Genomic DNA, 56,318 nt, shown 5'->3' with positions numbered 1-56,318 from the left:
ACCCCCAATGAACCCGAAGTGGCCCTGCATGACCCGCCCGAGGCGTTGTACGGCGGGGGAGCGGACGGCATGGAACTCCCGACGGCGGCAGCGGCCTCGGCTGCCCGGCTCCTGCGTCCCGGGGGCTACTTCGTCATGGAACACGCTGAAGTCCAGGCAGGCTGGATTGCCGCCATGCTCGACCGGACCGGCGCCTGGACAAGCATCAATACGCACCTGGACCTCAACGGCAAGGAGCGCGCCACCAGCGCCGTGCTCGCGGACCAGGCCACACGGAATGAAAGAATGGGCCAGTGACCACAACCTACAACTGCACCATCGACGACGAGCGGGCACAGGGCCTGGAACACGCCCAGCGTGCCATCAGCGAAAAGAAGTGCGTGGTTCTGCCCACGGACACCGTCTACGGGATCGGCGCGGACGCATTCTCGCCGCATGCTGTCACCATGCTGCTGGTATCAAAGGGCCGGAGCAGGACCATGCCGCCGCCGGTCCTGATTCCGCGTATCAACGCACTGGACGGCCTGGCCACGGACGTGTCAGCTGACGCGCGCAAGCTCGCCGAAGCCTTTTGGCCCGGCGGCCTCACCCTGATCCTGCACGCCCAGCCCTCGCTCGACTGGGACCTCGGCGAGACCAAGGGAACCGTGGCGCTGCGCATGCCTGCTGACGAGGTAGCCCTGGAGCTGCTGACCCTGACGGGCCCGCTCGCCGTCTCCTCTGCCAACCGCACCGGCCAGGCACCGGCGCAAACGGCGGCAGCGGCGCGCGAACAGCTGGCCGACTCCGTCGAGGTGTACCTGGAAGGCGGCCCGCGTCCACTGGAAGGTGACGCCGGCGTCCCGTCAACCATCGTGGACGCCACCGGCCCCGTCCTCCGCGTGGTCCGCAACGGGGCGGTCAGCCTCGACCGGTTGCGCGAGCACGTCCCCGGTGTCCTGGGGCTCGGAGAAATCCCGATGGCAGAGGAAGAACCGCACGCCGACAACGCCGGTGCACCGGACGCCAGTGTTGCGGGCAACCCCGACGCCGCTCCGGAAGACTGACATGCAGCCCAAAGTCGCCGTAGCCGCCGTCACCTTCGACCGCCACGAGGAGCTGGCCCTGCTCCTGCAAGGCCTGGCCGCCCAAACCGCTCCCATCCATTCCATCGCCCTGGTGGACTCCGGTACCGTCCCGGCCACCGACGTCGTCAACGCCATGGGCGCTGACAACATCAACTACCTGCGCTCCGAAGCCAACCTCGGCGGCGCCGGCGGGTTCGCCTACGCCATCCTTGCCGCCATGGCCAGCGGCGCGGACTGGATCTGGATGATGGACGACGACGGCCACCCGGAGGACGCCAGCTGCCTTGCCGAACTGCTCCGCACCGCCGACGAGCACCAGCTGGACATCATCAGCCCGCTGGTTGCCGCGACCGCAGACCCCAACCGGCTCTCCTTCAATTTCCGCATCAATGGCCTGCTGACCAACGACAGGTCCCGGCTCGCTCCCATGGGCTACCTCCCGGACATGGTCCACTTCTTCAACGGCGCGCTGATCCGGACCGAGGTCTTCTACAAGATCGGCATACCCGACGTAAAGTTCTTCATCCGTGGGGATGAGGTGGACTTCCTGTCCCGGGTGAAGAAAGCAGGCCTGAAATACGGCACCTTGGCCACCGTCGCCGTGCAGCACCCCGCCACGTGGACCGAGATGAAGCCGGTGTTCGGCGGCTTCATCACCCCCGTCATCCCGGAGGGCGACTTCAAGCGCTACTGCTACTTCCGCAACCGCGGCTACCTGACCCGGAAATACCGCAACCTGCGCTGGTTCAGCGCCGACATCGTCGGTTTCCCGTACTACTTCCTGAAGACCGGTGACTTCAAGGGCCTCGCGCACTGGTTCGGCGCCTACTCCACCGGCTTCCGCGGCAAGGGCTTCGGCTCGCCCGCGGAACTGATGTCCGCCAGGAGCTAGGCCGCCGTGGACAACCTGTACGCCGTCGTCGTCACGTTCAACCGTGCCGAGTTCCTGCGCAACCTGCTCCGCTCCTTCACCGGTCCGGGCAGCGCTCCCGCACAGGTCCTGGTGGTGGATAACGCGAGCACCGACCACACCGCCGACGTCGTGGCGCAGGCGATGTCTGCCGGTGGGCCGCCCATCCGGTACGAGAAGCTGGACCGGAACGTGGGCGGCGCCGGCGGATTTTCCCACGGCGTCCAACTCGCGCTCGAGTCGGGTGCCGAGTGGCTGTGGCTGATGGACGACGACGTCGAGGTCCTTCCCGGCGCCGTGGACGCCCTGGCGAAATTCACGCCGGAGTATTCCTGCATGATCGGCCGCCGGTACGACGCCAACGGCAAGCCCTTCTTCTGGCAGCACCATTTCGTGGAATCGCTGGGCGTCTTCCTGCCGGTGTCCCGGGACGTGTTCAAGCATTCGGACGTGTTCCGCACCAACGTGGGGAATTTTGAGGGCATGCTGGTCAAGGCCTCCGTGGCCCGTGAGATTGGCCTGCCGGACCCGCGCTTCTTCATCACCTGGGACGACCTCATCTACGGCTGGCTCGCGGCACAGCGGACGCCGGTGGTGTACGTCAACGCCTTCGTCATCAAGAAGGTCCGTGCCCAGCGGCAGGTGGACCTGGGACTGCGCCACCTTAACGATTCCTCCGACCTCAGCCGGCGCTACGTGATGCGCAACCGGGGACACGTGGCGCACTACCTGAAGGCGTACGGCAAGTACAACAGGGCCGGTTTCGCTGCCGGGACGGCGCTGACTTTCCTCAAGGAGATAGCCCGCCTGGTCCTGGTGGAACGCACCCTCAAGGGCTCCGGCGCACTGTGGCGCGGATGGCGCGAATCACGCACGATCCTCTCGGACACCGGATGGAAACCCATGCCTCCACTGCCCGCGCATCCGGGAAGTGGAAGCCGAAGAGATTAGTATCGTTCTAGGTCCCGACGCCGTCCGACGGTTTTTGCGGCGGGGCATTGTGAAAAAGGCGCTGGCCGCCGTGGTAGTGGAAGTCGGTTGCATCTTCTGTTGAGTACAAAATCTGAAACGCGCGCATCCGCCGCCGTACGGGACGAGAAACCCGCCATCTGGATCTGGATCCAGATGTTCCTCGACTCCATGTCGTGGGTCGTGGCCATCGTCCTGGCGCTGCTGCTGCGCTATGAGATGGGTATCCGGGTGGAGCAGTTCGCCGGTGCCTTCGCCATCGCTGCCATCGCCGTCGTCGTCCAGATGCTGGCAGGATACTCCCTCGCCTTGTACCGGGGCCGCTATCCATTCGGCAGCTTCCAGGAAGCCCGGGCACTGGTGTTCGTCACGGTCATCGTGGCCGCCTCCATCACCGCCAGCCTGCTGGTCCTCTATGAGGCCATCAACATCGGCCGCAGCGTCGGCCTCATCGCTTTCCCTTTCGCTTGCCTGTTCATGGGCGCCGCCCGCTATGCCAAGCGCCTCTACGCCGAAAGCAAGACCAGGCCCGGGGACGGGGCCCAAAACACGCTGGTCTACGGCGCGGGGTTCCTCGGCAACTCCCTGGTAACCCGGATGCTGCAGGACCCGGACTCGCCCTACTTCCCGGTAGGCCTGGTGGATGACGATCCCGCCAAGAAGCACCTGCGCCTTTCCGGTGTCCAGGTCCAGGGCCGCGGGGACGACCTCCCCGCCATCATCCGGCGCACGCGGGCAACCGTCCTGGTGGTGGCCTTCGCCAACGTCGAAGCGGGACTGGTGCGCCGCATCTCCGACGCCGTGGCCGGGCTCAACGTCCGCGTCCTGGTCCTGCCGCCGCTGAGGGACATGCTTGGCAGCGGAGCGCCCGCGGGGTTCTCCGATTTCCGCGACGTGGCGGTCGAAGACCTGATAGGCCGGCGGCCCGTGGACATCAAGGTCGACGAGATTGCCGGCTACATCAAGGGCAAGCGGGTGCTGGTAACCGGCGCCGGCGGATCCATCGGCTCGGAACTCTGCCGCCAGATCGTGCAGTTCGACCCCGCGGAACTGATCATGCTGGACCACGACGAAACCGGGCTGCAGCAGACCCAGATTTCCATCACCGGCCGCGGCCTGCTGGCCGGCCGCGACACCGTCCTGGCCAACATCCGCGACGGCGAAGCCCTCCAGGAGATCTTCGCTGACCGGCAGCCCGAAGTGGTGTTCCACGCGGCAGCTCTCAAGCACGCTCCACTGCTCCAGCAGTACCCTGTGGAGGCCTGGAAGACGAACGTGTGCGGCACGTTGAACGTGCTGCGCGCCGCCCGCCGGGCAGGCGTTTCGAACTTCGTCAACATTTCCACCGACAAAGCCGCCAACCCCACCACCGCCCTCGGCCACTCCAAGCGGGTTGCCGAAAAGCTGACTGCGTGGATGGCAGGGCAGACGCAAAAGAAGTTCGTCTCCGTCCGCTTCGGCAACGTCATGGGCAGTCGCGGCTCCATGCTGCCGCTCTTCACCGAACAGATCCGCGTCGGCGGTCCGGTCACGGTCACCGACCCCGATGTCACGCGCTTCTTCATGACCATTCCCGAAGCCTGCCAGCTGGTGATCCAGGCCGGTGCGATCGGTGCCGGCGGCGACGTCCTCATCCTTGACATGGGCGAACCGGTCCGGATCCTCGACGTGGCGCAACGCATGATCGCCATGTCCGGCAAGGACGTGGAGATTATCTACACCGGACTGCGGCCGGGGGAGAAGCTGCACGAGGAACTGGTGGGCGCCGGGGAACTGGACAAACGCCCGCTGCACCCCAAGATTTCACACACCCGGGCCACCGAGCAGGATCCGGACAAGCTCGACCTCAACGTCTGGCTGGCCCGTTGTGAAGCGGAACAGGGCGTCAGCATCAGCGACATTCCCGACGATGAGGCCGATGACACGGGCGCCATCAGGGTTGCCTCATGATGCCGCTGCTGCTGGTGGCACTGGCAACCCTGCTGGCGAGCCTCCTCCTCCCGTTCGCAGTGAAGCCCTGGTTGGTCCGGATGGGGGTGGTGGACGTTCCCTCTGCCCGCTCGTCGCACGCCAAGGCAACCATCCGCGGCATGGGGGTCGCCGCCGCCCTCGCCACCGTCATCGGCTACGCGGCAGCCGTCCTCCTCGGCGTGGTCACCGTTGACCGGTCCGTGTCCGCCGTCGTCCTGGCGATCATTGTGGCCTGCGCCGTTGTCGGCTGGGTCGAGGACCTGCGCGGCCTGTCCATCCGCGGCCGTGCAGCTGCCCAGCTCGGCATCGGGGCCGCCGGATCGGTGGTCCTGATCGTGCTGACCGGCCAGTCGTTCTGGTGGCTGCCCCTCGCGGCGCTGGCGATCGCGGCGTATGTCAACATTGCCAACTTCATGGACGGCGTCAATGGTATTTCCGGCCTGCACGGGGTCACCGCCGGCGGGGCCTACGCGCTGGCCGGAACGCTGGCCGAACAACCCTGGCTCACGGCTGGCGGAGCCGTGCTCGCGATGTCCTTCCTCGGTTTCCTGCCGTGGAACCTGGGCCGGGGTTCAGTCTTCCTGGGCGACGTCGGAAGTTACCTGCTCGGCGCATCCGTAGCCGCCCTCGCCGTCGCCGGCTTCCTTGGCGGTGTCTACGTGGAATACGTCCTCTCACCCATCCTGGTGTATGCCGCGGACACCGGCTACACACTGCTTCGGCGGATCAAGGCGGGGGAGCGCTGGTACGCATCGCACCGTGAGCACGTCTACCAGCGGCTCACGGATGTCGGCTTCTCGCACCTGCAGTCGGCTGCCGCCGTTACTGCCTGCACGGTCGCCGTGATCATCCTCGGCTTCGTCGCCGCCACCGCGTCGTTGCCGGTGGTGGCCCTGTGCGTGGCCGGCACCGTCCTGGTCCTCGTCGTGTACCTGGCCAGCCCGGACCTGATTGGACGCCGCCGCCGCAGGTCCAAAGTCACACGGCTGCCGGTGACCTAGCCATGTTCTATCTCGTGTAGAATTTAGGGGCAGCCCAAGCTGCTCCTCCACCCTTTACCTCCTGGCGCTGAGCCACGAGGTGCCGACGATTGGGATCGAATGACCTCCAACGCCGAGTCCGGACCTGTGTCCGGCCATGGACACGTTGGCTCTTCGGGTCCCACACGCTCGCTCTGGCTGAACCTGCTCAAGCGCAGTTCGATTGCCGCCACGGCCGGACTGGCGCTGTGCGCCATCCCTGCCGCGCTCCTCAATGGAGCAAGCGGGGCAGTTTCCAGTTTCCTCGGGGGCCTGCTGGTGATGCTGTTCTTCGGAATCAGCCTGCTGGTTGGCCACTTCGTGGGACGCCGGAATCCGTCCGGCGCGATTGGGGTGTTCGTAGCCACCTACTTCATCAAGGTGGTTGGCTTCGCGGTCGTCCTGTTCGTTGTCGGGGCTCCGGCGTGGCTGCACGGACGCTGGTTCGTCATAGGTGCCGTGGTCGCCGTCGTCCTCTGGCAGGCTGCGGAGATCCATGGGTTCAGCAAAGCCCGCCTCCAGATCTACAACGATCCGGAAGAGAAGGGACCCACCAATGCGTAACCCGAAGAAATCCGACGTTGCAGCGAAAGCCAAGCGCCGATCCAACGGCTCCGCACCCGGTGTTTCCGACGCGTCGAACGACGGCGGCTACAACGCTGGAATGGCGGTATTCAGCTACATCATTGGCGGAATCATCGTCTGGAGTTTGATAGGGTGGGGACTGGATTACGTGTGGGGAACGCGCTGGATCGTGCTCGCAGGCGCTCTGCTTGGAGCCGTCGGAGGTTTTTACCTTTCCCATATGCATGGCCTTACCAGTTCTCGCACAAACGCTGGTGATCGCCATGCTGCCAGCGGGCCGTCCCAGGACGGCAACACTAATGCCAAATAATTTCACAGGGGGAACAGCAGGCTGTCACGCTGCCGGACCCCGCCCAACGCCCAATGATGGACACTGCAGAGAGGAAACGCGTTGATCGCGCTTGCGCTCCCGGCCCAAGATTCAGGAGAGTTCACTCCTCCTGGAATTAACGAAATGCATTTGCCGGCAATCCTGCCGTGGGGTGCCGCAGAAGGATTCTCCAAGCAGATGCTGCTGGTCCTCCTCTCTGTCGTCTTTATCGCCGTCTTCTTCGTGCTCGCCGCACGCAAGCAGCAGCTGGTACCCGGCAAGCTCCAGTTCGCCGGCGAGGCCGCCTACGGCTTCGTCCGCAACGGAATCGCCAAGGACATCATCGGCGGCAGGGACTTCATCAAGTACGTCCCGCTGCTGTTCAGCCTGTTCTTCTTCATCCTGGTCAACAACATCTACGGCGCCATTCCGGTGTTCCAACTCCCCACGTTCTCGCACGTGGGTGGAGCGTATGTGCTGGCCGGCCTGGTCTACGTGACCTGGATCGCCATCGGCATCAAGAAGAACGGCCTGCGCTACTTCAAGCTGGCCACCGTACCTTCCGGCGTTCCGTGGTACATCCTCCCGATCGTCATCCCGATCGAGATCATCTCCAACTTCGTTGTCCGGCCCGTCACGCACAGCCTTCGTCTGTTCGCTACCATGCTCGCCGGCCACCTCATCGTGATGATCGCGGGCTCCGGCATCGAGTACCTGATCATGCAGGAGAACTTCCTGCTCAAGGGCACGTCGGTCCTGGTCCTGGCCGGTGCGATCGCCATGTACATGCTTGAAGCCCTGATCATGGTCCTGCAGGCCTACGTCTTCACGCTGCTGACCGCGATCTACATCGAAGGCGCACTGCACGCCGACAGCCACTAGGCACGCCGGCGGGGCGCCATGTCCCTCACGGCACACACAGAATTCCCCTCGCGGGGATGAAGCAACCCAAACAACCTGCCACACAAGTGGCATCTTGAAAGGAAAAAAAATGGAAGGCTCCATCAACGGCTCCCTCAACCTCATCGGCTATGGCCTCTCGGCTATCGGCGGTGGTATCGGTGTGGGTCTCGTGTTCGCTGCCTACATCAACGGCGTTGCGCGCCAGCCGGAAGCCCAGCGCGTCCTGCAGCCCATCGCATTCCTTGGCCTGGCGCTGACCGAAGCACTCGCCATCCTGGGCTTGGTCTTCGCTTTCGTTCTCAAGTAAACCCAGAGAACTTCAGCGAACATTCAGAACCGAGTAGATAAAGGACGGGTGAAATATGCATCAGCTGAACATCTCAGCCGCCGCTGAGGGCGACGTCAACCCCCTTGTTCCCAATGGCTGGGAAATGCTGGTTGTCTTCGTTGGCTTCGCCATCCTCTTTTTCATCGTGGTCAAGTACGTTGTCCCGATGTTCGAGAAGACCTTCGCCGAGCGTGCCGAGGCCATTGAAGGCGGCATCGCCAAGGCTGAAAAGGCCCAGGCTGAGGCGTCTGCTGCACTCGAAGAGTACAAGCAGCAGCTGACCGACGCCCGCACCGAAGCAAACCGCATCCGTGAGGAAGCCCGCGCCGAAGGTGCCCAGATCCTCGCGGATCTCAAGGAGAAGGCGGCAGCAGAGTCTGCCCGCATCACTGCGCAGGCCCACGCACAGATCGAATCAGAGCGCCAGGCGGCCGTTGTGTCCCTGCGTGCCGAGGTCGGCACCCTGGCCACCACCCTGGCAGGCCGCATCGTGGGCGAGTCCCTCGATGACGACGCCCGTGCAGCACGGGTCGTGGACCGTTTCCTGGCAGATCTGGAGTCCCAGAACGCAGGTGCAGCTAAATAATGGCAGGCGTATCGAGCGAATCGCTGGCAACAGCCCTGGCCGCCTTGGAAGCGAAGCTTCCGACCGCGTCGCTGCAGCTGGCAAAGGAACTCTTCGGAATTCTGGGAATGGTGGACAGCTCGGCTGGTTTGCGCCGTGCCCTGACTGACCCCTCCCGCAGCGGCGACGAGAAATCGGCGCTGGTCAGGCAGCTGGTTGGCGGAAAAGTCTCCGCTGATGCGGCTGAAATCGCGGGCGGTCTGGCCAGCTCACGCTGGGCATCGGCGCGCGACATCGGCGATGCACTCGAGACTCTTGCCGCAACGGTGGTCATTTCCGTTGCTGAAAACAAGTCGGCCGTTTCTGCCTCCGGAATCACTGGCCTGGAAGAGCTGGAAAACGACCTGTTTTCCTTCAACCAGGCTGTTGCCTCCAGCCACGAGGTACAACGTGCTCTGTCCGAACCGCAGGCCAGCGCGGCAGCCAAAGCCACCCTCGCGGAGCGGCTGGCGCCCGGCGCCAGCGAAGAAGCCCGGGTGCTTATCACCCAGGCCGTCACCCAGCCCCGCGGCATCAAGCCCACCCGGCTGGTGGAACGGTTTGCCGAACTGGCGGCCAAGCGGCAGCAGCGCTGGATTGCAACAGTCAGCGTGACCCGGCCGTTGTCGGAGACGCAGCTGGCACGCCTCCAGGCGGGCATGAACGCACTGTACGGGCGGGAATTGAAGGTCAACGTCATTGTTGACCCGTCGCTCATTGGCGGAATCCGCGTCCAGGTGGGCGACGAGGTACTCGATGCCTCGGTCCTTACCCGGCTGGGAGAACTGCAACGCCAGCTGGCCGGCTAGCCGGACAAGCACAACCAAACTGATAGAAACCCCGGTCACCGTTTGCGGTGATCACAAACAGGAGAGCAGGGACTGCAGATGGCCGAATTGACCATCAACGCCGACGACGTCCGTAATGCGCTGAACGAGTTCGCGGCGTCCTACGAACCCGGGAACGCAGAGCGCGTAGAGGTCGGCCGCGTAACCACCGCAAGTGACGGCATCGCCCGTGTTGAGGGCCTTCCCTCGGTCATGGCGAACGAGCTGCTGCGCTTCGAGGACGGCACCCTGGGCCTGGCCCAGAACCTTGACGTCCGCGAGATCGGCGTCATCATCCTCGGTGACTTCACCGGCATCGAAGAAGGCCAGGAAGTCCACCGGACCGGACAGGTTCTGTCCGTTCCCGTTGGCGACGCCTTCCTCGGCCGCGTTGTCGACCCGCTGGGCGTGCCCATCGACGACCTCGGCGAGATCAAGGCCGAGACCACCCGCGCGCTGGAGCTCCAGGCTCCCGGCGTGACCCAGCGTAAGTCGGTCCACGAACCGATGCAGACCGGCCTGAAGGCCATCGACGCGATGATCCCGATCGGCCGCGGCCAGCGCCAGCTGATCATTGGCGACCGCCAGACCGGCAAGTCCGCGATCGCGATCGACACCATCATCAACCAGAAGGCCAACTGGGCTTCCGGCGATGTCACCAAGCAGGTCCGCTGCATCTACGTCGCCATCGGCCAGAAGGCGTCCACGATTGCCGCCATCCGCCAGACCCTTGAGGACAACGGCGCGCTGGAGTACACCACCATCGTGGCTTCTCCCGCGTCCGACCCCGCAGGCTTCAAGTACCTGGCACCGTACGCCGGTTCGGCCATCGGCCAGCATTGGATGTACGGCGGCAAGCACGTCCTCATCGTGTTCGATGACCTGTCCAAGCAGGCTGAGGCCTACCGTGCAGTGTCCCTGTTGCTCCGCCGCCCGCCGGGACGCGAAGCCTACCCGGGTGACGTCTTCTACCTGCACTCCCGTCTGCTGGAGCGTTGTGCCAAGCTCTCCGACGAGCTCGGTGCCGGCTCCATGACGGGCCTGCCGCTGATCGAGACCAAGGCGAACGACGTCTCCGCCTACATCCCGACCAACGTCATCTCCATCACCGACGGCCAGATCTTCCTCCAGTCGGACCTCTTCAACGCCAACCAGCGGCCCGCTGTGGACGTTGGCGTCTCGGTGTCCCGCGTTGGCGGTGCCGCCCAGGTGAAGTCCATGAAGAAGGTTTCCGGTACTTTGAAGCTGGACCTGGCCCAGTACCGCGACATGCAGGCGTTCGCCATGTTCGCATCCGACCTGGATGCTGCGTCACGCCAGCAGCTCACCCGTGGCGCCCGCCTGATGGAACTGCTGAAGCAGGGCCAGTACTCACCGTTCCCGGTCGAGGACCAGGTTGTTTCCATCTGGGCCGGCACCAACGGCTACCTGGACGACGTTCCGGTCGAGGACATCAGCCGGTTCGAGGCTGAGTTCCTTGAGCACCTTCGCCACAAGTCCTCGATCCTGACCACGCTGGCACAGACCAACGTCCTGGACGATGACACCGTTGCAGCTCTGAAGTCCTCGATTGTGGACTTCAAGAAGGGCTTCTTCGGCGAGGGTGACAACCACCTGGTAGGCGCCGGCCACGAGGAGCACGACGCTATCTCCGAGGGCGAAGTCGACCAGGAAAAGATCGTCAAGCAGAAGCGCTAGTTCCGCACCGCCGGGTGTGCCGGGCCGCAAAGGCCCGGCACACCCGGCGACGGAATGTTAGGAAAGGATAAGTATGGGAGCCCAGATCCGGGTCTACCGCCAGAAGATCAGCTCGACCACGTCGATGCGCAAGATCTTCAAGGCGATGGAACTGATCGCTACCTCGCGCATCGGGAAGGCCCGTGCGCGCGTAGCAGCTTCACTGCCTTACGCGAACGCGATCACGCGCGCCGTTTCTGCTGTCGCCAGCCAAAGCGAAATCGACCACCCGCTGATCACTGAGCCGGAGCAGATCCGCCGCGCCGCAGTCCTGGTAATCACCTCGGACCGCGGCCTGGCAGGTTCATACTCGGCGAGCGTCCTCAAGCAGGCGGAAGGTCTCAACGAGCTGCTCCGCGCCGAAGGCAAGGAAGTCAAGACCTATGTCGTGGGCCGCAAGGCCCAGGCCTACTTCGATTTCCGGAACCGCGAGTATGCGCGGGTCTGGACCGGAGGAACCGACGCACCCGAGTTCGCTACTGCCCGTGAAGTCGGCGCAGCGTTGCTGGCAGAATTCGCGACCGACTTCGAAGACGGCGGCGTGGACGAGATCCACGTTGTCTACACCCGCTTCAAGTCCATGGTCACCCAGGAGCCGACGGTCATCCGCCTGCTCCCGCTTGAAGTAGTGGAAGAGCAGGCCCAATCCGAATCGGATCTCCTGCCGCTGTACGAGTTCGAACCGGAAGCGGAGCGTGTCCTTGACGCCCTGCTGCCGCGCTACATCGAATCCCGTATCTTCGCAGCCATGTTGCAGGCAGCAGCTTCCGAGCTCGCCGCCCGCCAGCGGGCGATGAAGTCCGCAGGCGACAACGCAACGGACCTGATCAAGAAGTACACGCGCCTGCGCAACACGGCCCGCCAGGCCGAGATTACGCAGGAACTCTCCGAGATTGTTGCCGGCGCGGACGCCCTCGCGTCCTAGCCTGCACCTCCCCGGTTCCGCGTAACCAGCACCACCACAGATAAACTTAACCCCACGCCATCTACTGAATGAAGTGAGAGAGATGACTGCCACTGCTACCGAACACGTAGCCGCAACGTCCGGTGCAACCGGCCGTATTGCGCGCGTAATCGGCCCGGTTGTCGACGTCGAATTCCCGGCTGACGCAATCCCGTCGATCTACAACGCCCTCACCACCGAGATCACTCTCAACGGTGAGACCAAGACCATCACGTTCGAGACCTCCCAGCACCTGGGCGACAACCTCGTGCGCGCCATCTCCCTGCAGGCAACCGACGGCCTGGTCCGCGGCACCTCCGTGGTGGACAGCGGTGCCCCGATCTCCGTGCCTGTCGGCGACGGAGTCAAGGGCCACATCTTCAACGTGCTGGGCCAGCCCCTGGACGTTGCCGAGTCGGAACTGGACATCAGCGAACGCTGGCCGATCCACCGCAAGGCCCCGAGCTTTGCTTCTCTCGAAGGCTCCACCGAGATGCTGGAGACCGGCATCAAGGTCATCGACCTCCTCACCCCGTACATCAAGGGTGGAAAGATCGGCCTCTTCGGCGGCGCCGGCGTGGGCAAGACCGTCCTGATCCAGGAAATGATCACCCGTGTTGCCCGCAACTTCGGTGGTACTTCCGTGTTCGCCGGTGTTGGCGAGCGTACCCGTGAGGGTAACGACCTCTGGGTGGAAATGGAAGAGGCAGGCGTCCTCAAGGACACCGCCCTTGTGTTCGGCCAGATGGATGAGCCGCCGGGAACGCGCCTGCGCGTAGCCCTGTCCGCCCTGACCATGGCGGAGTACTTCCGCGATGTCCAGAACCAGGACGTGCTGCTGTTCATCGACAACATCTTCCGGTTCACCCAGGCCGGTTCCGAGGTATCGACCCTGCTGGGCCGCATGCCCTCCGCCGTGGGCTACCAGCCCAACCTTGCCGACGAGATGGGCCTCCTGCAGGAGCGCATCACCTCCACCAAGGGCCACTCCATCACCTCGATGCAGGCCATCTACGTTCCCGCTGATGACTACACCGACCCGGCTCCGGCGACGACCTTCGCGCACCTGGATGCGACCACGGAACTTTCCCGTGAAATCGCATCCCGTGGCCTGTACCCGGCCGTTGATCCGCTGACGTCCACGTCCCGAATCCTGGATCCCCAGTACATCGGCAAGGACCACTACAACACGGCTGTCCGCGTGAAGCAGATCCTGCAGAAGAACAAGGAACTCCAGGACATCATCGCCATCCTCGGTGTCGATGAGCTCTCCGAAGAAGACAAGATCGTGGTGTCGCGTGCGCGCCGCATCCAGCAGTTCCTCTCGCAGAACACCTACACCGCCAAGCAGTTCACCGGTGTTGAGGGCTCCACGGTTTCCATCAAGGACACCGTTGAAGGCTTCTCGGCGATCTGCGACGGCGAACTCGACCACATCGCGGAGCAGGCGTTCTTCAACGTCGGTGGCCTCGATGACGTTGAGCGCCAGTGGGCCAAGATCCAGGAACAGACCAAGTAATATGGCTGAGCTTGAGGTTGAGATTGTCGCAGCGGACCACTTTGTGTGGTCCGGAGCGGCCAAGATGGTCAAGGCCCGCACCAGTGATGGTGAAATCGGAATCCTGCCCGGCCACTCGCCCCTGCTGGCGATCCTGGCCGAAGGTGAACTGGCCATCCAGCCAGTGTCAGGGGACCGGATTGCGGTAGATGTTGACGGCGGGTTCTTCTCCGTGGACAACAACCGCGTGGTCATCGTTGCTGACAACGCCCAGCTGGGCGGCTCGGCTACCGCTGGGATCCGCTAGCACGACCTTGATGGACGCACCGGGTATTTCGTTCATCGCACTGGCAATCGTGTTCGGATTGCTGATTTTTGCACTGTGCCTTTCGGGGGTGCGCCGTTTCAATTTGCGGCGCGCCCTCGGCACGGTGGACGCCTCCATTTGCGTTGCTGGTAACAGCTGGCAAATGGGGGTTTGTCGTTATCAGGACAATGACCTTGAGTGGTTCCGGTTGATCTCACTGAGCGTCCGCCCGAAATACACCTTCAAGCGCAGTTCGCTGGAGCTCCTGGGCAGGCGAAAGCCGACCGAGGCCGAGGCCGTCAAGGTCCAACCGGATGTGGTTATCGTCGAACTCCGCTACGAGGGACAGGACCTGCACCTGGCCATGAAGTTCGACGCGTACACGGGCCTGTCCTCATGGCTCGAAGCCGGCCCCGTCATCGGCGTAGGGACCTGGCGCTAGCCACGTGGACTGGCTTTCAGACATTCGGCTTACGGACGGGCCCCTGTTTGGGACTGTCCTGGTATTGGGATTAGGCGGGGCGGCCTACCTCCTGGTACCACCCTCGCGCGCCTGGGAAACAGCGGACCTACGGATCCGCGCCTGGGCAATCCGTGTCTTTGTTGCCATCGCCTCAGCCTTCGTCCTGGTGGCAACCGTCCACTGGATCATGATCAACGTCCTTACCGTCTTTCCGGAGGACATCCCGGAGCCCGTTCTGCTGTGGTTCGTGCCGGGTGTTTCGGCCGTCATCCTTGGAATCATGAGGCTGCCGCGGACCTCCTGGACCCATTACGGGAGCGGATTCCTCGCGGCGCTCCTGGTGGTGGCCCTCTCTACCCTCCAAATCAATGCCTACTTCGGACTGAACCGTACTGTCAGCGACTTGCTGGGAACCGCTTTGGCCCGGATACCCGCGCTGGAACAGGAGCTCATGCGCCACCCCGGTGAATCCGATGGCGTGTCCCTCCAGGGCTGGAAGCCCGCCGGCGACCTGCCTGCCGGCGGTGTCCTGCGTAAGGCAGCCATCCCGGGAACGCTGTCCGGGATGAGCAACCGCGATGCCTATCTCTACCTTCCGCCGGCCTACTTCGCTGCCAACCGTCCCGCCCTGCCGGTGCTTGTCCTGGTGGCGGGCCAGCCCGGCGGCCCCGCGGACTGGCTGACGGGCGGCGCCATCCGTGGCCACATGGATTCGTTTGCCGCGGCGCACGGGGGAGTGGCCCCGGTGGTGGTCATCCCCGATCCCAACGGATCACAGTCCGCCAACACCATGTGCATGGACAGCAAGATCGCGAAAGCGGACACCTACCTCTCGCAGGACGTGCCGCGATGGATCAGTTCCACCCTTGCCGTTGACACCAACCACAGCCACTGGGCCGTGGGTGGATTCTCTTTCGGCGGCACGTGTGCCATCCAAATGGGAACCAGGCACCCGGATGTCTTCGCGGACGTGCTCGGATTTTCCAGCGAAGCCGAGCCCGCCATCGCCAAGGAGCGGCAAAAGACCATTGACGCAGCCTTTCCGGGGAACCCGGACGAATTCATCAAGCAGACTCCACTGGAGATCATGAAACACCAACGGTTTGAGACCAGCGGCATGTACCTGACCGCAGGCCAGAACGATCCGGAGTTCGTGGGGAACCTCCACACGCTCGCGGCGGCGGCCAAGGACGCCGGCTTTACCGTGCAGGCCTACGAGGTGGAACACACCGGACATTCCTGGGACACGTCCTCAAAGCGCTTCGGTGACGCCTTGGCATTCCTCGGCAGCCAATGGGGGCTGAAGTGGTAAGCACCACGAAACCGGACCGCACGGTGGCGTTGATGTGGGCCACTGTGGGCCGTCCGGCAATGCACCAAACCCTTGAAACCCTCAAATCCATGCCGTTCACCTTGGGCGTCGTGGCTGTGTTCCTGGCGGCAGCCGCCGTGACGGGAAGCTTCCTGGACGGCCCGCCGGAACAACTCCTGGGACTTGCCTCGGTCAGCGGTCCCGGCCTTCGTGGCGGGCAATGGTGGTCCCTCTTCACCAGCATGTCCTTTGCCACCAACCCGCTGGCTTACCTCACGGCGTCGTTGATGATGATCCTGCTGCTGGGCCTGGCCGAACGCAAGCTGGGACGCCGCGCCGCCGTCGGCCTCTATTTCGGCGGCCAGTTCGCGGCAGTGACCGTCTTCCTCCTGGTCACCCAGGTGGCCGTATATGTTGGTGACGGCTGGCTGGACCAGATGGCGGACGATATCCTGATCGGCCCCTACGCCCCGATCCTGACCGCCGGGCTGGCGGCCAGTGCCCGGATCACTCTGCTGTGGCAGCGCCGGCTCCGGACCGCGGTGTTGTCCGTGTCGATCCTGCTGGTGCTCTACGTTGGCCACGCTGAAACGGTGATCGGCCTCATCGGGGCCCTCCTTGGCCTCCTGGCGGGCTGGTGGATCCAGGGCGACCAGGGGCGGCTCCACCGGCACCGTTCCACCGGCCGCGAAACCAGGAACCTCCTGGCCCTGACCGTCGCGGTCTTTGCCGTGGGGCCGATCCTGACCGGGATCACACGGGCTCCCACCGGCCCGCTGGCATTGCTGCGCGACGTCGTCCTCAGCCCGATGCCCACGCTCAGCCAGTTGGTGTTCAACTGCGGGGCAACGGTGGACGCCTCCTGCCTGGAAACCGGCAGGGCAGGGTTTGCCGGGCCGTTCGGCCTGGCGCTGGCGGTGGTGCCGGTCATCCTGCTGCTGATCTGCGCGGACGGCATGCGCCGCGGCCGCCGGCTGGCCCTCAACATTGCCCTTGCCATCCAGCTGGCCGTGACGGCCTTGGCAGCTGTCTACCTGGCCCTTTTCGCCCTGGTTCCGTCACGCCTTCAGGGCACCCACTCGACGCCCCTGTCATCGGCCTTTGCCCACGTGCTTCCCCTCGTCATCGTGCCGCTGCTGCTCGCAATCATCCTGTGGCTTAACCGCCGCCAGTTCCGCGTGCAGACGCGGCCCGGCGCCCGGCGCACGCTCGCTGCGGTGGTCTGCGGCACCTGGCTCGCCCTGGCAAGCTCCTACACCGTGGCGTGGTTCCTCTCGGGTGGCCTTGCCCGTGACGGGGGTTTGCTGGGACTCTTCGCCGAATTGGCGCGGCAGTACGTGCCGGTTCCCATTCCGCAGCATTTCCGCCGCGTTTTCGCGGAGCGCGACAGCGCCGAGACGCTGCTCTTCGCTTACTCCGGACCGGTGTTCTGGATTGTCGCCCTGGTGGCTGTGTGGTGGGTCCTCATTGGGCGGCACCACGGCCTCGGCTTTGGCCGGCAGGACCGGGACCGTGCCCGCGAGCTGCTTCACCAGGGCGGCGGACCCCTGTCCTGGATGGCCCTGTGGGAGCCCAACACGTATTGGTTCAGTCCGGACGGCGCCGGCGCCATGGCCTTCCAGCAGCACGGGACCGTGGCATTGACCCTGGGCGGAGCCATCGGCGACCGCAGGGCCGAGCAAAGGGTGACCGAAGGGTTCCTGGATTACTGCCGCACCCAGGCGCTGATCCCTGCGCTCTATTCATGTGACGACACCCTGTGGCCGGCGCTGCGGGAGCGGGGCTTCTCGCGGGTGGCAGTGGCGCAGGAAACGCGGCTGCGGCTCAATGAGCTCGAGTTCAAGGGCAAGGAGTGGCAGAACGTTCGGACCGCGCTCAACCGGGCCTCGAAGCTCGGCGTCCACGCCGTGTGGGGCTCCTACCATTCACTGCCTGCCGCACTGCGTTCGCGGCTCAATGAGGTGTCGGAAGAGTGGGCGGCCGGGAAATCCGTGCCGGAAATGGGCTTCACGCTGGGGGGAGTGGACGAGCTCGACGACGAGGAGGTCCTGTGCTGCCTGGCGGTGGACGGCAATGGTACCGTCCACGGCGTTACCAGTTGGCTTCCCGTGTACGACGACGGCCGGCTGGTCAGCAGGACGCTTGATGTCATGCGCCGCGGCAGCGAGGGTTTCCCGGGCGTGATGGAGTTCCTGATTGCATCCGCGGTCCTGGAGCTGAAGGATTCGGTGGACGTCATTTCCCTGTCCGGCTCGCCACTGGCCAGCCGGCCGGAGGAGCACGGAGGGCAGGCCGATGCGGGGGAGGACGCCGAAGCAGACGCCGGCGCCACCGATGAGGGGGCACAGAACCTGGTGCGCATCCTGGACCTGGTGGGCCACGCGCTGGAGCCGGTCTACGGGTTCCGGTCGCTGGCAGCGTTCAAGTCCCGGTTCAAGCCGGAGTACCGCGCGCTCTACTTGTATTACCAGGACCCCCTCCACCTGCCGGCCATTGGCAGGGCGCTGACCCGGGCCTACCTTCCCGGCCTCTCGCTGGCGCAGGGTGCACGCCTGGTCCGCAAACTGGTCACCTGAGCGCGAATACGGCGGGCGGCCGCCGGGCACCTCGACGCTCCCCACGTACGCAAATGCAGATGATCCCCGGCATTCCTGCCGGGGATCATCTGCATTGCTGGACGGCCGCCATGCGGCCGCGCCGGGTGACTAGACGAGCGTTACGCCGGTAGCCTGGGGACCCTTGGCGCCCTGGCCGATCTCGAACTGAACGCGCTGGTTCTCGTCGAGGGTCTTGAAGCCGCCGGTCTGGATCTCGGAGTAGTGAACGAAGACATCGCCGTCGGAGTCATCCGGGGTGATGAAGCCGAAGCCCTTTTCAGCGTTGAACCACTTCACAGTTCCCTGTGCCATTTATTTCTCCTCATTGTGGAACTTTTTAAGAACGGCACACCTCGTGCCGACCTTGGTCACTCCGCGAGAAGAATCCTGGATTGCCTTGCCACAAAAGGTCCGGCGCTGCAGGAGCTTCGCGCTCGCAACATGTCTTGCGAGCATGAAAAACACCTACACAAAGACTGAGACCAGAATTTCATGCCCGTTCCCGCAGGTCAACGGCCCGACCACGAAAATGCATAAAATTTAGGTAAAAACCAGGTGACAATGATGCTCCGGGATTTCAGGCCGAGTATTAGGTGCCCAAAGCAACGGGCCGTCGGGTCAGAAAAGCCGGGATTCGCTGTCGTCCACCCCGCGCATGGCGTCATAGTCCAGCGTCACGCAGGCGATGCCGCGGTCATTGGCGAGCACCTTCGCCTGTGGCTTGATCTGCTGGGCCGCAAAGATGCCGCGGACCGGGGCCAGCAGGGGATCGCGGTTGAGCAGCTCCAGGTACCTCGTCAGCTGCTCCACACCGTCGATGTCGCCGCGCCGCTTCAGTTCCACGGCCACGGTGGCGCCATCGGCGTCCCGGGCCAGGATGTCCACCGGTCCGATCGCGGTGAAGTACTCGCGCCGGATCAGGGAATACCCCTCACCGAGTGTTTCTATCTGCTCGGCCAGGAGCCGCTGCAGGTCTGCTTCGACGCCGTCCTTGATCAGTCCCGGATCAACCCCGAGGTCGTGGGAGGACTCTGTGATCTTCTCGTGGATATTGATGATGAGCCGGTCGTCCGTCTTGGCCGACTGCACGGTCCATTGCTCCACCACGCCAAGTTCCAGGTCCACCTCATCGGGGGAGGAAACCCGCAGCGTGGCCGGCGGGCTCATCCAGTTCAGCGGCTTGTAGGAGCCGCCGTCCGAATGCACCAGCACCGAGCCGTCGGCCTTGACCAGCAGGAGCCTGGTGGCCAGGGGAAGGTGGGCTTTGAGCCGGCCAACGTAATCAACGGAGCAATGGGCTATGACGAGTCGCACGCCGTACAGACTACCGCGTGGAACCGTACGGGCCATGCCGACGACGGACGGCCGGGAGTGCGTGGAGGCGCGGGCCGGCGGGCGGCTGGGGCAGAATGGATGCATGCCGCGTTCGAACCGTCCCCGCCGTCCTGTATCCGGTAAGGGCGCTTCGGCCAGGGGAGCCGGGCGCAAGGGCCAGGAGGTCCCGGAACTTGACCTGGAACGGGCCCGGGCCGGCATCGCACGCCGGGAGAGCGCCCCGGACGGCGAATGGATGGTCCGCACCATGACCGCTAAAAACGCGGAGAAAACCTACATTTGCCCGGAGTGCTCCACGGCCGTCCTGCCCGGCGTTGCGCACCTTGTGGTCTGGAAGGACGACCACCTCTTCGGGGCGGCGGCCGGCCTTGCCGAACGGCGGCACTGGCACGCCAACTGCTGGATGTCCCGCAGCTACCGGTACCGCTGACCGCGCGGGCGGCGCCGCCTGCGCACCCGGCCGTCCGGGCTTCGGCCACCCGTTGGTCGCTAAGCTGGAAACCATGACTTTTGATCCGGCGTCGTTCCACTTCACCCAAGCCCAGGGTCCCGCACCCATCCGTGCTTCCACGGTCCTGCCCGCCCGGCGGGAGAACATCGAGCTGCAGACCGCGGACGGCCACACCCTGGTGGGCGAACTGGCACTGCCCGAGAGCGGCCCGGTCATCGCCACGCTGATTACCCTCCACCCGCTGCCCACGCACGGCGGATTCATGGATTCCCACGTCTACCGCAAGGCCTCCTACCGCCTCCCGGCACTGGCCGGCATCGCCGTCCTTCGGTTCAACACCCGCGGCACGGCCTCACCCCGCGGCACCAGCAGCGGCGGATTCGAGGAAGGCATCGGGGAACGGTACGACGTCGAGGCGGCCGTACGTTTCGCCGTCGACCGCGGGCTGCCCAACCGGTGGCTGGTGGGCTGGTCCTTTGGAACGGAACTGGCGCTGATGTACGGCGCCGTGGAGCCGGTGGCCAGCCAGATTGAAGGTGCGATCCTGCTCTCGCCTCCGCTGCACCGGGCCACGGACAAGCACCTGCAGCAATGGGCCGAATCCGGCAAGCCCCTCACCGTCCTGGTGCCGGAGCACGATGACTTCCTCCAGCCGGCGGAGGCCGCCGGGCGCTTCAGCCTGGTGCCCCAGGCGGACGTCGTGGGCGTGGCCGGCGCCAAGCACCTGTGGGTGGGCGAGAAGTACGCCGCACGTGTCTTGAACGACATCGTCGCCCGGGTCAGTCCCGAGGGATCAGCAACGCCGCTTCCGCAGGAATGGGATGGCCCGACGGCGACCGCCGCGTCCTGAGGTCGCATCCAGGCGGTCCCGCCCCCGGATTGCGTCGGGGTCCGCTAGTGCTGGTCTTGGCGCGCGATATAGATTTCGCGGAGCAGGAGCAGCACGGCGGCCGCCGTGGGGATCGCAATCAGGGCGCCCAGGACTCCCAGCAGACTGCCGCCGGCGATGACCGAGATCACCGCCACGGCCCCCGGGACCGCCACTGCCTTCTGCATGATGCGCGGCGAGATGAAGTAGGCCTCGAACTGCAGGTAGGCGAAGTAGCAGATCGCATAGACCGCGGCTGTCTGCCAGCCCTGCGTGAGTGACACCAGGGTGACCACGATGCCCGCGATCATGCCGCCCACCAGTGGAATGAAGGCGAGCAGCACCACCACGAACGCCAGCAGCAAGGCGAACGGTACACCGACAATCGACATCACGATGAAGGCGAACGTGGCGTTGAGCAAGGCGACGCAGGCCTGGCCGATGACGTAGTTGCCCACCGAACGGGTGATTTCCTCCGAGAGGGCGGCCACCCGCTTCCGGCGGGATCGCGGTGCCAGGCGGTAGCCCCACTTTTTCATGGCCGGCAGCGCCGCCAGGAAATACAGGCTCAGCACCAGCACGATGAGGGTGCCGAAAAGGCTGTTGGCAAGGGTCGAACCAAATCCGACGACGCCGCCGAAGATGCCACCCATGGCTGCCGGATCGTTCACGAATTTGTTCAGTTCCTCGGTGATGCGGTCCCTGACCCCGAACTGGTCATCGACGCTGCGGAAGAAATCCGAATCCATGAAGCTGCGCACCCAGTCCGGTGCTTGGCGAACGATTTCGGAGACCTGCTCAACGATCGTGGGGATCAGGGTGGCGAAAAACCCGACGACGGCGCCCATCAGCACGGCCACTGAAACGAGGATTCCGGCGGGCCGGGGAATCTTCCGGTTCTCAAGCCAACCCACCACCGGTTCCAGGCCCAGGGCGATGAACAGCGCGGCAACAATCCAGAGCAGCAGCTGCGTGGTGTGGGATCCGATCCAATACACCAGCAGGGCCAGGCCCACACCGACTGTTCCCATGAATCCCATGTACAGCGGATGCTGGGGAGACATCCGCGGCCCGGGATGCCCGAACTGCGGCTCGTCCTCGTCGTCGTACTCCCGCTCGGGAGCCTGGCCGCTGAACTCCGGCGGCATCTCGAACCGAAGCCGGGGCTGGGCACCGGGCAGCGGCTGGCGGAGCCGGCGGACCACCTGGCCGAGGGCCGCTGCGGCGCCGCCCCGCCGTCGGGCCGCTGCCATGGCATGCGGAGGGACAGCCCTGCCCGGATCCCCGGAATTTTCGGCTGCCGGGGAGGACGGGTCCGTCTTGTCAGTCACTGGTTTTTGGGGCCTGTTCCGTGTGTGGCACCGCCTTCGCGGGCCGCTGTGATGATCATCGCAAACACTATCAGCAGGCTTGTCAGCACCAGCCGACGGCGCCGCCGGAGCACCTCCGGACTGCCCGCTTGAACCCCGGATTCGGGGTCCCTGGTAACAAAAAGGTTACTATTGAAGGTAAACCCCCGCTGATGATAGGTGTTTCCCTTGCGTTTAAAGACTGCAGCCGCACTTGTGCTGCTCGGCCTCCTGACACTTTTGGCCGGCATTGGCCAGAGAACCATCTGGGCTCCATCCGAGACTTTCACCGCGTCCTTGCCGGCCAACGCCGCCGCGGCCCCGCTGACTGTCATTGACCAGAAGCTGCGCACCTTGCACGGCGGAACCGTCAAGATCTCGGTCCAGGGCGACGGCAACTTCATGCTGGCAACGGGCCGGCCCGACGACGTCAGCGCGTGGGTCGGCAAGACCGCCCACAACACCATCAACGGGGTCTCCGAGGACGGAAAGTCCCTGCAGGTTGAGCATGCCGACGGCGACGCCACGGCGCCCAACCCGGCGGGCTCGGACCTCTGGGCATCCACCGAGAATGCCAGCGGTCAACTGGACTACACCTGGACTCCGCCGGCTGACGGCGACTGGAGCCTCCTGCTTGCCTCCGACGGCACCAAGGCGGCCCCGGCATCGGTGTCCATGACCTTCCCGAACGACACATCCACCCCGTGGGCCGTTCCGCTGATGGTCATCGGCGGATTGCTGATGGTGGGCGGCATTGTGCTGGCTTTGGTGTCCGCGCGGACCAAGGACGGCGAAGGCCGCGACGGCGGCAGCGGCTACGCCCGGCGGGCCCGCGCCCGTTCGCAGGCGCAGTCCACCACCAAGGCCACCATGGTCGCCGCAGGTGTGGCAGCGGTGGTCCTGGCGGGATCCGGCACCGCCGCACAGGCGGCAAGCCCCAGCCCGCAGCCGTCGGGCAGTGCGTCGTCACCGGCGGCCAAGGACGGCACCGGCTCTCCGGTCCTCCTCGAAGCCCAGTTCCGGCGCATCCTGGAGCAGGTCTCGAGCGCGACCGACGCAGGGGACGCCGCCAAGGATGCGGCGAAGCTTGCCGACCGCGTGGCCGGACCCGAGCTGGAGATCCGGACCCAGAACTACAAGATCCGTTCCCAGGTGGGATCCTACGAGCCCCGCATGCCTGTCCGCTCCACCAAGCTGCTGACCACCGTGATCACCAGCGACCGGGACTGGCCGCGGCAAGTGCTGGCCGTGACCCAGGGCGACGGCAACGTCGTGCCGCAAATCCTGACGCTGGTCCAGCAGTCCCCGCGGGAGAACTACAAGCTGATGGAGACCACCCCCCTCCAGCCGGGCACCACGTTCCCTAACATCAGCCGCGGAGGGACCGAGACGCTGGCCGCCTCGGACAAGACCGGACTGCTCTACAGCGGTGAGGAAGCAATGTCCGGCCTGGCGGACAGGCTCACGTCGGCGGACTCCCCGTTCAAGGACAAGCTGGTCGAGGGCCAGTCCTCGCCGTACATCGCCGACACCCTGTCCTACCAGGCAGAGGTGGTGAAGGCCGGCGAGAACGGCAACTTCTCCTTCACCCACAAGGTGGTGCCGGAAAGCACGGTGGTGTTCCGTACCTCCGACGGCGGGGCCCTCGTCCTGGGACGCATCAACTTCGGCTTCGAGGGCACCCCCAAGGCTGCCGGTGACAAGCTCAGCATCGGCGACGATGCGGCAGCCCTGGCCGGCGGCAAGGAAACCAGTACCGGCATGGTCTTGAGCTTCGCCGAATCCATGGCCGTCTACGTGCCGCCGGCAGGATCCTCGGACCCGATGAAGCTCGTCGCCGCAACCCGCGGCCTGGTAGGCGCCAGCTTCAAGTAGGCCCTCGACCGTATTACCACCGGCAGCGGCCGGAGTGGCTAGAGTGGGAAACATGAGTTCGCCAGCTTCCCGTCCAGTCCCTCCTGCCGCTGCCAGCCTGCTTAACCTGCGCGGCGCCGTCGACCTTTCCTCGCTGAAGCGGCCCGCAGCTCCCGCTGCGCCGTCCGGCCCGGCAGCTGGCTCGGGCCCGGCAGCCGGCTCGGGCCCGGCGCCCGGCCAGGAGGCGCCCGAAGGCGGAACGGAGCTCACGGTCAACGTCACCGAAGCGAACTTCCAGCAACTCGTTGAACTCTCCGCCCAGGTTCCGGTCGTATTTGCCCTGTGGGCTTCCTACTCACCGGAATCCGGCAGGATGCTGGAGACCCTCGAACGCGTGGTTGCCTCCTTCGGCGGCCGCCTGGTCCTGGGCGCCGCGGACATCGAAGCCTTCCCGCAGCTTGCCCAGGCCTTCCAGGTGCAGGCCGTCCCCACCGCTGTCGCCGTCCTCAAGGGGCAGCCGGTGCCGCTCTTCCAGGGCGCCGCTGACGAACAGCAGGTGCGCAGCCTGTTCGACGAGCTCCTCAAGGTGGCGGCCGCCAACGGTGTGACCGGAAGCCTCGACGGCGGTCCGGCGGGAGAGCAGGAACCCGCGCCGCTTCCGCCGCTGCACCAGGCAGCTTTCGATGCCATCGAAGCCGGCGACTACGCCGCCGCCGCGGAGGCTTACCGCCAGGCCTTGCGGGAAATGCCCTCGGACCACGAGGCCAAAGCCGGGCTGGCACAGGTGGAACTGATGGACCGGCTGCAGCCGCTGTCCGCCCAGGACAGCGAGGCCCTCCGCGCCCGGGCGGCGAACGAGCCGGATAACCTTGATGCGCAGCTGGCGGTGGCGGACCTGGACGTGGCGGGCGGCCATGTGGACGATGCCCTGAACCGCCTCGTTGCGTTCATCGGCAGGAACTTCGGCCCGGAACGGGAAACAGTCCGCGTCCGGCTGCTGGAACTGTTCGACGTCGTGGGCGCCGGAGACGAGCGCGTCGCCAAGGCGCGCCAGGCGCTCGCACGAGTGCTGTTCTAGTGCCTGCCCTGTTCCAGCCCCTGGCCTTGAGGTCGCTCCAGCTGCAGCACCGGGGCTGGGTATCGCCCATGTGCCAGTACAGCTGCGATCCCGACGACGGCCCGGGGGTTCCGAACGACTGGCACCTGGTGCACCTGGGGGCTTTTGCGACGGGCGGCGCGGCGCTGATCCTCACCGAAGCGGCAGCCGTGAACGCCGAGGGCCGGATCAGCCCCCGCGACGCCGGGCTGTACAACGACGAGCAGGCCGGAGCCTGGCAGCGGATCACCTCGTTCGTCCACCGGAACGGCGCCGCCGATGCCAAGATCGGCGTCCAGTTGGCCCACGCCGGACGGAAGGCGTCCACGTATTGGCCGTTCTCCGGCAAGCAGGGCAGTGTCCCGGCCTCGGATGGCGGCTGGCAGACCTTGGGCCCCTCCGAAACCGCCTTCGAAGGGTACGCCGCCCCTGCGGCCATGACCGTGGAGCACATCCGCGGTGTCATTTCCGACTTCGCCGCCGCGGCGGTCCGCGCCGTGGACGCTGGCTTTGACACCGTAGAGATCCACGCCGCGCACGGCTACCTTCTGCACCAGTTCCAGAGCCCGCTGATCAACAAACGCGACGACGAGTGGGGCGGTGACGAAGCCGGCCGGAACCGGCTGACCCTGGCGGTGATCGACTCCGTCCGTGCCGTCATTCCGGATTCCATGCCCTTGCTGCTCCGGATCTCGGCCACCGACTGGGCGCCCGGCGGGGTGGACCTGGCCGCTTCGGTCCGGTTGGCCCGAGAGGCCGCGGCCCGTGGCGTGGACCTGGTGGACGTCTCCAGCGGCGGGGCGGTCGCGCACCAGCAGATCAAACCGGGCCTGGGCTACCAGACAGGATTCTCCGCAGCCATCCGGCAGGAGGCGCACGTGGCCACGGGGGCGGTGGGACTCCTGACCACCCCTGGCCAGGCCGAGCATGCCATTGCCACCGGACAGGCAGACGGGGTCTTTATCGCCCGGGCGGCCCTCCGGGACCCGCACTGGTGGCTGCGCGCGGCCTTCGAACTCGGCTACGACATTACGTGGCCGCCGCAGTACGAGCGCGCCGTGCCGCGGCGTTCCTTCTGACGGCCGCCTGAGCCCATGGACAACCGGCAGCCGGACCACAGCCTGTCTTCCGCTGACCGCGCGCTTGAAGCCGGCATCCTTGAGCTGCTGGCGTCACGCGCCGCGACGTCCAGCATCTGCCCGTCCGACGCCGCCCGCGCGGTGGGCGGGGCCGACTGGCGGGGACTGATGGAGGCCGCGCGCCAGGCCGCCCGCCGGCTGGTGGAAGCGGGAGAGGTGGAGGTCACCCAAGGCGGTGCCGTCGTGGATCCGGCGTCAGCCAAGGGCCCTATCCGCATCCGCAGGGCCCGGTAAGCGCAACGCACCGGTACGGGGTCAGCCCAGCAGGTCATCCACATAGCACCAGCGCCACTGTTCGCCGGGTTCGATGCTCCGCATGACGGGGTGCCCGGTTTCCTTGAAGTGGCGGCTGGCGTGCCGTCCGGCGGACGAGTCGCAGCAGCCCACCTGGCCGCATGCCAGGCACATGCGCAGATGCACCGGTGTGGTCCCCTCCCGTTCACAACCCGCACAGGCAGGGTTGTCGGGGACCGGGGACAGCATGGCCGCCGTCAGGTGGTCGCAAACGCCCCCGGGTTGGGCCAATCCCTCGCCGCCGCCGGCGTCAGTGGCGGAATCGAGCTCGTTGAGGGACGCGTCCAGCATGGACTCTTCGATGTCCAGCCGTTCGAGGACCTCGCTGAGGACTTCGTGGGCGAAGTCCCCGCCGCGGCGCAGTTCCAGGACCTTGTCCCGTTCGGCTTCCAGCATGGCCATCCGCAGCTGGGCGTAGCGCTGGCTGGGCGTGGTGGACTCCGCCCCCGGCCGGCCCAGGCGTTCCCAGGCGGCCAGGCCCCGCTCCTGCGTCCGGCGCCGCAACATGTCCATGACCTCCGGGGGATCGCTCTCGCGCCGCAGCTGGTCCAGGCGTTCCATTCCCGCGGCGGTGGCCAGCTGCATCAGTGAGGCCTGGTTCAAGGCATCCTCCCGCCTGTCCGGTCCGGGCAGGCCCAGGGCCCGGACCAGGGCAGGCAGCGTGAATCCCTGCAGCACCAGGGTGCCGGCCACTACCACCATGGCGGCCAGGACCAGCACGTTGCGGTGCTCCAGGTCATCGGGCAGCGTCAGGACGGCGGCCAGCGTGACCACACCGCGCATGCCCGCCCAGGACACGATGGCCGGAAATTGCCAGGGCGGCGCCGGGTCCGCCCGCCGTACAGAGGGGATCAGGCGCGGCAGGTAGGTGGCGGGGAAGACCCAGACCGGGCGCAGCACCAGGACGGCCAGCAGGATCACGGCGCAGCCGAGCCACACGCGGCCGGCACCCAGGGAGTCGTCCTGGACGCTGTCGACAATGGTCCGGACCTGCAACCCGATCAGCAGGAACACCGCGTTCTCCAGGAGGAACTGCACGGTGTCCCAGTTGCTCCGGGCACTTTGCCGGGCTGCACCGTTGGGCATCGAGGGTGCTTTGGTGCCCATGACCAGGCCGGCGACGACGACGGCGAGCACCCCTGATGCGTGGATGGCTTCGGCCGGGAGGAACGCAACGAACGGAGCCATCAGTGACGCCGAGGTGTTGATGGCGACGTTGCTGATCCGTTTCCGGATTTCGGTGAGGACGTACGCGGCGGCGAGGCCCACCACCAGTCCGCCGCCGGCGGCCAGCACGAACCCTCCGGCCACGTCCAGGGCTGAGACGGAGCCGGCGATGGCCGCGACGGCGGCCCGGAGGCAGACCAGCGCGGTGGCGTCGTTGAGCAGCGATTCGCCTTCGAGGATGTTGACGATCCGCCGGGGCATGCCCACCTTCCTGGCGATGGCGGTGGCGGCCACCGCGTCCGGGGGTGCCACCACCGCGCCCAGCGCAATGGCGGCGGCCAACGGGATCTCCGGGAACAGCAACCACACCACCAGCCCGACGGCCAGGGTGCCGAAGATGACATACCCCACGGACAGGAGGCCAATGGACCGGCGGTTCGATGTGAAGTCGAACAGTGATGTCCGGAACGCCGCCGCATACAGCAGTGGAGGCAGCAGGCCCACCAGCACCAGTTCGGGATTCAGCTCAACGGGGGGAATGAAAGGCAGAAACGAGCCCGCCACGCCGGCCAGGACCAGCAGCAGCGGCACGGGGATATTGAATCTGCGGCCGATGGCGCTGGCGGCGCACACCACAGCAACGATGACCAGCAGGCCCAGCGCAATGTCCATGACGATAGTCTCCCACCCCGCACAGCGCGCTTCCGCGGGCTAGGCTGGCACCATGACTGCTCCGCTCCCTGACCAGGCGTCGAATTCCGGGCCCATCCCGGCCCTGTCCATCCGCGGGCTGGCCAAGAGGTTCGGCGGAAAGATCGCGGTGGACGGCATCAGCCTGGAGGTTCCGGCCGGCTCATTCTTTGGCATCGTGGGTCCCAACGGTGCGGGCAAAACCACAACCTTGTCCATGGCCACGGGGCTGTTGCGCCCTGACTTTGGCACCGCCGTGGTCCATGGGGTGGATGTCTGGCAGCATCCGCTGGAGGCAAAGCGCTTGATGGGAATCCTGCCCGACGGTGTCCGCCTCTTCGACCGGCTCACCGGCGAACAACTCATTACCTACGCCGGGTTGCTGCGCGGCATGGACAAGGCCGTGGTGGCGGCCCGGGTGGCGGATCTCCTCGCGGCAATGGACCTGGCCCAGGACGGCGGGACGTTGGTGGTGGACTATTCCGCCGGCATGACCAAGAAGATCGCCCTTGCCTCCGCCATGATCCATGCCCCGCGGCTCCTGGTCCTGGACGAACCATTCGAAGCAGTGGACCCGGTCTCCGCCGCTAACATCCGCTCCATCCTGGACCGGTACGTCGCTTCCGGGGGCACCGTCATCGTGTCCAGCCATGTGATGGACCTGGTGCAGCGCATGTGCGACCACGTGGCCGTCGTGGCCCGCGGCCGGGTCCTGGCCGCGGGGACGGTTGACGAGGTCCGTGCCGGTGCTTCCCTGGAGGACCGGTTCGTGCAGCTCGTGGGCGGCCACAGCCACACGGAAGGGCTCGAATGGTTGCGCACCTTCTGAGGCTCAAGCTCACGCTGCTGCGAAACGGACTGCGCCGCAGCCCCTGGCAGCTGGTGGGTATGGCCATCGCGGGGATCTATGCGCTGGGCCTGGTGGCCATGCTCGTCATCGCCCTGGTCCTGCTGCGGAACGCCGGCACCGGAACCGCCCACACAGCCGTGGTGCTGGGCGGTTCTGCCGCCGTGCTCGGCTGGGGCGTCATCCCGGTGGTGGCCTCCGCCACGGACATGACCTTGGATCCGGCACGCTTCACGACCTTCGCCATTCCCATGAGGCAGCTGCTGGCAGGCCTTGCCCTTGGTGGCCTCATCGGTATTCCGGGCCTTGCCACCACCCTGGTCGCCCTGGCCACGGTAGCCACCTGGTCCCGCGGTGTCCTGCCCGCGCTGGCGGCCCTCGTGGGCGCGTGCCTGGGAGTCATGACGTGCGTCGTGCTGGCAAAGGTTGTCACCACCGCCACGGCGGGCCTCGCCGCGTCCCGGCGGTTCAAGGACATCAGCGCCATCGCCTTCATGGTTCCCCTGGTGCTGCTCGGTCCCATCGTGGCGGCCGTCGGCCGCGGGGTGTCGGCCTCCACGGGGTTCCTGCCGGATGTCGCCGGGACCCTGTCCTGGACCCCGCTGGGCGCGCCATGGGCGCTCGGCGGTGACGTCGCTGCCGGCCGGCCGGCTGCGGCTGCCGTGAAACTGCTGGTGTCGGTGGCGGTCCTGGCCGGCCTGGCCTGGTGCTGGAAGCTGCTGCTGGAAAGGGCCCTCGTCACGCCGCCGTACACCGGTGCCGGCAAACGGAAAGGCGGCCGCCTTGGGCTGCTCGGGGTCCTTCCGCCCACCCCGGCAGGCGCCGTGATGGCGAGGTCACTGACCTACTGGCTCCGGGACCCGCGGTATTCCGGTTCGCTCGTGGTGATCCCTCTGCTTCCCGTGATCATGCTGTTCCAGGGTGCGCAGACAGGCCACTACGGGGGCGTGGCCTTCCTTGCCCCGGTCTCGGCGTTCATCCTTGCCTGGTCCATCTCCGCCGACGTGTCCTACGACAACACCGCGTTCGCCCTGCACGTGGCCACCGGGGTCCGCGGCGTGGCGGACCGGCTGGGCCGGTCCCTCGCGTGCCTTGCCTTCGCCCTGCCGGTGGTCCTGGTGTTCGCGGTGGGGGCTGCGGCGCTGACCCGCGACTGGGCTGCGTTGCCCGGCCAGCTGGGGCTTAGTTTGGGGATCCTGTTCAGCGGCCTTGGCTTGTCTTCGGTGGTGTCTGCCCGGTACACAGTCACGGTTCCGCTGCCCGGCGACAGCCCGTTCAAGAAGCCGCCCGGGAACGTCGGCCAGACCCTCGCCGTGCAGTTTGTGGGGATGCTGGTCCTGCTGGTCCTGGTACTCCCCGAGGCAGCCCTGCTGGTGGCACAGGCCGTGACGGGCAGCGCCTTGTTCGGGTGGATCAACCTGGCCGTCGGCCTCCTCCTGGGCCTGGTCCTTTTCGCGGCCGGTGTCCGCCTGGGCGGCAAATGGCTTGACGCCAGGGGCCCGGAACTCCTGGCACAGGTTTCCGTCAACCGCTGACAACCCCGGAGGGAAGAGCATGGAAGTCGTCATCCTCGGCACCGGCAGGCAATCCGGAAGGCTCGCGGCCGACGCCATCGAGAAACTGGTCCGGCGCAAACCCGATGCGGTACTTGGCCTCGCCACCGGGTCCTCACCGCTGCCGGTCTATGACGAACTCGCAGCCCGGCACCAGCAGGGCCTGGACTTCAGCAGGACTTCCGGGTTCGCGCTGGACGAATACGTGGGCCTGCCCGCCGGGCACGCTGAGTCCTACCGGGAGGTGATCCGCCGGGAATTCACCAACCGGGTGAACATCGCGCCGGAAAACGTCCACGGACCGGACGGAACCGCCGAGGATATCCCGGCAGCCTGCGCCGCGTATGAGCGAGCCATCGCCGCGGCCGGTGGTGTGGACCTGCAGCTGCTGGGCGTGGGCACCGACGGCCACATCGGTTTCAACGAACCGGGCTCGTCCTTTGCCTCACGGACCAGGATCAAAAGCCTGATCGAACAGACACGCCGGGACAACGCCAGGTTCTTCAACAGCCTCGCCGAGGTCCCGCACCACGTACTCACCCAGGGCCTGGGCACCATCATGGCAGCACGGCATGTGATCCTTCTCGCCACCGGCGCGCAAAAGGCCAAAGCCGTCCGCGACTTCGTGGAAGGCCCGGTGGCGGCCATCTGCCCGGCCTCGATCCTGCAGTTCCACCCCCATGCCACGGTCCTGCTGGACGAGGCCGCGGCATCCGCCCTGAAACTCGCGGATTTCTATCGCCACACCTATGAGAACAAGCCCGGCTGGCAAGGCTTGTAGGCGATGTACCGGCCGTCGCGTGCGTCCCTGAACGCGACGACGGCGGCCCCTGCCGCACCCCGGCGCGGGCGTGCCGCCGTCGAACGCCCGGCCACCGGAAAGGCTAAGATGGATGCCATGACTAGCATGACGGACCCTCTCGAAAACGACCCGATGCGTGAGCTTTCCGGGGCTGGAACGTCCACGGCCACCATCGAGCGCGAGGAACTGCGCCAAGAGGTGGAACCGGGCGACCGGGAGCGCTTTGCCCACTATGTGCGCAAGGAAAAGATCATGGAGTCGGCTTTGACGGGCGAGCCCGTCATCGCGCTGTGCGGCAAAGTGTGGACGCCGGGCCGGGACCCGCAGAAATTCCCGGTGTGCCCTGAGTGCAAGGAAGTCTATGAGGGCCTCCGGCCGGGCAACGACGGCGGGAAGGGTCCGGGCGACTCGGGCAACAATAAGTAGTGACGGAGACGCTCTTTGGCGGCCCCACCCTGCCTCCGGCTTATCCGGAACGTGCAGCCTGGGGAACCGCGCCCAAACTCCGTGCCTGGCAGCAGGAAGCACTCGACCTCTACCTGGCGAAAAGTCCCCGCGACTTCCTTGCGGTGGCAACCCCCGGCGCCGGTAAGACCACCTTCGCGCTCCGGATTGCCTCGACGCTGATCGATTCCGGTGCCGTGAACCGGGTGACCATCGTGGCGCCCACCGACCACCTGAAGCGGCAGTGGGCTGACGCCGCCGCCAAGGTGGGCATCGCCATCGATCCCAACTTCAAGAACTCCGACGGCCAGCACGGCCGCGGATTCATCGGTGTTGCGGTTACGTATGCGCAGGTGGCCAGCAAGCCCTTGCTGCACCGCGCCAAGACCGAGGCCGCCCGGACGCTGGTGATCCTCGACGAGATCCACCACGGCGGCGAAGCCCTGTCCTGGGGCGATGGCCTCCGCGAGGCCTTCGATCCGGCGGTGCGGCGGCTGTCCCTGACCGGAACCCCGTTCCGTTCGGACACCTCGCCCATCCCGTTCGTGGAGTATGCGGAGGACCGGGAAGGCATCCGCCGCTCCAAGGCGGACTACACCTACGGTTACGGCAACGCCCTGCGCGACCACGTGGTCCGGCCGGTGATGTTCATGGCCTACTCCGGCCAGATGCGCTGGCGCACCAGCGCGGGCGAAGAGATGGCCGCCTCGCTCGGGGAGGCGGCCGTCACCAAGGACATCACCAGCCACGCCTGGCGAACCGCGCTGAATCCGGCGGGGGAGTGGATCCCCGCTGTTCTGGCCGGCGCGGACAAGCGGCTCAGCGAAGTCCGGCGCACCGTACCGGACGCCGGCGGCCTGGTCATCGCCACGGACCATGAAGATGCGCGTGCCTACGCGGGGCAGCTGAAGAAGATCACCGGTGAATCGCCCACCGTCATCCTGTCGGACGATGCCAAGGCCTCCAGCAAGATCGAGGAATTCTCCGCCGGCGAGAAGCGCTGGATGGTTGCGGTCCGCATGGTGTCCGAAGGCGTGGACGTGCCCCGGCTCTCCGTGGGCGTCTACGCAACGTCCACCTCCACCCCGTTGTTCTTCGCCCAGGCCGTGGGACGTTTCGTGCGTGCCCGCAAGAGGGGCGAAACGGCGTCGGTCTTCCTGCCGTCCGTGCCGCAGCTGATGGCGCTGGCCAACTCCATGGAAATGGAACGCGACCACGCGCTGGACCGGCCGGAAAAAGAGGACGGCGACGGACTCTTCAACCCCGAAGACTCGCTGATCGAGGAGGCCAACCGGGAAGAAAAGGCCTCCGACAGCCTCACCAAGGGCAAGTTCGAGGCACTTGACTCGCAGGCCTCCTTCGACCGGGTCCTCTTTGACGGCGGCGAGTTCGGCACCGGCGGCGAGGTAGGGTCCGACGACGAAATGGACTTCCTGGGAATTCCGGGCCTGCTGGACGCAGAGCAGGTGGGGACGCTCCTGCGCCAGCGCCAGCACGAACAACTGAACCGGAAGAACCGGAAGGCCCCAACCGCCGAAAGCCAGGTTCCCGCCGTCCCTGACCACCGGATGCTGATGGACCTGCGCAACGAGCTGGCCAAGAACGTGGCGGCGTGGGCCGCCCGGACGGGCACCCCGCACGGCGTGGTCCATACCAAGCTGCGCACCGTGTGCGGCGGCCCCCCGGTGGCACAGGCCAACGAGGAACAGCTGCAGTCCAGGCTCCGGAAGCTCCAGGACTGGTTCATCGGCCGTAAATAGGCCTCAGGCGATATCCACGCCGCCGAGTTCCATTTCGGCTACGGCGTCTTCGAGGTCGGCGGCAATCCCTGCCGTCAGGGACCGCACCACGGTGACGCCGTAGCCCGCCTGGACCGCGTCCAGCGAGGTGGCCTTCACGCAGTAGTCGGTGGCGATGCCCACCACCACCACGTCTTCGACGTCATGGCTCTGCAGCCAGTCATCGAGCCCGATCGCGTCCTCGTCCACTCCCGACGCGTCCAGGGATCCGGCCATTGCGCCGGCCTGGCGCTCCCCGGTGGGAACGGCGTCCTCGGGAGCCAACAGGCCCTCGAAACCCGAATACGCGGCCGCGAACTGGCCCTTCCGGAAGTACGCGTCGATGTACTCGGTGTCCAGGTCCGGGTGCAGTTCGGCGCCACGGGTTCCGGCCACGCAGTGCCGGGGCCAGCTGTCAACAAAATCGGGCGTGTCGGAGAAATGGCTGCCCGGATCGATGTGCCAGTCCTGGGTGGCCACCACGAAGTCGAATTCGTTGTGGTGGGCGTCCAGGTACTCGCTGATGGCGCCGGCCACGGCCGCACCACCGTCCACGGCGAGCGAGCCGCCCTCGCAGAAATCGTTCTGGACATCGACGATGATCAGTGCGCGGGACATCCGTCCTCCTCAGTGGTCTTCATAGAACGTGGGAATGGCGGGCTCGCCCCGCTGAAGGCGGTTCACCACCGGGGGGAGCTCCGCCATGGAATCGGCGTGCCGCTGCCGTGCGCGGACCACGCCTTCGTGCCCGGTCCATCCCGGTAGCAGTTCGCCGTTCTTCATGAACTGCTGCAGCAGCGGCCGGTCGTTGCCGTCATCCTCCGGCCGGTGGCCCACCCCCACAACCTCGGCCGTGGCGGTGCCGCGCTCGTCCAGTTTCCGCAACGCATACTTCCGGCCGCCCACGCTGGCCTTGTTCTTGGCCGCCTTGGCCACGGAGACGAAGTTTCCGGCGTCGTCCGTCCTGCTGACCAGCTTGTAGACCATGCTGGCCGTGGGAGCCCCGGAGCCGGTGACCAGTGAGGTCCCCACGCCGTAGGAATCAACGGGCGCGGACTGCAGCGCAGCGATGGCGTACTCATCAAGGTCCGACGTGACCACGATCTTCGTGTGCTCGTTACCGAGGTCGTCGAGCAGCCGGCGTACCCACTGTGCCTGGGCGACGAGGTCGCCGGAGTCCAGCCGGACCGCGCCCAGCCGTGGCCCTGCCAGGTCCACTGCCGTGCGGACTGCCTTCTCGACGTCGTATGTGTCCACCAACAGGGACGTGCCTTCGCCCAGCGACGCGATCTGGGCCTCGAAAGCCGCCCGCTCGTTATCGTGCAGCAGCGTGAACGAGTGCGCGGCCGTACCCACCGTGCGGATGCCGTAGCGTGCGCCCGCTTCCAGGTTGGAGGTGCTGTCAAAGCCGGCGATCACGGCAGCCCGCGCGGCGGACGCCGCAGCCTCCTCGTGCGTCCGGCGCGAACCCATTTCGATGCACGGCCGGCCGCCGGCCGCGCTGACCATCCGGGACGCTGCGGAGGCAATGGCGCTGTCGTGGTTAAGGACGGAGAGCAGGTATGTCTCGAGCATGCACGCCTCGGCGAAGGAGGCCTCGACGATCAGGATGGGGGAGTTCGGGAAGTAGGCTTCGCCCTCCGCGTAGCCCCAGATGTCCCCGGAGAACCTGTAGTTGGCCAGGTACTCCAGGGTTTCCCGGTTGACCACCCTGGTACGTTCCAGGAAGTCCAGCTCAGCCTCGCCGAACCGGAAGCTTGCGATGCCCTCCAGCAGGCGGCCGGTACCCGCCACAATTCCGTAGCGCCGGCCGTCCGGCAGCCGCCGGGCGAAGGCCTCGAACACCGATTTGCGGTGCGCCGCTCCCGAATGGAGGGACGCCTGCAGCATGGTCAGCTCGTAATGGTCGGTGTAAAAGGACGTGCGGGGATGGTCCCAGCCGGCGGAGGTGCTCACGAAAGTCACTCTAGTCCCCACCGGCTCCCTCGTCTCGCTTCGCTTCGCCGTGGGCCCTCGCCGGTGTGGGCCCACCCATAGAATGGACAGATGACCATAAGCGTTGCGCCCGGCCCCGATACACGGGAGGGCGTCCGGACCGGCACAGCGGAGTCCACCGACTCCCTCACCGCTCCGGACATCCCCTGGAACCTGGTGATCTGGAACGATCCCGTCAATCTCATGAGCTACGTAAGCTACGTCTTCCAAAGCTACTTCGGCTACTCCGAGACCAAAGCCAACAAGCTCATGATGGAGGTCCACAAGAAGGGCCGCTCGATCGTGGCCGCAGGCAGCAAGGAACAGGTGGAACGCCACGCGGTGGCGATGCACGGGTTCGGGTTGTGGGCCACGGTGGAAAAGGCCAGCGGCGGCCACGGCGGCAAAACCGGGAAGTCCGGCGGTCCGGGCCAGGGTAAGGGGAAGCGTGGCTAAGGCATTCAAATACGGCCTCAAGGGCATCACCGGGTTCCTGGAACCTGCCGAACGGGACCTGCTGCGCAGCCTGATCGATGACGTCATCTCCATGCTCCAGCCGGAGGAACGCGACGGACAGGACCCGCTGGCTGCCCTCATTGGCCTGGACATGGACGTTGCCGAACCTACGGACCGCGCGGTCAAGCGGCTCCTTCCCAACATCTCGAAGAACGACGACGCCGCGTCCCTGGAGTTCCGCCAGCTCACCGAGCGCTCGCTGCGGGAAACAAAAATCGGGGCGCTCCGTGCGGCGGCGCTGGACCTGGACAAGGATGAGATCGTCCTGACGCCGGAGGGGGCAAAGTACTGGTCCATGGCGCTCAATGACGTCCGGCTCGTCCTGGCAGAGCGGCTGGACATCCGCGACGAGGCCGACGCCGAACACGTCCACCGCATGCAGGACTGGTCCCAGGCCGAGGATGTGGAAAGCTACCTGGCCCTGGTTTACAACTTCACCACGTGGCTTCAAGAGTCCGTGGTCCAGGCCATGCTGCAGTCCCTGGAAACCCGCCGGTGAGCTGCGGCGGCCAGGGGGAGGCCGTTGGTTGTGACACATTCGACATGAGTCGCTGGACACAAGATGATGGCTGAGCCTTCCGGGAAGACCTATCCTCGAATAATCATGACAACAGCCTCGAGCACGGACCCGACGTTGGATGCGCAGCCTGCCGGCGACGGCGACCTCCCGGCCGCCGCACCGGAAACCCGGCCCATCGGCGTCTTCGACTCCGGTGTTGGCGGGCTCACCGTGGCCCGCTCCATCATTGACCAGCTGCCCAACGAATCGATCCTCTACGTCGGCGATACCGCCCACGGACCGTACGGCCCGCTGCCCATCGCCGAGGTGCGCGCCAACGCCCTGGGCGTGATGGACGAACTGGTGGACTCCGGTGTCAAGCTGCTCACCATCGCCTGCAACTCGGCGTCGGCCGCGGTCCTTCGGGACGCCCGCGAGCGGTACACCGCCAAATACGGCATCCCCGTCATCGAGGTCATCCAGCCCGCCGTGCGCCGCGCCGTCGCCGCCACCCGCAGCGGGAAAATCGGCGTGATCGGCACCTCCGCTACGGTGGGCTCGCGCGCGTACGAGGACACTTTCGCCGCCGCGCCGGACCTGGACATCACGTCCGTGGCATGCCCCGAATTCGTCAGCTATGTCGAGGCCGGCATCACCACCGGGCCGGCGCTCTTGGCCGTCGCAGAGGAATACCTGGCGCCCCTCAAGGCCGCCGGGGTGGACACGGTGGTCCTGGGCTGCACGCACTACCCGCTGCTGACCGGCGTCATCTCCTACGTGATGGGCGCGGACGTCACCTTGGTTTCCAGCGCCGAGGAGACAGCCAAGGACGTCTACCGCGCGCTGGCCACCCACAACCTGCAACGCCCGTCCGGCACCCCGCCCGAGCACCACTTCGTGGCCACTGGCGACGCCGGCCAGTTCGAGGCGCTCGCCCGGAGGTTCCTGGGCCCCGAGGTCCTCTCCGTCCGGCACGTGGACCACGTCGCCGCGCAATACCCCACCGGCAGCCTAGCCCGCATCACGCCGGAAATGATTGCCGCCGCCCAGGCCGCGCGCGGACGCCCCCGGATCTCCAATTTCGTGGGCGGCGGACTCGCCGACGCCGGCCGAGCCGGAGGACCCCGCCCGTGAAGCTGACCATCGTGGGGTGCACTGGCTCCTTCCCCGGGCCCGGCTCCCCGGCGTCGTGCTACCTGCTGACCGCCACCGACGGCGAGCGGACCTGGAAGGTGGTGATGGACCTCGGCAGCGGTGCGCTGGGCGCCATCCAGCGGTACACCGACCTGGAGGACATCGACGCCATCTTCCTCACCCACCTGCACCCGGACCACTGCATGGACCTGTGCGGCCTGCACGTCGCCATCCGCTGGAAGCCCGGCGGCTGGGGCCGCGGCCGCATCCCGGTGTGGGGCCCTGCCGCGACGGCCAACCGGATGGCCACCGCCTACGGCCTGGACCCGGATCCCGGCATGCACGAGGAATTCGATTTCAGCAACTGGACCGAACGTGAACCCGTGACCGTGGGGCCGTTTACCGTCACGCCCTTCGCCGTCAACCACCCCATCGAGGAGGCCTACGCCCTGCGGGTGGAGGTGGTGGAACCCGGCAAGGACGGCGTCCCCGTCACCCGGACGCTCACGTACTCCGGCGACACCGACTCCTGCGCCGGACTTGAGGAAGCCGCCAAGGACGCGGACCTGTTTCTGTGCGAGGCAGCCTTCGAAGAGGGCCGCGACGACGGCATCAAGGACGTGCACCTGACCGGAAAGCGGGCGGGGGAGACCGCAGCCGTGGCCGGGGCCCGCCGGCTCCTGCTGACCCACATTCCGGTGTGGACATCGCCCACGACCGTCATGGCCGAGGCCCGGCCGGTTTTTCCCGGCGACGTGGCCGTGGCAGTGGCCGGTGTCCACTACGCGATCTAGCGGCGGGCCGCACTCGATAAGCTAAAGGCATGACATCTGAAGCAACTGCAGTGCCCATCGTGCGCGCCGACGGCCGTGGCCCCGACCAGCTCAGGCCCATCAGCATCACCCGCGGATGGTCCAACCAGGCTGAGGGATCGGCACTGATCGAGTTCGGCAACACCCGGGTGCTGTGCACGGCCTCCCTGACTGCCGGCGTTCCCCGCTGGCTCAAAGGCGAAGGCCGCGGCTGGGTCACGGCCGAGTATGCCATGCTGCCCCGTGCCACCAATACGCGCTCGGACCGGGAATCGGTCAAGGGCAAGATTGGCGGCCGCACCCACGAGATCTCGCGCCTGATCGGGCGTTCGCTGCGCTCCATCATCGACACCGAGGCGCTGGGCGAAAACACCATCGTGCTGGACTGCGACGTGCTGCAGGCCGACGGCGGCACACGCACCGCCGCTATCACCGGGGCCTATGTGGCGCTGGCGGACGCCATCCGGTTCGCCCGCGACACCAAGCTCATCGCCAAGAACGCCCAGCCACTCCTCGACACCATTGCCGCCGTCTCGGTCGGTATCATCGACGGCGTTCCCATGCTGGACCTGCCGTACGTGGAGGACGTCCGGGCCGAAACAGACATGAATGTCGTGGTCACCGGCTCCGGCAAATTCGTCGAGGTCCAGGGCACCGCGGAAGGCGCCCCGTTTGACCGGGAGGAGCTGAACCAGCTCCTGGACCTGGCCCTGCTGGGCACCACGCAGCTGGCCGCCATCCAGCGCGAAACCTTGGCGGACGCCCTGTGAGTGCACCCTCACCCAAGCTCGTGCTCGCCACGCACAACGCCGGGAAACTGCGCGAACTCCGTGAACTGCTGCGCGGGCAGGTGCCCGGGCTCGACGTCGACACCCAGGTGGTGGACGCTGCGGCGGCAGGTGCGCCGGACGTCGTCGAAACCGGGGTGACCTTTGCCGAGAATTCGCTGCTGAAGGCCCGGGCGGTGGCCGGGGCCACCGGCCTGGTGGCCATCGCCGACGACTCCGGGCTTGCCGTGGATGTCATGGGCGGGGCGCCGGGCATCTTCTCCGCCCGCTGGGCGGGACGGCACGGTGACGACGCCGCCAATCTTGAACTGCTGCTGAACCAGCTGTCGGACGTTCCCGATGAGCATCGCGGCGCGGCGTTCGTCTGCGCGGCAGCCCTGGCAGTGCCCGCCGGCACCGCAGGGCCGGGCCGCGAGGTGGTGGAGTACGGCCAGCTGGAGGGCGTCCTCCTGCGCGAACCCCGGGGTGCCGGCGGCTTCGGCTACGATCCGGTGCTGCAGCCGGCCGGTGAGAACCGGAGCTGCGCCGAGCTCTCCGCCGACGAGAAGAACGCCATCAGCCACCGCGGCAAGGCCTTCCGTGCCCTGCTGCCCGCCATCGTGGCAGCCCTGGAAGCAACGGGCTGAAGGTAGCGGCACGCCGCACAACAGAAAAGGTGCGCATCCCGCCGGGGTGCGCACCTTTTTCCGGATGTGGGGCCGGACTATTCCTGCCGGCCGCCGGGGAGCTTGCGCGGAGTCTTCTGCTCCGCTTCGGGTCCGTGCTCCTCGATAAATTCGTCGACGGCGTCGGTGCCGTAGGCCTGCGCCTGGCGCCTGGCTGACATGCCGCGCAGGAGTTCAATGCCGATGGGCACGACGGAGACCAGCACGATGGCGATGAAGATGATGTCCAGGTTGTCCCGGACCCACGGAACGGTGTCGCCCAGCAGGAACCCGAGCAGTGTCACGCCGCCACCCCAGAGCACCGCACCGATGACGTTGTAGATGAAGAATTTGCGCTTGCTCATCTGCGCCACGCCGACGATCACGGGGACAAAGGTCCGGATGATGGGAACGAAACGTGCCAGGATAAGCGCCTTGCCGCCATGCTTTTCAAAGAACGCGTGCGCGCTCTCGACGTTCTCGCGCTTGAAGAGTTTGGAGTCGGGCTTGTTGAAGAGGGGAGGGCCCGCTTTGGAACCGATCAGGTATCCCGCCTGGTTGCCGATGATGGCGGAGACCACGATCAGCAGGGCCAGGAGCCAGATGTTGAACTTGATGGTGCCCGTGGCAACCAGCAGGCCGGCAGTGAACAGCATGGAGTCGCCGGGAAGGAAGAATCCCACCAGCAGGCCGGTCTCGGCGAAGACGATGCCGCATACCAGCAGGACCACCCACGGGGCGAGCGCCGGATCGGCCAGGAAGACCTGGGGGTTCAGCCAGTCGGGCAGGAAGGAGGCCATTGGCGGCTGCACCGGACCCGCGCCGCCCAGCATGGACACAGCGAGGTGGTTCATCACAGGAAAGTTCACCCCTCAAGCGTACTTGACCGGCCTGCGCCTCCCGGGCCTGTCCCTCCCGGCCCGGGGCCGCCGTCGGCGGTAAGGTGGGGGCCGTGGGTTTGGACTTTACGGCGATCGACTTCGAAACAGCCAACGGCTTCCGGGGCTCCCCCTGCTCGGTGGGCCTGACAAAGGTACGGGGCGGCAAGATTGTCGACGAGGCCTCCTGGCTGATGCGGCCGCCGGCCGGCTACGACCACTTTGACCACCACAATGTCCGGATCCACGGAATCACCCCTGCCGACGTTGCGGTGCAGCCGCGGTTCGGGGAGCTGTTCCCTGAAATTGGGGCGTTCATCGGCGAGGACGTACTGGCCGCGCACAACGCAGCCTTCGACCTGGGCGTCATCCGCTCTGCGCTGGAAGTGTCAGGGCTGCCGGGCCCGGCCTACGACTACGTCTGCACGGTCATGTTGTCGCGCCGTTGCTATTCGCTGGTCTCCAATTCGCTTCCCTTTGCCGCAGAGGAAGCGGGCGTGCCGCTGGTGAACCACCACGATGCTGCGGAGGATGCCCGGGCCTGCGCCGGCATCCTGATCGACATTGCAGCCCGCAACGGTGCCAACAGCATCGCCGAACTGTACCTGTCCCTGGGTTTGGCCATGCCGCGCCAGCAGGCGTTTGATCCCGCCACCGGCGAAGTGTCGAAGCCCAGCCTGGCGGCCATGTCCGGCGCCTCAGGCAACGGCGCGGCGCTGGTGCGGCGGTTCCAGTACGGTTGGCCCGAAGAAGGGCTCAATCCCGAACCAAACGCCGACGCCGAGCCCGGCCACCCGCTGTACGGCCAGACCGTCGTATTCACCGGGCAGCTTTCCATCGGCCGCCCGGACGCCAAACTCCGCTCGGCCCACCACGGTGCCCGAACCGAGAGCCGGGTGACCGGCCGCACCACCGTCCTGGTGGTGGGGGATGGGTTTGTGGCCTCGGACCTTCGCTCCGGACGGTTGACCGGGAAGGCACGGCGTGTCCTGGAGCTCCATGACCGCGGGCAGGCCATCGAGGTGTTGTCCGAGGGCGAGTTCCTGCAGATGGTGGGCAGTGCAGCCGTCCCCGGGGCCCGCTTGAACGCCCGCACCGAACCCGCCGGAGCGGATGCCTTCGCGCCGGCCCTCAACGCCTGAGGGGGCCTCGCGGTATCCTCCCGGGTTCATCGGGCGCAACAAATCTTGGCCGCCGGGCGCTACCCTCTTAGCCTTGCGTGATGAGCTCCTTGTTCGCTTTCCCCAACCCGGTCAACGAGTACGCGGCCCGCACCACGGCCGCCCTGGTGGTACTGCTCTCGGTGGTCACGGCAGTGACTGGTTCCGTGTGGGGCCTGCTGGCCATCGCCGTCGGGTTCTGGCTGCGGCTGCTCTTCGGCCCGCGGATCTCACCGTTGGCCGTCCTCTCCGTGAAGGTCATCACCCCGCGGCTGGGAAAGGTGAAGCTCGTTCCCGGGCCGCCAAAGCGCTTTGCCCAGGGCATCGGCGCGGCCGTCTCCACGGCCGCCCTGCTGCTCTTCGCGTCCGGCCTGGGCCTGGCAGCGTGGTTGCTGCTGGGGATCCTGGTAGTCGCGGCATCGCTTGAAGCGTTTGCCGGATTCTGCCTGGGTTGCACGATTTTCGGCTTCCTGCAGCGCCGCGGAGTGATCCCCGAGGATGTCTGCGAGGCCTGCAGCAACATCAGCCTTCGCCGGTCGTGACCCGCACCAGCTGATCCGCCATCCCACGGACCACCTCCGGGCCTTCCAAGGCGCCGAGCCATGGGGCGGGCAGGCAGTCCTCGCCGTACCAGGCGCCCAGGATGTTGCCCGCCAGGGAGCCGGCGGTGTCGCTGCCGCCGCTGTGGTTCACCGCCACGGCCATGGCGTCCCGGAAGTGCTGTTCCGGCAGCACCGGGGAGCCCCCGGGCGGAAGCGTGGCGAGGACGGCGTAGAGTGCGACGGCGAGAGCCTCCTCCGCGAACCAGCCCTCGCCCAGTGCCTGGATCAGTTCCTCGGGCGGAAGAACTGCCGTGTCTGCGAGCCGCAGGGCCGTTTCAAGCCGGTGGGGCAGCTCCGGTGCCACGTGCGGGATGGTGGCCGCGTGCGCGGTCACGGCGGCGGCGGCTTCCCGGAGCTCCTCTCCGGCGACCAGGCGGTGGATCAGGAGGCTGAAGACACCGGAACTTTGGCGTGCTGCCGGGTGGCCGTGGGTCAGTGACGCGGCATCGGAACTCAACTTATAGGCCGCCTCGGGCGAGATGTGCGGGATCAACCCGAACGGCGCCGAGCGCATCACCGTGCCGGCACCTTTCGAGTCCGGATTAACGGGCCGCACCGACGTTCCCATCTCACCGGTGGCCAGGCCGCTGATGCAGTCCTGCTCCGGGTGGCGCTGCTGCCGCAGCACGTCGTTGCCGTCGATCCAGCGCGGCTGGGGAGCCGGTGCGGACGGCCCGGCGTCTATGCCCTGAGTGGCCAGCCAGCGCAGGTAGGCCAGCCAGACACACGCATTCACGTCCGCGCCCACACCGGAGTTGGCCCACTCCAGCGCCTCCACCAGGCCGTCCACGGTGTAGAGGGTCAATTGCGTGTCGTCGGAGAAATGGCAGGGGCCGGAGAGGTCTTCAAAGCCTGTCAGGCCGTGGGCGCCGAACCGCCGGCGGATCTCGTCGATGGAATCGAACTCCACGGCGTAGCCCAGCGCGTCGCCCAGGGCCCCGCCCAAGAGGGAGCCGTGGATCCGGGACTGGGGAGTGGGCGTGCCGTGGTCGATGCTCATGGAGACAAATTTACCGTCCGGACGCACACCGAACGGTTGGGGGCGCGTCCGGCGGTGGGGAACCGGGAAGCGGCTGCGGACAGCAGGTGTCCAGCAAACGCCCAGACTGGGCTGGAATACTGCTCGGGTTGCCTGCGCTGCCCGCCGCCCCTGCCGGCCGGGGCGGCTCCGCAACCCCAGAAAGCACCCGACGAGCAAAGGTCCAGCCATGAGCACCCCTGTCCCAGCCCGCGACGCACTGCAGCCCGGCGGCACTGATCCCGCCAGCCGGGCACTGCTGCCCCGCCTGGCAGCCGAGGCTTTCGGCAGCCTCTTCCTGGCGGTGGCAGGGCTGGGCGTACCGCTGTTCAGCATTCCGCAGTCCAGCCCGGTACCCGCGGCCCTGGCTGCCGGCCTCGCCATCACGGCCGCCATGCTCGCTTTCGGGCATATCTCCGGTGGCCACTTCAACCCGGCCATCACCTTGGGCCATCTCCTGGCCGGCCGGATCCGGGCCGGGGCGGCCGCAGCGTACGCCGCCGCCCAGCTCGTGGGCGCCTTGGTGGGTGCCCTTGCCTTGTTCGGCATCCTGCGTACCCTGCCCGGCATTCCCGACAGCCGGACCGCCTTCGATACGGTGGCCGCCGGCTTCGGCGACCATTCCATCATCCAGGCACCCCTTGCCGCGGTTGTGCTGCTGGAATTGCTGGGAGCCGCAATCATCGTGGCCATCTTCCTGGGCGCTGCCGGCCGGGACAACGGCGGCCTGCGCGATAACGCCGGCGTGGAGGGCAGCAGCCGGACGGTTGCCGCCGTTGCCGTGGGCCTGTCCTTCGCGGCGCTGCTCCAGGTGGGCCAGTCCGTCGGCAACCTGCCTTTCAACCCCGCCCGGGCCCTCGCCTCTGCCGTTTTCAGCTCCGGTGCGGCGCTGGGCCAGGTGTGGGTATTCCTGGTGGCCCCGCTGGCCGGCGCCGCCATCGCGGGCCTGGTGTTCCGGATTTCAGGCACGGCTGACGCCACGCACAGCGCCGCAGCGGCGGACGCTGCCGACCACGACGACGACGCGAGTGTGGAAGCAGGTGGCGGGGACGCCGGGGCCGGGTCTTCGCCGGTCCAGTCCCGGATCGACGATGACGCCGACGCTCCGGGTGCGAAGCCGAACCTCCCGGCGGCACGCACTGCCGCACCGGAGGGGCAGGCACGCAACGTCAGCGAGGCCCAGGAATTCTTCGAGGGCAAGCGATCCTGATCAGTCCGGGCCGCGGCGGTTTCCGCCACTGTCAGTGGCTGCCGATAGCGTAGTTATATGCGGTTACTTCATACCTCGGACTGGCACCTGGGCCGGTCCTTCCACGGCGTTGGCATGCTGGACGCCCAGCGGGCCTTCATCGACCAGATGGTGGCAACGGTGGAACGGGAGCGCATCGACGTCGTCCTGATTGCCGGCGATGTCTACGACCGGGCACTGCCAGGGGTGGACGTGGTCCACTTGCTCGATGACGCCTTGGTCAGGCTCACCTCCGCCGGAGCCAAGGTGGTGATCACCAGTGGCAACCACGACTCCGCAATCCGGCTGGGTTTCGCCTCACGGCTGCTGGAACGCGGGGGAGTCCACCTGCGCACCAAGGTGGCTGAGCTTGACCATCCACTGCTGCTGCCGCTCGGCCAGGACGCCGCCGGCCGGGACGCCGTCCTGGCCCTGTACGGCATTCCCTGGCTTGAACCCCGGCTCGTTGCCGACCAGCTGGGCGTGGAAACGGCAAGCCACTTCGAGGTGACCCGGGCGGCCACCGCCCTTATCCGGGCCGACATCGCACGGCGTACAAACGCCGCCACCGTCCATTCGGTGGTCCTGGCCCACACCTTCGCCAGCGGCGGCATCAGCTCGGACAGCGAGCGGGACCTCAGCATCGGCGGCGTGGGTGCCGTTCCCCTGGACCTGTTCGACGGATTCGGCTACACCGCACTCGGCCATCTCCACGGACGCCAGGCGCTGTCTGAGCGTGTGCGCTATTCGGGCTCCCCGCTGGCCTATTCCTTTTCCGAGTCCACGCAGCGGAAAGGTGCCTGGCTCGTGGACCTGGAGCCGGATGGAGTCACCTCGGTGCAGGAGATCGAGTGGGATGCCCCGCGAACCCTCGCTGTGCTGCGCGGCACCCTGGCCGAGCTCCTTGATGAGCCCGGGCATGCCTGGGCCGAGACCGCCTACTGCCAGGTCACCCTCACTGATGCCCAGCGTCCCGTGCGGGCGATGGAGCGGCTCCGTGCGCGGTTCCCTGAGACCCTGGTCCTGGCTTTCGACCCGCAAGGCGGGAACGACCCGGACCAGGCAAGCTACAGCAGCAGGCTTGCCCATGCCCCGGACGACCTCGCCGTGTGCTGCGGCTTCCTGGACCACGTGCGCGGGCGCAGCGCGGACCAGGATGAACAAGAGGCGCTCGCCGCCGCGTTGGAGAACGTCCGCCTGCTGGAGGCCTCGCGGTGAGGATCCACCATCTGCGCATCTCAGGCTTCGGCCCGTTCGCCGGAACAGAAGACGTCGATTTCGACCGGCTCAGCGCCCACGGCCTGTTCCTGCTGAACGGGCCTACCGGTGCGGGCAAGACCAGCGTCCTCGACGCCATCTGTTTTGCCCTGTACGGATCCGTTCCGGGTGCCCGGCAGGACGGCAAGCGGCTCCGCAGCGACCATGCGGAGCCCGGCCAGGAGCCGGCCGTAACCTGCGAATTCTCCGCCCAGGGGCGCCGCTTCGAGGTCACCCGCTCGCCCGCATGGGACAAGCCCAGTGCACGGGGCAGGAACGGTTTCACCACCCAGCAGGCCAAAACCCTGCTCCGTGAACGCGTCGGCGGAACCTGGGTGGAAAAATCTGCCCGCAATGACGAGGCCGGAGCAGAGATCATGGCTTTGCTGGGCATGGACCGTGAACAGTTCACCCGGGTCATCATGCTGCCGCAGGGGGAATTCGCCGCGTTCCTCAGGTCCAAAGCTGCGGACCGCCTTGACCTGCTGCAGAAACTCTTCGGGACGCAGCGGTTTGAAGCCCTGGAACAGGAACTGTCCCGCCAGGCCGCCGCGGCCAGGGATGGCGTTGCGGCCCTGGTCGGCCAGCTGGGTATGCTGGCGGCCCGTGCCGAAGCCGAGGCCGCGCCGCTCCAGCTTCCGCAGGACGGGGCACCGGCGCCAGAGGATACCGCCGGCAGGCTTGGCTGGTTGCAGGCCGCTGTTGCTGCGCGACTGGCAGAGCTCACGGAGCACGCAGCGGGCGCGACATCCCTCAGCCAGGAACGCCGCAGTGACGTGGAACGGGAAACCGCACGGCACGAGCGGGCCCGCAAACTCCAAGCGGCCACCGTGCGGCAGCAGGCCGTGAAGGACGGGGCAGCACGGCAGGAAGAACTCGCTGCCCGGCTGGGCCGGCACCGCGAGGCGGAAGTCCTCCAGGGACAGCTGCGCGCGGTGGATGCGGCGGCCGGCAAAGTGCAAAGCGCCGGGGGCGCCGCTGAGGCCGCCATGACCCTCCTCAGGATGGCTGCCGCGGACAGTACCGAACTCGCCCAGCTCAACTTGGGCGCGGATGAAGCCGCCGTGCCGCCGGTCCAAACCCACAAGGGCTCCGCAGGCCACAATACGGCGGAAATCGTGCCGGGGGCCGCCCAGGAGCTGGCCCGGCTTCGGTCGCTGCTGGCCGTCGTCGAAGCACGGCTGCCGGATGAGCAGAGGCTGCAGGAGCTGTATGGGCGCCACCGCAGCCTGGCCGGCCGGCAGGACGAACTCAGGCTGGACGTGGAGACGCTGGGAAGCCGGGTTGCGCAGTTGCTGGCGGACCGGGAGCTGCTGGCCGGAACCATGGGCCAGCTGGAGCCCCGTGCCGCCGACGCCGCGCTCCGCCGCAAGGAGGCGGCCGCTGCCACGGAACTTCTCGACGTCGTCCGGCGGTACGGGACGGCCATGAAGGGCCGGGACCTCGTGAACGCCCGATACGACGACTCACGGGAAAGCCTGCTGGAGGCGAAAGGCCGGTGGCTGGACCTGCGGGAGGTCCGGCTCGCCAACGCCGCATCCGAGCTTGCCGCCAAACTGGTGGCCGGTGAGCCCTGCCCGGTCTGTGGAAGCGGAGAACATCCGGCGCCGGCGGGATCCGGCACGGAAGGACCGTCGCTGGCCCAGGCCGAGGAAGAGGCCCACGCCGCCTATGAAGCGGCCGAGGCAGCCCACGGCGCTGTCAGCGCCGAACGCGCCGAAGCCGAGCAAACGGTGGCCGTCCTCGCCGGACAAGGCGGGACCATCCCTGTGGCCGAGGCCCGCACAGGGGCCGAGGAGGCGTTGGCTGCGGCAGAGGCCGCCGAACAGGCCGCGGAAGAGCTCCAGGAACAGCGGCAACGGCTGGAGGCACTCGATGCAGGTATCGAACAGGCCCGCTCCGCGCTGTCAGACGCGGAGGCTGAGCTGTCCCACACCGCTGTCCTGCTCGCCGACCTCGCCGAACAGGCTGCCGCACTGGACGGGGCCCTTGCCGGCCTGCGCGGAAACCACCGCACCTTGAACCGGCGGCTGCGGGTCCTTGAAGACGCCGTGGCGGTCCTGGACAAAGCTGTTGAAGCGCAATCACGGCTGGACACCGCCAGGGCGCAGGCCGCCGAAGCGGAGGAGAACCTCGAGCTTGCCCTGCCGGGGGCGGGTTTCGCCTCTGCCGCCGAGGTTCGCAGCCAACTGCTGGGAGCTGCGGAAGTGGCAGCACTCGAAGCTGAGGTCCGCACGGCCGGGGAAGAAGCTGCCCGGGTAGCCGGGCTGTTCGAGTCGGAGGACCTGGTGCTGGCCATGGCCGAAGCAGGAGACGGCTCCCTACCCGACGATGAACGGCTCGAGGTACTCCGCAGCCAAGCTGCTGCCGCGCACCATGACGCCCGGGAGGCTGATCTCGCCGCAGGACTGGCCCGCCGGTGCTTGGCGGCCCTTACCTCGATAGCGGCGGAATATGAGGACCTGGCGTCCTCGTCCCGGGAACCGGCCGAACGGGCACAGATGCTCGCGGGGCTGGCCGAAGCGGCCGCGGGCAGGGGGGAGAACACCTACCGGATGAGCCTGAACAGCTACGTCCTGGCCGCGCGGCTGGAACAGGTCGCCCTCGCCGCATCGGAGCGCCTGGTGGCCATGAGCGATGGCCGCTACCTGTTGCAGCACACCGATGCCAAGGCGGCCCGCGGTGCCAAATCGGGATTGGGCCTTGAAGTGGTGGACCAGTGGACGGGCTTCCGCCGCGACACATCCACACTGTCCGGCGGCGAATCCTTTATGGCGTCGCTGTCGCTGGCCCTGGGCCTGGCGGATGTGGTCCAGCAGGAGTCAGGCGGCGTTGAAATTGAGACCCTGTTCGTTGACGAAGGCTTCGGCAGCCTGGATGAACAGTCCCTTGAACAAGTCATGGACGCCCTCGAAGGCCTCCGCGACGGCGGCCGCGTGGTGGGGCTGGTCAGCCATGTGGCCGAGATGAAACAGCGGATTGGCACCCAACTGCAGGTGCTCAAGAGCCGGAACGGCTCCACGCTGCGGATATCTGAAAGCGTGGACGCACTTTCCTGACCCCGGCGGATATACTGGACCGCGTTACCGGGTTGCGCGCATCGGGAGGAGGGACGATGCGCATGGATTGAACGAGCCCGGAATTGACACCTCATACCACCCCTTCAACCACCCGCGACGCTCCGGCCCGAAGCACGGGCCCTTCCGCCACGGACGACTCTGCCCGGGATTCCGGTGGAACGGCAGCAGGCCGCTTCGCGCGCCTCCCCGAACTCGCCGGCAAGACTTTTCTTCCGCTGGGACTTTTCGCCAGGCTGCCGCTGGCCATGCTGACCGTCGGCACCCTGACCTTGGTGACCTCCGTCAGCGGCTCCTTTGCCGTCGGAGGGACGGCCGCCGGCGCAGTAGGCATTGGCTCGGCACTGGGCGCTCCCTTCCTTGGGGCACTGGCCGACAGGCGTGGACAACGCCCCGTGCTGCTGGTATCGGCAGTGCTCAACACAGTGGCCGTGCTGGTGCTGGTCCTGGCCGCCCTTGCCGCCGGAAAAACCGGCGGATTCCCGCTGGGAGTCCTGGCAGCGGCCTTTGCTGCCGGAGCAACGTGCCCGCAGGTGGGTCCGCTGGCCAGGGTCCGGTGGATGTCACTGACAAGTGCCGCGGCCGGTGCCGGCGCCGACGTCCGCGGCCAACGCGACCTGGACACCGCGCTCTCCTACGAAAGTACCGCTGACGAAGTGACCTTTGTCCTGGGGCCCGCGCTCGTGGGGGCGCTTGCCAGCCTGGTGGCGCCCTGGCTGCCGCTGGCCCTGGCCGCTGCCCTGACCATCACGCTTGTCCCGGCGTTTGCCGTTCACCCCACCCATCGGGCCGTGCCGGTCACCCGGCACGCCCGGGGCAGGAAAGGCGCGGGCGCTGGGACATCCCGAAAGCTGCCCTTGGCCGTGGCACTGCCCGTGGTGGCGATGGTCTGCATGGGCACGTTCTTTGGGTCCACCCAAGCGGCCCTCAGTGCTTTCTCCGCCGGCCTGGCGGGTGCGGAGATCGCGGGATTGCTGTACGCGGTCATGGGCCTAAGCTCTGCGGCCGCTGCGCTCTCGGTTGCCTACTGGCCGCGCAAGGCAGGCCTGGCCCTGCGCTGGGTGGTGTGCGCAGTCATCATGGCCGCGCTTGCCGTCCTCCTGCTGTTGCCATCGTCCCTGCCCATGATGGCGGCAGTCCTGCTGGTCCTTGGGCTTCCGGTCGGGCCGGTCATGGTCACGGTGTTTGCCGTCGGCGGCACTTTGGCTCCCGCCGGCCGCCTGGGCACCGTGATGACCGGCCTGGCCAGCGGCATTGTCGCCGGTACGGCGGTGGGCTCAGCCATCGGCGGGCAACTGGCCCAGATCCATGGGGCCGGCGCGGCGTTCCTGGTCCCGGTGTGCGCGGCCGCAGCGTTGGCGCTGCTTGGTGCGGGGACCGCCGTCGCACTCCGCCGGCGGCGCTGACGGCCGAACCCGTGGCCGGCGGTCCACCGGCTCAGGCCAGCTGGCTCTCGATCCGGGCCGCGCTCTCGGCAATGGCGGTACCCACGGCCTCGGGGTCGTGGGCCGACCGGATGTAGACGACGGCGAGGGCGGCCGGCCGGCCGCCGGGCACCCGGACAGGCGCCGCCAGGGAGGAAACTCCGGCGATGACCTCGTCATGGCTGGCGGAGTATCCCTTCCGGCGCGCCTCGGTGGCCTCCGGACGGTAGGGAATCCCGGTCCCCAGCCTGTTCCACTCGGCCTCCGTCAGGGCGGACTGGATGGCGATCCCGGGTGCCCCGGCGTTGATGGGATGCCGGGTTCCCGGGTGCTGGGCCACAGTGGCTCCGGAGTGCCGCGGTTCCACCGTGACCAGGGTGATGCAGTCATGGTGGTCCCACACGGCCACGAAGGCCGTCATGTTCAGCGAGTTTGCCAGCTGGGTCAGCTCAGGAAGCGCGGCGCTCTGCAGGTTGCGGGAGACGCCGCGGGCCAGGACCGCGAGGCCCGGGCCGGGCTGCACCCGGCCCGCATCGTCGCGCACCAGGAGCGAATGGTCCTCCAGGGTACGCAGGATCCGGTAGGCGACCGAGCGGTGGACACCCATGGCGTCCGCAAGCTCGGCGATGGTCAACGGTCCCGGAGCGGCCGCCAGGATCTCGAGGGCACGGATACCGCGCGACAGGGTCTGGGACGGGGAAGCCTGCGGCAGGGCCGCTCCGGCCTGCGCTGCGGCGGGAGGAGTCATGTGTCCATCCTAGGTTGCCGAAACTGCGGGCACAGGACCCTTGTCCTCGCCGCGTCGTGACTGTATTGTCCTCTATACGAACAGTGAGTTCCATTATCGAACACGCAGTTGGTGGCGGGCCCCACCCAGGCCGGTCCTTCCGTGTCCCGCATCACGTTTTCGTAGTACCCTGCTAACTAACTGACCGTTCTGTCGGTAATCCTGAGGCGTCCGGGCGGCACCGCTGCCCAATAAAACAATGGAGTTTAAATGACCACACCTTCCAAGGTGGACACACCCGCCGGCCCCAGCAGCCGGACTGAAGAGCGCAAAGTCCTCGCGGGCACCCTCGTAGGCACCACCATCGAGTGGTACGACTTCTTCATTTTTGCCCAGCTGACCGCGACGCTGCTGTCGCCGCTGTTCCTTGCACCGCTGAACGAGTCCAACCCGGGCTTGGCGCAGATCCTGTCCTTCGCCCTCATCGGCATCAGCTTCCTGTTCCGACCCCTGGGCGCCGTCATTGCCGGGCACCTCGGCGACCGCCTGGGACGCAAGGCCATGCTGGTCTTCACCCTGGTGATGATGGGTGCGGCCACCGCACTGATCGGCGTGCTCCCCACCTACGCGCAAATCGGGGCTTGGGCCCCAATCCTGTTGATCGTGCTGCGGATCATCCAGGGCTTCTCGGCCGGCGGTGAATGGGGCGGGGCCGCGCTGATGGCCGTTGAGCACGCACCATTGAACCGCCGCGGCCTGTTCGGCGCCTACCCGCAGATCGGTGTCCCGGTGGGCATGATCCTGGCCACCGGCCTCTTGTTCTTCCTCAACACCGGCATGTCCAAGGAAGACTTCGCAGCCTGGGGCTGGCGGGTGCCGTTCCTGCTGTCCATCGTGCTGATCGTGGTGGGCTACCTGATCCGCCGCGCCGTGGCCGAGAGCCCGGTCTTCCAGGAAATGGCACTGCGGAAGAAGGAAAGCAAGGCGCCCCTGGGTGAACTGGTCCGCAACCACAAGAAGCCCGTCCTCTACTCGACCATGATCTTCATCGGCAACAACGCAGCCGGCTACCTGCTCATCGCCTTCTTCATCTCCTACGCCACCAAGACCCTGAAGATGCCGACCCCGCAGATCCTGCTCGCCACCACCCTGGCCTCCTTCGGCTGGCTGATCTTCACGCTGGTGGGCGGCTGGTTGTCCGACCGGATCGGCCGCGTCAAGACGTTCCTGATCGGCTACGCCATCGTGTTCGCCTGGATGATCCCCATGTTCGCGCTGATCGACACCAAGGACATCGTCCTGTACGGGGTGGCCCTGTTCGTCCTGACCGTTGGCCTGGGCCTTTCCTACGGCCCCATGTCCGCCATGTACGCCGAGATGTTCCCGGCCGAAGTGCGGTACTCCGGCATCTCCATTGGATACGCCTTTGGCGCCATCCTGGGCGGAGCCTTTGCCGCCACCATCGCCGAATCCCTGCTGCAGTCCACCAAGTGGGCCGGTTCGATCGGCATCTACATCATGGTCCTGTGCGTCATCTCCGCCCTCGGCGTGGTGCTGGCCAAGGAAACCAAGGGGCGGCCGCTGGGCGTCAGCAGCCACCACTAACACCGTTGCGTGGCCGGCTCGCCGGTCCTCAGCTCCGCAGGCCCGGACTTTGCTCCGGGCCTGCGGCGTGCGGCAGCGGCGGTCCCTGCCGCAGCGCGGTGATGGCGTCGTCGTCGGTCAGCTGCCCGAAGTGCCGGTAGAAGCTGCCCACGGCCCGGAACTTTCCCGGCAGGTGCAGGCATACGACGGCGTCGCACACGCGCTCCAGCGAGGCCTCGGCGTCAACGGAACCCACCGGAGCTGCGGCCACCACGGTTGCCGCACCGCCGGCGCGCACGGCCTCGACGGCGGCCCGCATGGTGGCGCCGGTGGCCAGGCCGTCATCCACGAGCAGGACGGCCTTGCCGGCCAGGTCCATGCCGGTTCCCGGATACAGGGCAGCCCGGCGCAGGATTTCGCTGCGTTCGCGGTCCTCCACAGCATCCAGCCACTCCCGGCGAACGCCGTGCTGGAGGACCCGCTCCCGCAGGGGCTTGTTGATCAGCCGGACGATCCTTCCGGATGTCCAGGCCAGGGCACCGTAGGCGGTTTCTTCATAGCCGGGGATCCCCAGCTTCCGCACCAGGACAGCACCCAAGGGAAGATGGAGGGCACGTGCTGTGGCCGCCGCTACCGGGATGCCGCCGCGGGCAAGGCCAAGGACCACGGTGCCGGGCCGCTCCTGGAACGCTGAAAGCGCGGCAGCCAGGCGCACCCCCGCTTCCGTGCGGTCTTCAAAACGCGTCGGCATCTGTCCCTCCCCGCGGGCCGGGCCCGGTGTGAACGAAAGCCCGTGGGGCGGCCGGGTGCCGCCGGTGGCTACACACCCAGGAAGGAAATGGCGGCCTGCTTGAAGGCCCTGCTGGTGATGGCGTTGGTGTGGTTCCGGCCCGGCAGGAGCAGCTGCTCGGCCATGGACCCGGCTCCGCGCGCCAGCTCGGCGAGGTGGGGCAGCGTTCCGGCCCGTTCGTCCTTGTCCCCGGCAACCAGGAGCATGGGTACGTGGGGCACCGCTTCGGCGGGGTCGTAGGGCTCCGCCTTGATGGCTTCCACGAGCGACAACAATGCGAAGATGTTGTTGCTCGGCAGCAGCAGCGCCATCTTCAACAGTTGGGCCGTCGATTCGTCAGCGATCGGCGTGCCGTCCGCCAGGTAGTCCTGGGCGGCCCGCAGATCGAAGGCTGCCAGCGGGTCGGTATTGTTGGGTCCGCCCAGCACCAGCCTGTGGACGAGTTCCGGCTGGGTTGCGGCGAACTCCCAGGCGAGCCGGGAACCCAGGGAATATCCCACCACGTCCAGGCCGCTGGAAGGATCGCCGTCGTGCAGCGGCCGCGCACCGGCGTCGAACGCTGCCTGAAGCAGGTCCGCCCTGATCCTGCTGGGGGAGTAGGAGTCCCGGTCTTCCGGGGCGCCGCTGCGGCCATGGCCGGGAAGGTCCACGGTGACGACCCGGCGCCCGGCCTCCAGCAGGGCGGCCACCCAGCCTGTGTCCTCCCAGTTAAGTTTGGACGAGGAGGAGAACCCGTGCAGCAGGAGCACCGGCCGGAGCCCGGCGTCCTCCGCCGGCTCGTGCACCGCCACGAAGAGTTGCGGGTCAGTGCCCTCGACCGTGTGCGCCTGCTGTTGTCCGGTGTGCCTGCCGCTCATGCTGTCAGTTCCTCATCAGGTACGGCGCCCAGGCGGACCCGGCGCGTCGGTGCGTCTTCCTTGGAAAGGTAGTTTCACTCTACCTGCTGGCAGCACCGTTCCGGCTGGTGAGCCGGGCGGCTGCAGCGCAGGCCAGCGCGATGCCGGTGATCAGGGCCAAGGTGCCCAGGAGCTGGGCCCGGCTGGCCTCGGCGCTGAAGCCGACGGCGAAGATCAGGCCCAGCAGGACCAGTCCCAGGATGGTCAAGCCCGGGAATCCCTTCATCCGCAGCGGCAGCGCTGCCCCGTCCCGGTCGGCGCGGCGCCGCAGGATCAGCTGGGACACGAGCGCGCTGCCCCACACCACCAGGCAGGTGGAGCCCACCAGCTGGAACAGCGCGGGCAGGACCCGTTCCGGGAACAGCAGCTCCAGCACAGTGGCGATGAAGCCGAAGGCCACGGAGACCGTAACGGCCAGCATGGGGACGCCGGCGGCGTTGAGGCGGGCAAGGAGGTGCGGCGCCTCGCCCCGCCGCGCCAGGGAGTACGCCATGCGGGAGGCGCCATAGAGGTTCGCGTTCAGTGCCGAGAGGAGCGCGACGACGGCCACCAGGGTGATGGCGGTGGACGCGCCGGGGATCCGGGCGGCGTCGAGCACTCCGGCGAAAGGCGAGGCAAGGCCCGCGGACGTGGCCGGAAGGACCGCGGCGATGACGAAGACCGAGCCGATGTAGAACACCAGGATCCGCCACACCACGGTCCGGATGGCTTTGCCGACGCTGCGCTGGGGATCCTCGGTTTCGGCCGCGGCGACGGAGACTATTTCCGTGCCTCCGAACGCGAAGATCACCACGAAGAGGGCCGACGCCACCCCGCCCAGCCCCTCCGGGGCAAAGTTGGTGGTGAGGTTTGACGCGCCGGGGGACTCGACGCCGGGCAGCAGGCCCAGGAGCAAGGCGGCGCCGACCGCCAGGAACAGGACGATGACAGCCACCTTGAGGATGGCGAACCAGAACTCGAACTCGCCGAAGTTCCGGACGCCGGCCAGGTTGATTCCGGTGAACACCACCATGAACAGCAGTGCCAGCGCCCAGACCGGCACCACGGGCCAGACGGAGAACAGCAGGCCGGCCGCGCCCAGGGCCTCGGCCGCGATCACCACCACCAGCTGCAGCCACCAAAGCCACCCGATGGTGGCTCCCGCGGTGCGGCCCAGGGCGCGTGCGGCGTAGACCGAGAACGCTCCGCTGTTCGGGTTCGCGGCTGCCATCTCACCCAGGGCCCACATCACCAGGATGATGAGGGTCCCCGCCACCAGGTAGGAGATGAGGACCGCCGGGCCGGCCGCCTGCA

The 56,318-nt window shown here is 67.1% G+C and carries 55 protein-coding genes (2 of these 55 only partly in view); 43 read left to right on the top strand and 12 right to left on the bottom strand.

Features of this window, described 5'->3' with window-relative positions; genetic code table 11:
* The 19 genes from prmC to AC4EEV_RS03330 form a co-directional block, all read left to right on the top strand.
* Positions 1–297, top strand: partial view of a peptide chain release factor N(5)-glutamine methyltransferase gene (gene prmC, locus AC4EEV_RS03420; RefSeq protein ID WP_491330146.1) — the end only. It extends 603 nt beyond the left edge of the window; the window shows 297 of its 900 coding nt (coding positions 604–900); the start codon falls outside the window, past its left edge; its stop codon occupies positions 295–297.
* Positions 294–1,046 carry an L-threonylcarbamoyladenylate synthase gene (locus AC4EEV_RS03415; protein ID WP_018760129.1) on the top strand — a complete coding sequence of 251 codons (753 nt, stop codon included), beginning with the start codon at positions 294–296 and terminating at the stop codon, positions 1,044–1,046. The genes prmC and AC4EEV_RS03415 overlap by 4 nt, the downstream gene beginning before the upstream one ends.
* 1 nt (position 1,047) lies before the next feature.
* Positions 1,048–1,959: a glycosyltransferase gene (locus tag AC4EEV_RS03410; RefSeq protein WP_491330145.1), complete on the top strand. Its 912-nt coding sequence runs from the start codon at positions 1,048–1,050 to the stop codon at positions 1,957–1,959.
* 6 nt (positions 1,960–1,965) lie between these two features.
* Positions 1,966–2,928 (top strand): glycosyltransferase, encoded by a 963-nt coding sequence (locus tag AC4EEV_RS03405; protein WP_491330144.1) that lies wholly within the window; start codon positions 1,966–1,968, stop codon positions 2,926–2,928.
* Positions 2,929–3,027: 99 nt separating this feature from the next.
* Complete coding sequence (locus tag AC4EEV_RS03400) at positions 3,028–4,896, top strand: polysaccharide biosynthesis protein (RefSeq protein ID WP_018760126.1); 1,869 nt, start codon at positions 3,028–3,030, stop codon at positions 4,894–4,896.
* Entirely contained in the window at positions 4,893–5,918 is a 1,026-nt protein-coding gene (locus AC4EEV_RS03395; RefSeq protein WP_018760125.1) for an MraY family glycosyltransferase, read from the top strand. The genes AC4EEV_RS03400 and AC4EEV_RS03395 overlap by 4 nt, the downstream gene beginning before the upstream one ends.
* Before the next feature lie 99 nt (positions 5,919–6,017).
* Positions 6,018–6,500: a Cg1360 family ATP-synthase-associated protein gene (locus AC4EEV_RS03390; RefSeq protein ID WP_109045057.1), complete on the top strand. Its 483-nt coding sequence runs from the start codon at positions 6,018–6,020 to the stop codon at positions 6,498–6,500.
* Positions 6,493–6,831, top strand: coding sequence for an AtpZ/AtpI family protein (locus AC4EEV_RS03385; RefSeq protein ID WP_081624092.1), 339 nt, complete (start codon positions 6,493–6,495; stop codon positions 6,829–6,831). Before AC4EEV_RS03390 ends, AC4EEV_RS03385 begins: the two co-directional genes overlap by 8 nt.
* An 81-nt stretch (positions 6,832–6,912) precedes the next feature.
* A complete protein-coding gene (atpB, locus tag AC4EEV_RS03380; RefSeq protein ID WP_026264239.1) occupies positions 6,913–7,713 on the top strand; it encodes a F0F1 ATP synthase subunit A in 801 nt (266 codons plus the stop codon).
* A gap of 109 nt (positions 7,714–7,822) precedes the next feature.
* Positions 7,823–8,041: an ATP synthase F0 subunit C gene (atpE, locus tag AC4EEV_RS03375; protein ID WP_003804776.1), complete on the top strand. Its 219-nt coding sequence runs from the start codon at positions 7,823–7,825 to the stop codon at positions 8,039–8,041.
* A 55-nt stretch (positions 8,042–8,096) separates the two neighbouring features.
* Complete coding sequence (locus AC4EEV_RS03370; RefSeq protein WP_018760122.1) at positions 8,097–8,648, top strand: F0F1 ATP synthase subunit B; 552 nt, start codon at positions 8,097–8,099, stop codon at positions 8,646–8,648.
* On the top strand, positions 8,648–9,475 hold the full coding sequence (locus AC4EEV_RS03365; protein WP_018760121.1) for a F0F1 ATP synthase subunit delta: 828 nt from the start codon (positions 8,648–8,650) through the stop codon (positions 9,473–9,475). The genes AC4EEV_RS03370 and AC4EEV_RS03365 overlap by 1 nt, the downstream gene beginning before the upstream one ends.
* Before the next feature lie 78 nt (positions 9,476–9,553).
* Positions 9,554–11,191, top strand: coding sequence for a F0F1 ATP synthase subunit alpha (gene atpA / locus AC4EEV_RS03360; RefSeq protein WP_018760120.1), 1,638 nt, complete (start codon positions 9,554–9,556; stop codon positions 11,189–11,191).
* A gap of 73 nt (positions 11,192–11,264) precedes the next feature.
* Complete coding sequence (locus AC4EEV_RS03355; RefSeq protein WP_018760119.1) at positions 11,265–12,155, top strand: F0F1 ATP synthase subunit gamma; 891 nt, start codon at positions 11,265–11,267, stop codon at positions 12,153–12,155.
* An 82-nt stretch (positions 12,156–12,237) separates the two neighbouring features.
* Positions 12,238–13,692, top strand: a complete 1,455-nt coding sequence (atpD, locus tag AC4EEV_RS03350; RefSeq protein ID WP_018760118.1) for a F0F1 ATP synthase subunit beta — start codon at positions 12,238–12,240, stop codon at positions 13,690–13,692.
* 1 nt (position 13,693) lies between these two features.
* Positions 13,694–13,978: a F0F1 ATP synthase subunit epsilon gene (locus tag AC4EEV_RS03345; RefSeq protein ID WP_018760117.1), complete on the top strand. Its 285-nt coding sequence runs from the start codon at positions 13,694–13,696 to the stop codon at positions 13,976–13,978.
* Between the two features lie 10 nt (positions 13,979–13,988).
* Positions 13,989–14,420: a DUF2550 domain-containing protein gene (locus AC4EEV_RS03340; RefSeq protein ID WP_109045054.1), complete on the top strand. Its 432-nt coding sequence runs from the start codon at positions 13,989–13,991 to the stop codon at positions 14,418–14,420.
* Between the two features lie 4 nt (positions 14,421–14,424).
* The gene (locus tag AC4EEV_RS03335) at positions 14,425–15,753 is read left to right on the top strand and encodes an alpha/beta hydrolase (RefSeq protein ID WP_109045053.1); all 1,329 of its coding nucleotides are present in this window, start codon (positions 14,425–14,427) and stop codon (positions 15,751–15,753) included.
* Positions 15,735–18,329: a bifunctional lysylphosphatidylglycerol flippase/synthetase MprF gene (locus AC4EEV_RS03330; protein ID WP_491330143.1), complete on the top strand. Its 2,595-nt coding sequence runs from the start codon at positions 15,735–15,737 to the stop codon at positions 18,327–18,329. The genes AC4EEV_RS03335 and AC4EEV_RS03330 overlap by 19 nt, the downstream gene beginning before the upstream one ends.
* 129 nt (positions 18,330–18,458) lie before the next feature.
* Here the strand turns inward: AC4EEV_RS03330 and AC4EEV_RS03325 are convergent, their stop codons facing one another.
* A complete protein-coding gene (locus tag AC4EEV_RS03325; RefSeq protein WP_011692441.1) occupies positions 18,459–18,662 on the bottom strand; it encodes a cold-shock protein in 204 nt (67 codons plus the stop codon).
* A gap of 306 nt (positions 18,663–18,968) precedes the next feature.
* Positions 18,969–19,664 (bottom strand): endonuclease NucS, encoded by a 696-nt coding sequence (gene nucS, locus AC4EEV_RS03320; protein ID WP_026264238.1) that lies wholly within the window; start codon positions 19,662–19,664, stop codon positions 18,969–18,971.
* 103 nt (positions 19,665–19,767) lie between these two features.
* On the opposite strand from nucS, the gene AC4EEV_RS03315 reads away from it, so the two are divergent.
* Positions 19,768–20,115, top strand: coding sequence for an Rv1322 family protein (locus AC4EEV_RS03315; RefSeq protein WP_491330142.1), 348 nt, complete (start codon positions 19,768–19,770; stop codon positions 20,113–20,115).
* A gap of 73 nt (positions 20,116–20,188) precedes the next feature.
* Positions 20,189–20,986 (top strand): alpha/beta hydrolase, encoded by a 798-nt coding sequence (locus AC4EEV_RS03310; RefSeq protein WP_491330141.1) that lies wholly within the window; start codon positions 20,189–20,191, stop codon positions 20,984–20,986.
* A gap of 44 nt (positions 20,987–21,030) precedes the next feature.
* Here AC4EEV_RS03310 and AC4EEV_RS03305 read toward each other — a convergent pair whose 3' ends face one another.
* Complete coding sequence (locus AC4EEV_RS03305; protein ID WP_491330140.1) at positions 21,031–22,335, bottom strand: AI-2E family transporter; 1,305 nt, start codon at positions 22,333–22,335, stop codon at positions 21,031–21,033.
* A 234-nt stretch (positions 22,336–22,569) separates the two neighbouring features.
* Here AC4EEV_RS03305 and AC4EEV_RS03300 point away from each other — a divergent pair, with 234 nt between their 5' ends.
* Genes AC4EEV_RS03300 through AC4EEV_RS03285 form a run of 4 tightly spaced genes read left to right on the top strand, consistent with a single transcriptional unit; the run spans position 22,570 to position 26,676 of the window.
* A complete protein-coding gene (locus AC4EEV_RS03300) occupies positions 22,570–24,228 on the top strand; it encodes a DUF8094 domain-containing protein (protein ID WP_018760108.1) in 1,659 nt (552 codons plus the stop codon).
* 52 nt (positions 24,229–24,280) lie between these two features.
* Positions 24,281–25,285 (top strand): co-chaperone YbbN, encoded by a 1,005-nt coding sequence (locus AC4EEV_RS03295; RefSeq protein ID WP_491330139.1) that lies wholly within the window; start codon positions 24,281–24,283, stop codon positions 25,283–25,285.
* Complete coding sequence (locus AC4EEV_RS03290; RefSeq protein WP_491330138.1) at positions 25,285–26,382, top strand: NADH:flavin oxidoreductase/NADH oxidase; 1,098 nt, start codon at positions 25,285–25,287, stop codon at positions 26,380–26,382. The genes AC4EEV_RS03295 and AC4EEV_RS03290 overlap by 1 nt, the downstream gene beginning before the upstream one ends.
* A gap of 15 nt (positions 26,383–26,397) precedes the next feature.
* Positions 26,398–26,676 (top strand): DUF3253 domain-containing protein, encoded by a 279-nt coding sequence (locus AC4EEV_RS03285; protein WP_018760105.1) that lies wholly within the window; start codon positions 26,398–26,400, stop codon positions 26,674–26,676.
* 21 nt (positions 26,677–26,697) lie between these two features.
* Here the strand turns inward: AC4EEV_RS03285 and AC4EEV_RS03280 are convergent, their stop codons facing one another.
* Positions 26,698–28,575, bottom strand: a complete 1,878-nt coding sequence (locus AC4EEV_RS03280) for a Na+/H+ antiporter (protein ID WP_491330137.1) — start codon at positions 28,573–28,575, stop codon at positions 26,698–26,700.
* Between the two features lie 52 nt (positions 28,576–28,627).
* Here AC4EEV_RS03280 and AC4EEV_RS03275 point away from each other — a divergent pair, with 52 nt between their 5' ends.
* The 5 genes from AC4EEV_RS03275 (at position 28,628) to AC4EEV_RS03255 (ending at position 33,999) form a co-directional block, all read left to right on the top strand.
* On the top strand, positions 28,628–29,422 hold the full coding sequence (locus AC4EEV_RS03275) for an ABC transporter ATP-binding protein (protein WP_491330136.1): 795 nt from the start codon (positions 28,628–28,630) through the stop codon (positions 29,420–29,422).
* On the top strand, positions 29,404–30,975 hold the full coding sequence (locus AC4EEV_RS03270) for a transporter (RefSeq protein WP_491330135.1): 1,572 nt from the start codon (positions 29,404–29,406) through the stop codon (positions 30,973–30,975). Before AC4EEV_RS03275 ends, AC4EEV_RS03270 begins: the two co-directional genes overlap by 19 nt.
* A gap of 19 nt (positions 30,976–30,994) precedes the next feature.
* Positions 30,995–31,774: a glucosamine-6-phosphate deaminase gene (nagB, locus tag AC4EEV_RS03265; protein ID WP_491330134.1), complete on the top strand. Its 780-nt coding sequence runs from the start codon at positions 30,995–30,997 to the stop codon at positions 31,772–31,774.
* Positions 31,775–31,882: 108 nt separating this feature from the next.
* A complete protein-coding gene (locus AC4EEV_RS03260) occupies positions 31,883–32,221 on the top strand; it encodes a DUF3039 domain-containing protein (protein WP_018760100.1) in 339 nt (112 codons plus the stop codon).
* Positions 32,221–33,999: a DEAD/DEAH box helicase gene (locus AC4EEV_RS03255; RefSeq protein ID WP_491330133.1), complete on the top strand. Its 1,779-nt coding sequence runs from the start codon at positions 32,221–32,223 to the stop codon at positions 33,997–33,999. The genes AC4EEV_RS03260 and AC4EEV_RS03255 overlap by 1 nt, the downstream gene beginning before the upstream one ends.
* Positions 34,000–34,002: 3 nt before the next feature.
* Here AC4EEV_RS03255 and AC4EEV_RS03250 read toward each other — a convergent pair whose 3' ends face one another.
* Complete coding sequence (locus AC4EEV_RS03250) at positions 34,003–34,635, bottom strand: isochorismatase family protein (protein WP_133830892.1); 633 nt, start codon at positions 34,633–34,635, stop codon at positions 34,003–34,005.
* Between the two features lie 9 nt (positions 34,636–34,644).
* On the bottom strand, positions 34,645–35,973 hold the full coding sequence (locus AC4EEV_RS03245; protein WP_026264234.1) for a nicotinate phosphoribosyltransferase: 1,329 nt from the start codon (positions 35,971–35,973) through the stop codon (positions 34,645–34,647).
* Between the two features lie 90 nt (positions 35,974–36,063).
* Here AC4EEV_RS03245 and clpS point away from each other — a divergent pair, with 90 nt between their 5' ends.
* From clpS to rdgB, 6 genes are all read left to right on the top strand, one after another.
* Complete coding sequence (gene clpS / locus AC4EEV_RS03240) at positions 36,064–36,447, top strand: ATP-dependent Clp protease adapter ClpS (protein WP_018760096.1); 384 nt, start codon at positions 36,064–36,066, stop codon at positions 36,445–36,447.
* On the top strand, positions 36,440–37,006 hold the full coding sequence (locus AC4EEV_RS03235; protein WP_285243917.1) for a DUF2017 domain-containing protein: 567 nt from the start codon (positions 36,440–36,442) through the stop codon (positions 37,004–37,006). Before clpS ends, AC4EEV_RS03235 begins: the two co-directional genes overlap by 8 nt.
* A gap of 105 nt (positions 37,007–37,111) precedes the next feature.
* Positions 37,112–38,140 (top strand): glutamate racemase, encoded by a 1,029-nt coding sequence (gene murI, locus AC4EEV_RS03230; RefSeq protein WP_442852920.1) that lies wholly within the window; start codon positions 37,112–37,114, stop codon positions 38,138–38,140.
* A complete protein-coding gene (locus tag AC4EEV_RS03225) occupies positions 38,137–38,934 on the top strand; it encodes an MBL fold metallo-hydrolase (RefSeq protein WP_018760093.1) in 798 nt (265 codons plus the stop codon). Before murI ends, AC4EEV_RS03225 begins: the two co-directional genes overlap by 4 nt.
* Before the next feature lie 29 nt (positions 38,935–38,963).
* Positions 38,964–39,722 carry a ribonuclease PH gene (gene rph / locus AC4EEV_RS03220; RefSeq protein WP_491330132.1) on the top strand — a complete coding sequence of 253 codons (759 nt, stop codon included), beginning with the start codon at positions 38,964–38,966 and terminating at the stop codon, positions 39,720–39,722.
* Positions 39,719–40,366 carry an RdgB/HAM1 family non-canonical purine NTP pyrophosphatase gene (rdgB, locus tag AC4EEV_RS03215; RefSeq protein ID WP_018760091.1) on the top strand — a complete coding sequence of 216 codons (648 nt, stop codon included), beginning with the start codon at positions 39,719–39,721 and terminating at the stop codon, positions 40,364–40,366. The genes rph and rdgB overlap by 4 nt, the downstream gene beginning before the upstream one ends.
* A 77-nt stretch (positions 40,367–40,443) precedes the next feature.
* On the opposite strand, the gene AC4EEV_RS03210 is transcribed toward rdgB, so the two are convergent.
* Entirely contained in the window at positions 40,444–41,238 is a 795-nt protein-coding gene (locus tag AC4EEV_RS03210) for a DedA family protein (protein ID WP_491330840.1), read from the bottom strand.
* A gap of 98 nt (positions 41,239–41,336) precedes the next feature.
* Between AC4EEV_RS03210 and AC4EEV_RS03205 the strand changes: the two genes are divergently transcribed.
* Positions 41,337–42,404, top strand: a complete 1,068-nt coding sequence (locus AC4EEV_RS03205; protein ID WP_133830889.1) for a 3'-5' exonuclease — start codon at positions 41,337–41,339, stop codon at positions 42,402–42,404.
* An 80-nt stretch (positions 42,405–42,484) separates the two neighbouring features.
* Positions 42,485–42,964: a DUF4395 domain-containing protein gene (locus AC4EEV_RS03200; RefSeq protein WP_026264232.1), complete on the top strand. Its 480-nt coding sequence runs from the start codon at positions 42,485–42,487 to the stop codon at positions 42,962–42,964.
* Here AC4EEV_RS03200 and AC4EEV_RS03195 read toward each other — a convergent pair.
* Positions 42,945–44,024 carry an ADP-ribosylglycohydrolase family protein gene (locus AC4EEV_RS03195; RefSeq protein WP_491330131.1) on the bottom strand — a complete coding sequence of 360 codons (1,080 nt, stop codon included), beginning with the start codon at positions 44,022–44,024 and terminating at the stop codon, positions 42,945–42,947. The two genes, AC4EEV_RS03200 and AC4EEV_RS03195, sit on opposite strands and share 20 nt — an antisense overlap.
* A 208-nt stretch (positions 44,025–44,232) precedes the next feature.
* Here AC4EEV_RS03195 and AC4EEV_RS03190 point away from each other — a divergent pair, with 208 nt between their 5' ends.
* From AC4EEV_RS03190 to AC4EEV_RS03175, 4 genes are all read left to right on the top strand, one after another.
* Positions 44,233–45,252 carry an MIP/aquaporin family protein gene (locus tag AC4EEV_RS03190; protein ID WP_491330130.1) on the top strand — a complete coding sequence of 340 codons (1,020 nt, stop codon included), beginning with the start codon at positions 44,233–44,235 and terminating at the stop codon, positions 45,250–45,252.
* Positions 45,253–45,309: 57 nt separating this feature from the next.
* Positions 45,310–46,488: an exonuclease SbcCD subunit D gene (locus tag AC4EEV_RS03185; RefSeq protein ID WP_109045041.1), complete on the top strand. Its 1,179-nt coding sequence runs from the start codon at positions 45,310–45,312 to the stop codon at positions 46,486–46,488.
* Positions 46,485–49,586 carry an AAA family ATPase gene (locus AC4EEV_RS03180; protein WP_491330129.1) on the top strand — a complete coding sequence of 1,034 codons (3,102 nt, stop codon included), beginning with the start codon at positions 46,485–46,487 and terminating at the stop codon, positions 49,584–49,586. The genes AC4EEV_RS03185 and AC4EEV_RS03180 overlap by 4 nt, the downstream gene beginning before the upstream one ends.
* Positions 49,587–49,669: 83 nt before the next feature.
* Positions 49,670–51,010, top strand: a complete 1,341-nt coding sequence (locus AC4EEV_RS03175) for an MFS transporter (RefSeq protein ID WP_491330128.1) — start codon at positions 49,670–49,672, stop codon at positions 51,008–51,010.
* A gap of 31 nt (positions 51,011–51,041) precedes the next feature.
* Here the strand turns inward: AC4EEV_RS03175 and AC4EEV_RS03170 are convergent, their stop codons facing one another.
* Positions 51,042–51,776, bottom strand: a complete 735-nt coding sequence (locus tag AC4EEV_RS03170) for an IclR family transcriptional regulator (protein ID WP_018760082.1) — start codon at positions 51,774–51,776, stop codon at positions 51,042–51,044.
* Positions 51,777–52,025: 249 nt separating this feature from the next.
* Between AC4EEV_RS03170 and AC4EEV_RS03165 the strand changes: the two genes are divergently transcribed.
* Positions 52,026–53,360 carry an MFS transporter gene (locus tag AC4EEV_RS03165; RefSeq protein WP_491330127.1) on the top strand — a complete coding sequence of 445 codons (1,335 nt, stop codon included), beginning with the start codon at positions 52,026–52,028 and terminating at the stop codon, positions 53,358–53,360.
* Between the two features lie 28 nt (positions 53,361–53,388).
* Here the strand turns inward: AC4EEV_RS03165 and AC4EEV_RS03160 are convergent, their stop codons facing one another.
* The 3 genes from AC4EEV_RS03160 to AC4EEV_RS03150 all read right to left on the bottom strand — a co-directional run.
* Positions 53,389–54,090: a phosphoribosyltransferase gene (locus AC4EEV_RS03160; RefSeq protein ID WP_491330126.1), complete on the bottom strand. Its 702-nt coding sequence runs from the start codon at positions 54,088–54,090 to the stop codon at positions 53,389–53,391.
* Positions 54,091–54,158: 68 nt separating this feature from the next.
* Positions 54,159–54,986, bottom strand: a complete 828-nt coding sequence (locus AC4EEV_RS03155; RefSeq protein WP_018760079.1) for an alpha/beta fold hydrolase — start codon at positions 54,984–54,986, stop codon at positions 54,159–54,161.
* A 79-nt stretch (positions 54,987–55,065) separates the two neighbouring features.
* Positions 55,066–56,318, bottom strand: the 3' portion of a protein-coding gene (locus tag AC4EEV_RS03150) for an amino acid permease (RefSeq protein ID WP_491330125.1). The gene runs 145 nt beyond the window's last position; only the last 1,253 of its 1,398 coding nucleotides appear in the window; its start codon lies off the right edge, out of view; it ends in the stop codon at positions 55,066–55,068.

The sequence above is a fragment of the Pseudarthrobacter sp. MOO14 genome (assembly GCF_058267675.1).
The sequence above is the reverse complement of the archived record's forward strand: the minus strand, read 5'-3'. Positions and strand labels throughout refer to the sequence as shown.

Excerpts from the sequence above, each read along its gene's own strand:
- AC4EEV_RS03410 (WP_491330145.1), top strand. The coding sequence starts at position 1,048 with ATGCAGCCCAAAGTCGCCGTAGCCGCCGTCACCTTCGACCGCCACGAG.
- AC4EEV_RS03395 (WP_018760125.1), top strand. The coding sequence starts at position 4,893 with ATGATGCCGCTGCTGCTGGTGGCACTGGCAACCCTGCTGGCGAGCCTC.
- AC4EEV_RS03390 (WP_109045057.1), top strand. The coding sequence starts at position 6,018 with ATGACCTCCAACGCCGAGTCCGGACCTGTGTCCGGCCATGGACACGTT.
- AC4EEV_RS03385 (WP_081624092.1), top strand. The coding sequence starts at position 6,493 with ATGCGTAACCCGAAGAAATCCGACGTTGCAGCGAAAGCCAAGCGCCGA.
- atpE (WP_003804776.1), top strand. The coding sequence starts at position 7,823 with ATGGAAGGCTCCATCAACGGCTCCCTCAACCTCATCGGCTATGGCCTC.
- AC4EEV_RS03370 (WP_018760122.1), top strand. The coding sequence starts at position 8,097 with ATGCATCAGCTGAACATCTCAGCCGCCGCTGAGGGCGACGTCAACCCC.
- AC4EEV_RS03365 (WP_018760121.1), top strand. The coding sequence starts at position 8,648 with ATGGCAGGCGTATCGAGCGAATCGCTGGCAACAGCCCTGGCCGCCTTG.
- atpA (WP_018760120.1), top strand. The coding sequence starts at position 9,554 with ATGGCCGAATTGACCATCAACGCCGACGACGTCCGTAATGCGCTGAAC.
- AC4EEV_RS03355 (WP_018760119.1), top strand. The coding sequence starts at position 11,265 with ATGGGAGCCCAGATCCGGGTCTACCGCCAGAAGATCAGCTCGACCACG.
- atpD (WP_018760118.1), top strand. The coding sequence starts at position 12,238 with ATGACTGCCACTGCTACCGAACACGTAGCCGCAACGTCCGGTGCAACC.
- AC4EEV_RS03345 (WP_018760117.1), top strand. The coding sequence starts at position 13,694 with ATGGCTGAGCTTGAGGTTGAGATTGTCGCAGCGGACCACTTTGTGTGG.
- AC4EEV_RS03340 (WP_109045054.1), top strand. The coding sequence starts at position 13,989 with ATGGACGCACCGGGTATTTCGTTCATCGCACTGGCAATCGTGTTCGGA.
- AC4EEV_RS03330 (WP_491330143.1), top strand. The coding sequence starts at position 15,735 with ATGGGGGCTGAAGTGGTAAGCACCACGAAACCGGACCGCACGGTGGCG.
- AC4EEV_RS03325 (WP_011692441.1), bottom strand. The coding sequence starts at position 18,662 with ATGGCACAGGGAACTGTGAAGTGGTTCAACGCTGAAAAGGGCTTCGGC.
- AC4EEV_RS03315 (WP_491330142.1), top strand. The coding sequence starts at position 19,768 with ATGCCGCGTTCGAACCGTCCCCGCCGTCCTGTATCCGGTAAGGGCGCT.
- AC4EEV_RS03310 (WP_491330141.1), top strand. The coding sequence starts at position 20,189 with ATGACTTTTGATCCGGCGTCGTTCCACTTCACCCAAGCCCAGGGTCCC.
- AC4EEV_RS03295 (WP_491330139.1), top strand. The coding sequence starts at position 24,281 with ATGAGTTCGCCAGCTTCCCGTCCAGTCCCTCCTGCCGCTGCCAGCCTG.
- AC4EEV_RS03285 (WP_018760105.1), top strand. The coding sequence starts at position 26,398 with ATGGACAACCGGCAGCCGGACCACAGCCTGTCTTCCGCTGACCGCGCG.
- AC4EEV_RS03280 (WP_491330137.1), bottom strand. The coding sequence starts at position 28,575 with ATGGACATTGCGCTGGGCCTGCTGGTCATCGTTGCTGTGGTGTGCGCC.
- AC4EEV_RS03275 (WP_491330136.1), top strand. The coding sequence starts at position 28,628 with ATGACTGCTCCGCTCCCTGACCAGGCGTCGAATTCCGGGCCCATCCCG.
- AC4EEV_RS03270 (WP_491330135.1), top strand. The coding sequence starts at position 29,404 with ATGGTTGCGCACCTTCTGAGGCTCAAGCTCACGCTGCTGCGAAACGGA.
- nagB (WP_491330134.1), top strand. The coding sequence starts at position 30,995 with ATGGAAGTCGTCATCCTCGGCACCGGCAGGCAATCCGGAAGGCTCGCG.
- AC4EEV_RS03260 (WP_018760100.1), top strand. The coding sequence starts at position 31,883 with ATGGATGCCATGACTAGCATGACGGACCCTCTCGAAAACGACCCGATG.
- AC4EEV_RS03250 (WP_133830892.1), bottom strand. The coding sequence starts at position 34,635 with ATGTCCCGCGCACTGATCATCGTCGATGTCCAGAACGATTTCTGCGAG.
- clpS (WP_018760096.1), top strand. The coding sequence starts at position 36,064 with ATGACCATAAGCGTTGCGCCCGGCCCCGATACACGGGAGGGCGTCCGG.
- murI (WP_442852920.1), top strand. The coding sequence starts at position 37,112 with ATGACAACAGCCTCGAGCACGGACCCGACGTTGGATGCGCAGCCTGCC.
- rph (WP_491330132.1), top strand. The coding sequence starts at position 38,964 with ATGACATCTGAAGCAACTGCAGTGCCCATCGTGCGCGCCGACGGCCGT.
- AC4EEV_RS03210 (WP_491330840.1), bottom strand. The coding sequence starts at position 41,238 with ATGAACCACCTCGCTGTGTCCATGCTGGGCGGCGCGGGTCCGGTGCAG.
- AC4EEV_RS03200 (WP_026264232.1), top strand. The coding sequence starts at position 42,485 with ATGAGCTCCTTGTTCGCTTTCCCCAACCCGGTCAACGAGTACGCGGCC.
- AC4EEV_RS03195 (WP_491330131.1), bottom strand. The coding sequence starts at position 44,024 with ATGAGCATCGACCACGGCACGCCCACTCCCCAGTCCCGGATCCACGGC.
- AC4EEV_RS03190 (WP_491330130.1), top strand. The coding sequence starts at position 44,233 with ATGAGCACCCCTGTCCCAGCCCGCGACGCACTGCAGCCCGGCGGCACT.
- AC4EEV_RS03185 (WP_109045041.1), top strand. The coding sequence starts at position 45,310 with ATGCGGTTACTTCATACCTCGGACTGGCACCTGGGCCGGTCCTTCCAC.
- AC4EEV_RS03170 (WP_018760082.1), bottom strand. The coding sequence starts at position 51,776 with ATGACTCCTCCCGCCGCAGCGCAGGCCGGAGCGGCCCTGCCGCAGGCT.
- AC4EEV_RS03165 (WP_491330127.1), top strand. The coding sequence starts at position 52,026 with ATGACCACACCTTCCAAGGTGGACACACCCGCCGGCCCCAGCAGCCGG.
- AC4EEV_RS03160 (WP_491330126.1), bottom strand. The coding sequence starts at position 54,090 with ATGCCGACGCGTTTTGAAGACCGCACGGAAGCGGGGGTGCGCCTGGCT.
- AC4EEV_RS03155 (WP_018760079.1), bottom strand. The coding sequence starts at position 54,986 with ATGAGCGGCAGGCACACCGGACAACAGCAGGCGCACACGGTCGAGGGC.